The sequence below is a fragment of the Pseudomonas sp. MIL9 genome, from assembly GCF_016887925.1.
Taxonomy (GTDB): Bacteria; Pseudomonadota; Gammaproteobacteria; order Pseudomonadales; family Pseudomonadaceae; genus Aquipseudomonas; species Aquipseudomonas mohnii.
The window spans coordinates 57,672-114,036 of the sequence record NZ_JAFEHE010000021.1 but is presented as its reverse complement, the minus strand read 5'-3'; the positions used below and the strand labels follow the sequence as shown (position 1 = coordinate 114,036).

Genomic DNA, 56,365 nt, shown 5'->3' with positions numbered 1-56,365 from the left:
GGCTGCGCCGCTGATTCCCTGGCTGCTGCAGCGCTGGTTCAAGCGGCGTCCGCGCCTGCGCCGGGTATTTCCGGCCCTGGTGGCGGGCTGGTTCGTGCTGTGGTTCGCCCGCGGGTTTATCGAACCGTTCGCCGATGGCGTCAATCCGGATCAGGCGATCATGGCCCAGGCCGCGACCATGAGCCACGGTGCGGACCTGGTGCTGGTCAATTGGGAGGAGGGGCACTGGTTGTTCGCCCGCCAGCCAATCGTGCATTTCGGCATGGACAACTCCACGGTCGAAAGGGCCGCACAATGGCTGCGTGAACATCCTCAGGATTATGCCCTGGTGCCGGGCGAAGTCCTGACCCGGTGCTTCAAGCCCGAGGCCGCCCATGAACTGGGCGAGAACTCCCGTGCACAGTGGTCGCTCGTCGGCGCCGATGCCGATAACGGTCAATGCCAGCCAGGACCGTCCCCCAGGTCCTATCGGTTCGAATGGACGCCAGTCGCGGTGAAATAATCAGGGGACATGAGCCTTGCGATTGCTGCGCAACAGCAATCGCAAGGCTTCCGGTCCAAGGGGATACCCCTTAGAACTTCGCAAAATTCAAAGCATCGACAATCGCCGAACCGCCAATCCCGGTCAGCGACAACAGCAAGGCCTTGATCAGCGGGTCTTCGGCATAGCGTGAGAAGGAGCCGGTATTGAGCGTCGCCACCCGCTCGCGGATCATCTTGAACTTGCCGTAGCAGGGCGTGGTTTCCTGGGTTTCCAGCAGGTAGGCGTCGAGTCGTTGCAAGGCCCGGGTGCGGGCCTTTTCGGCGGCGCGTCGCAGCGACAGCGCGGAGCCGAGCAGCAACAGCGCCGTGACCAGGTACGAAATGACCAGGCCGGGCGGTGTCGGCCAGTTGTCGAACAGGCTGCTGCGCGAAGCCACCAGGATCAACATGACCACCGTCGGCGCGTAGATCAGTCGGTTGACGGCCGAGGTGCGCTTGGCGATCAGCTGCATATCCACCCACTCATCGATGCAGGGGTGCTTGAGCGTTCCGAAGATTTTCTTGTGCTCGGCCTGCAACGACCCCGGCCAGATCGCATGATGCTCGCTGAGATGGCGGATAAATCGGGTCAACAGCAGATTGGCGTCCATGACCCAGAACACCAACACCTGGAAGGTCAGGGTGGGAATCAGCCAGCTCACCAGCCACCAGATCGATTGACCGCGAACGGGCATGCCTTCCATGGGCCAGACGACAAACAGCACGCTGGTCACGACCACGTAAAACCAGGTCGCGAGTCCCGCCCGCAGCATGCGCGCACCGAATGAACCACAGATGCAATGCTCACCCCAGAACCTTGCAATGGAGATCATCTTGCGCCCGTCGGTGCAATTGACCTGGGCCGACGCACAGGGTTTTGACCAGTCTTCGCTGGCGCTCATCAACGGGAAAAATATCAGCAGCAACCAGTGACCCAGTTCATTGCACCAGCGCCGCACGCTCCAGCCTTTGCCTCGGCGCAGCAAGCGTCGGACCTGACCCCATAAGGTCATCTCGTATTTGCGCATGTGCAGGCGCAAATGGAAGGTGGTTTCGATCTCGGCGCGGTTGATGCGCAACTTGCGCCAGCCCCAGGTCAATGCCGAGATGGATATCAGCACCGCCAGCAAGCGCAACGCCACGGTCGGCCAGGCACTGATGCCTTCGAACAGGAACATCGGCTCGCCCAGGCCGTTGTCGGTCAGGATGCTGCGCATCTGGTACGCCAGCATCAGCGCGAGGATGAACATCACCAGCGGGACCACGATGTACCAGACCCAGGCGTCGTAGGAGGCCGGGACAGGACTGGCCATCGGATCTTCGGCCAGCGCCAGTTTTCGGGTGGAACGCCGGGTCAGGTTCAATGACAGGATGCCCAGCAGGATCAACACGAAGGTGAACCAGAGAAACTCCGCATGCCAAAACCGTGTGGCGATGAAGGCGCACACCGCCGCGACCATGAACAGGCTGATCGGCACGCCGCGCACCCAGGCCAGCCGCGTGTCGTGCTCGTCCTGCGGACCTTCGATCCGCCACCAGAGGATAAAACTGGCAATCATCAGCAAGGAGAATGTCAGCGGCCCGGCCCAGAAAAAGGACTGGGTTTGTTTGAAACGCTCGCGGATCGACGGCGATGGTTCGGGGTAGGGCGGTGGCGAAGGGTCCTGGAGGCAGCGCAGGGCCATCAGGTCGTGGGGGCGGATGCCGCGATCGGATTGCGATTGGGTCGGCGCCTGGCAATTGACCGGGCGTGAGGCGCTAAGCCGGGTCGCCAGTGGAATGAAACCACTGATGCCGACTTCATAAATGCCCGGCGACAGCAGCTCCGATTTGGAATAGTCGAACTTCGCGCGCTTGACCTCGAACGACTGCGGCGCCAGCGCCGCCAGCACCGAGACAAACACCGCGCTTTGCAGGCTGTCGCGGAACGGCGGCACGTCTTGTTGCAGGGCGCGAGTCAGGGTGAGGCCGTAAGGGGCCGCCAGGATCAGGTTGCGGGTGGTCTGCGCCTGGCCCCGTTGCAGCATGCGGGCATCGAGGTCGGTGGAAAAATACAGTTTGTAGGGCATCCGGCTCTTGAGTGCCTGCAACACCAGCAGCTTGTCGTAGGCATCGACGCCCAGGATGCCGATGGCACCGATGCCGCTTTCGCCATTGCGTCGATAGGCCTCGTCCTCGCGGGCGATGTGGTCGGCCAGGCGCCGCAGGTAGTCGAGCTGAGAATTGCCGTCGGCCTTTTCCAGCGGGCTGAGGTCGATCGGGGGGCTGCCCAGTGTGTTTTTGCCGGCATCGCTGCTGGCGGTCTTGTCGGTGCTCGCCGACTCCTCCGGCAGGCGCCCATCCAGGCCGCGTAAATAGCTGAAGCGCAAAATCCATTGGTCGACCGCTTCGCGCTGGTTCTTTTCGCTGTCATTGAGGTGCGCGTCCCGGGCCACTTGCAGCTTGAAGCTTTCGATCAGCGCGCGGCTGTAGAAACTGTCCCACTCGGAAATCAAGGCGATGCGGTTGTCGCTGCGCCGCAGCGTGCGCGTGCAGGGTGAATCGACCCGGCGCTGGGTACCGTCGCTACAACGCACGCCGGCGGCCGGATCGACGCGGCGCAGCTTCAGCTCGTCGAGCATCAATTGGGTCATGGTGCCGTCGTCGCTGACGGTGCGCAGCAACTTCATGGGTTGCCGATTGACCAGCGGCGGCGACAGCCGTTGGTAGCCGCGATCCAGCGTTTCGTTATCGGCGGTGGCCAGCGGCGAGTAGATTTCGACATTCGGCGTGGCCTTGCCGATGTCCTGGTCCTGGAACATGTCTCGCAGCACGGTCGAGGTCGAAGGGCCGATGACCTTCAGCACGGCGCGTTCCGGTTGTTCGGAGCAGCCTATTGGCGCGCACGCCGCAGCGACTTTGTGGTTCAGGGTCTGGCGCAGGGTTTCCAGGTTTTGCAACGGCGTCGGACCGAGGGCGTCCTGTTTCAGCCAGAACACGATCGTGCGGTCCGCAGGTGGTGAGGCGCCTTCCAGCGCGGTCGGCGGATCGAAGGGGTTGGAGATGAACACTTCGTAGGGCGCGTCGACGAAAGCGTTTTTCTGCGGCGCATCGGGGGACAGGTTGTCGGCGAGTCTCAGGCAGTGGATGTACTGCTCCTGATCCGGCACCCGATGGGAATTCTTGAAGCCGGCGAGCAAGGCATAGCGAATGCGCCGGCGTCGCTCGACCTCATCGGCATAGGGGCCGCCCTCGACCAGCGCGACCATGATATCGGGCGCCTGTTTTGCGCCGGACAGTGGCGAAAGGTCGGGGCTGCACACGTTCTCGGCATCGGGGTTTTTGCTGTCGCCGAGCTTTTTGCGATAGCGCTCCACCGCGTCGAAAGGATCCTGCCAGAGCCGTGCTTCGATAGGCAGCTGCGCCTGGAACTGCGCACCGATGGGGCGCGGTTCGAGGAAGGGTTCGCGGTTGAGGGCGAACATCGATACCACCAGACTCAGGATGACTGCACTGCCTGGCAACCAAAAGGCCAGGTTCGTGCCCGAACCCTTGCTGTCCACGGCCTGTGCCTCTTGTTGTCGGCCCACTGCGTACAGTTATGTATAGACCCAATCAGGCACGGAGCTTGGCCTGAATGGACGATTATTTGCCCGATTTGCCGCTGATTGACCTCTGTAGGAGCGAGCTCGCTCGCGATGGACGTCAACGATAACGCGTGTGATCTGGATGAACGCGGCGTACCTGAGTCCATCGCCAGCAGGCTGGCTCCTACAGGAATTGCGTGACCCATGCCTGGGCATGGTCTCTTGTAGGAGCGAGCTCGCTCGCGATGGACGTCAACGATAACGCGCGTTATCTGGATGAACGCGGCGTACTTGAGTCCATCGCCAGCAGGCTGGCTCCTACAGGAATTGCGTGACCCATGCCTGGGCATGGTCTCTTGTAGGAGCGAGCTCGCTCGCGATGGACGTCAACGATAACGCGCGTGATCTGGATGAACGCGGCGTACTTGAGTCCATCGCCAGCAGGCTGGCTCCTACAGGTGTTGATTTAGACAGGGCTTCGGCGCCAGAAGCATCGGGCCAGCAGCGCATCGAGACTGAACTTGCCAGGGCCTGACAGCACCAGTGGTACCAGCGCGGCGAGGTAGATCAGCGGCAGTTTGAAGTTGCCGTAGCCTTTGTTGGTGATCGAGTAACCCTGGGCCAGGTCGCTCAAGGTCGACCAATCGGCCGGCCAGTGAACAACGGCGGTGGCGACGATGGTGACCACGATCAGGCTGATCGCCGAAAAGCGTGTGGCCAGGCCCACCAGCAAGGCGAGGGCGCAGATCAATTCCACCCACATCGACAGTTCCCAGTTCAACGTGGCCGGCAGGTGGTTGAACGGAAACAGGAAGCGGTCCTGGATGTCGGCGAACCAGTTTTCGCCATTGAATTTTTCCAGACCGGATTCGAAAAACTCCCAGGCCAGAAAAATCCGCAGGGTCAAAGGCGCGATCCAGGTGCCGGCGCGGTCAAGGTTCAGGTGCAGGCCTTTGACGGTGGATGAAATGAAAGTGTTCATGGACATGGATCTCCTACAGATCAGGGATGTCGGGCGACTGTGCGCCCGTTCGGCGCAAGGATCGGCTTGGCCAATCGACAGGCGCATTTCATCAACCGGGTGTATCTGCGGTGTGTCTTTGGGGTGGGGTTTTAAGTGCGGGGTGTGTCTGGGGCAGGGCTGTACACACTTTGATACGTACATCGCAGAACGTTAAACCAGGGCAATGCCCTTGTGGGAGCGAGCTCCCACATTGTTAACCGGCCCCGTTCAGCGACATGCCCTGGCGCACTTGCGGGGCAGTTTGCGTGGGCATCGAGTCAGTCCGATAACGCCAGGACCCGGCTGCGCAAATGTTCCAGGGTTTCGTCGTTGAGCACCGTGGTCGAGTCCAGTCCTTCGTTGGCCTGGAACAGGTTCATTGCGTCACGGGTCTGCTTGCCGACGATGCCGTCGATGGCGCCAGGGTGCCAGCCCAGGTACGTGAGGTAGGTTTGCGCCATGCGGATGCGCAGGTCCGGCGTGCCCCCATATGAGAACTTTTGATACGCGGCGCTGAGTCTCAAGTCGTAGTTGTTGATGGCGTAGTTGGGGCCGTTGTAACGACGGGCGAAGTTCGCCCAGTCCCTGGCCCGCAGCGCCGCGACCGACCCCCCCTTCGATCAGTTGGTTCACGGTGCACAGCAGTTGTTCGTTTTCGGATGCAACCATGCGCTTGATCATCGCCTCGACATCCGCCGACCCCGTTGCGGCGAAATTGAAGCCCATCGTCTGGCCCAGTCCCCAGGAAGCGCTTTGCAGGGCCGCGTTGCGGTTCAGGCTGATGGCCTGATTCAGCCGATCATATTGATGCGCTCCCGTTGCGCCGTAGCTGCCGGGGGATTTGCTGCTGATATCGGGGTGTTGTGCGTCAAACGCCTGATGGGTCAGGCGGCTGAAGACGTGACGTTCGTAAAGAATTTTCGGGCGCCGGTCGGAAAAGAATCCGTTGCCGGAGGTTTCTACTGCTAGCACAGCCCAGAGTTGCGCAGCGCTGACTTTGGCCAGATCCAGGGCATTTTCCATTCCTTCGTCGTCAAGCGCTGCGCCATGGCCGGTGAATTCATCGCTCATGACGGCCTCCGTCGAAAACAGGAAACGCGGGTACGCGCTTTAAGCGTAGGCGGGCCGGGCCCGGGCAGAGGGTTTTACGATCATCGGTGCCGGCCAGCGGCGGATGACGCTCAGGGACTTTTGCTATACATTTTCCGCCCGCCCATTGCATGGTGATACTGCTTCATGTCTCTCGCGCTCGAACGTCTAGTCGCTGGCACGCCGATCCCTTTCGCCGGTAATCGTGTCACTGTGGTCAGCCCCGAACTGGCGGCACGCTTCCAGCCCGGTGACCATCTGTTGGTGGAGCAGGTCAGCGGTGAACTGCTGCTGATTCCGGTGGCTGACCAGCAGGCGGCGTCCGTCGCGATTGCCCGTGCCGAAGCGGCGTTTACCGCGTTGTCGGCGGTGTCGGATCAGGCGATCAGCACCTTCTTCGATCTGTTTGCCCAACGTCTGGAGACCCCGGACTGCTGGGCCTTGATCGAGGCGGCCAACCTGGCCGACATCGAACGGGCCAAGGCTCGCGGTCGTTCGACCACCCGTTTGCTGGCCGATGAGCGCATGCGTCGCGACATGATCGCCGGCCTGCGCGCCTGGCGCGATGCCGCGGCCACCCGTGGCAAAGTGGTCAGCTGCGTCGAGCATGACGGCTGGAAAGTCGAGCAGGTGGTTTCGCCGCTGGGCATTGTCGCGTTCGTCTTCGAAGGCCGGCCGAACGTCTTCGCCGACGCCGCCGGTGTGCTGCGCACCGGTAACACTGCCGTACTGCGCATTGGCAGTGATGCCTTGGGCACGGCCCAGGCCATTGTCACTCACGCGTTGAATCCGGCGCTGGCCGACGCCGGCCTGCCGACCGGTGCGGTGTCGCTGGTGGAGAGCGTCAATCATGCCGCCGGTTGGGCGATGTTTGCCGACCGCCGTCTATCGCTGGCCGTGGCCCGGGGTTCAGGTCGTGCCGTCAGCCAGTTGGGCAGCATCGCGCAACAGGCCGGCACCGCCGTCAGCCTGCACGGCACCGGCGGCGCCTGGTTGATCGCCCACAGCGACGCCGACGCCACACGTTTCGCCGCGGTGGTGCGCAACTCCCTCGACCGCAAGGTCTGCAATACCCTCAATGTCTGCCTGATCCATCGCGACCGCGCCGCCGAACTGGTGCCGCTGTTTCTGGACGCACTGCAACAGGCCGGCAAGGCACGGGGCCAGGGCTGCAAGTTGCACATCGTAGAAGGCAGCGAAGCCTATCTGCCAGCGGAGTGGCAAAACGCGACCGTCGAGGTCTACCGCGCTGAAGGCTATCGCACCGAGCCCCTGGCCGAGCCGCTGCCGGAAGAGCAACTGGGCCGCGAGTGGGAATGGGAAGAAACCCCGGAAGTGAGCCTGAAGATCGTTGACGACCTGGACAGCGCCATCGCCTTGTTCAATCGCTACAGCCCTCAGTTCACCGTATCGCTGCTCAGCGAAGACGCGGCGACCCAGGAGCGTTTCTACAATGCGGTCAACGCGCCCTTTGTCGGCAACGGGATTACCCGTTGGGTCGATGGCCAGTACGCGCTCAACAAGCCCGAGCTGGGCCTGTCGAACTGGGAAAGCGGACGCCTGTTTGCCCGTAGCGCGATTCTCTCGGGCGATGGCGTGTTCACCATCCGTAGCCGCATGACCCAGACGAATCTGTCGGTGAAACGTTAAAAACGCCTGACGCGGCGGCCGTTGCGGTCTGCCAGGCATAAACAAAGGGCCTGCTCCTTATCGGGAGCAGGCCCTTTTTTATGGGTCAGTCAGTGATGACGCTTGCTGATCAGTAGAACCGGTCAATCACCCGAACTTCGTTCTGGTTCTGCATCGATGCCCAGGTCTGTTTCAGCGTTTGCAGAACATTACCGATGAAGTCCTTGTCGGCCGCTGCTTTCTTGCCGACATAGCCCTGGCCGCGACGGTACATCTTCAGTCGGGCGAGCAGGTTCTGGTTGTTCTGGTCAAACTCCGTTTCATGGGCATGTGGCGACAGGCAGTCGATATGAACCTGGCCCGACTTGCTGATCCACAGAATATGGCTGTCGTGGCTGTCTTTTTGCGCAGCGAACATACGAGCCAGTTCTTCGATAGTTGGTTGATTGTTCAGATTCATTTTAAAACCCCTTGACCATTTGGTGATCTTTCAAAGTTGATTCGCTAATACAAGTAGCCCATCGGTTAGTTGATCCCTGGCACCGAAACCAGGACGTCAGCAGTCGTCCGCCATATTCGACGGGGTCCCGCATCTGTTGCATGTAGTCGTGTTGAATAACTGCTACGCGTTAGCGTCACAACGAAGAGAAGCAGCGAATACCTTCAGGCCACTGCCGACGTTTTCAGGGTCGGGCACAAGCGTCATGAGGATGGATCGCTAGCGCTTCTCGTCCTTGTACTGGACGTTCGGGCCAGGTCAGCTTCTTCAATCTGCCTTGTGGGCAGGGTGTATCCGGAAAAAACAGCTCGGCGGTCAGACGAGCTTGCTCAAGCGTGTTGCGTGTACTCCCGATCGGGGAGACGTCTGCATCATGCAAGGGCAAATCGAAGGCGTCAACGGTTTTGTAGTGAATATTTTTCGTCACTACATATTGTCTGACAAAGCTGTTTGGAATTAGCGCAAAGGCTGTGGGGGGCTGTGGGGCGGATGGATCGCCGGGATCTGAGCCTTTGGCGGTTCTACGGGATTGGGCCTGGTGCTGGCGAAGGTGGCGATTTTTCAAAGCGGTAAAGGGTGCATGGATAACCGCCAATCGACGGGTGATGCAGGCTGTACCCGCCACCCGTGAGATCGGGCATGACCGCAGCCCAGAACAGTCGCGCCGGTTGGTTCGCCTCGATGTGGAAAATCTGCCATTGACCGGGGAAACGGCTCAAGAGGGTGGAAACGACAAACTTCGCGACACCCTGACCACGAAAGCGCCGGGTCACGAACAGGTAACCGATGTTGTGCTCGATACCGGGCCGATGGGTTTCATCGTCCACGGTCACGAACCCGGCCAATTCCCCGTCCACCCTGATCAGAAATGGCCGGGTCGCGGGTTTTCGCCAGTAATCGGTCAGGGGCAGGATGTTGAAAAAACCGTGTTCAGCCAGTTTCAACGGCAACCACTCGCTGAAGTCATAGGTATAGAACTGCATCAGGCATTCAATGGTTTCCAGATCGTCGCGCTGTGCGGCGTGCAGCTTTATCGAAGGCATCACCGGTGGCTCCTGATATCCGTCAGTCAAGGATAGTTGGAACGGCGAGTGAACCGTGGCGAGGGAGCAGGCTCCCTCACCCGGGTTGTGGCGATGCCACGTCTGTCTGAATTCAGTTCCGGGACAATGGGCGTAAACCTCGGCCTACCAGAACTTGAACGTGTAGGCGACGATCAGGCGATTTTCATCCACATCGGTCGTTTCGCTGCCGCGATAAGTGACATTGCGCCAGCGCAGGCTCAGGTTTCGTAAAGGCCCGCTCTGGATCACGTAGGCAATGTCGGTATTGCGCTCCCACTCTTTGGCCGCAACGCCTCGAATCTCGAAATCGTTGCCTCGCATATAGCGGGTCATCAATGTCAGTCCGGGCAGGCCCATGGGAGCAAAGTCATAGTCATAGCGCAATTGCCAGGAGTCTTCCCTGGCCCGGACAAAGGGTTGGTAAGTGCCGTTGTTCAAGGCCCAGGGATCGGCAACCAACAGATAGGGAAGTCCGGTGTCACCACTTTGGTTCTGATAACCAAGGCCCAGGGAATGGCCACGGCTGCTCACCGTGAACATGCCACCCAAATAGCGGTTGTCGACGTTGGTATGGCCTTCGTTATCGCTGCCGAAGTAGCGTAGGTCGGCCTTGAGGTTGACGCTTTCGGTCAGGGCCGACTTGTATAAAAGGCTGGCGGCATTCTGGCTGTAATTGTCCTTCAGTTCGGCGCGGTAAAACGTGGCGCTGAGATTGGGCTGGAGGGCGTAGGTCGCGCCTGCGTAGTTGAAACGGTCTGTGGGCACGCCGCCGGTGGAGCCATCGGCCGCCATGCGCATGTCTTCGTAGTCGGACGAGTCGCGCTGATGGGCCTGGCGAAACTGTCCGGCGGTGAGGCTCAGGTTCTGGATGTCAGTGGAGACGACCTGGCCACCCTGATAGGTTTGTGGCAACAGGCGTGTGTCATTGCGGAACAACACGGGCATGACCGGTTCGTGGTTGCCGAGGGTGACCAGGGTCTTGGCGACTTTGAGCTTGGCGGTCGGCGCCAGGAAGCTGTACTCGTCGACGGGCTCGCCGGTCCGTTGATTGCGCTGCAGGACACCCGTACCACTGCTGCCGCCGCCGGAGTCGAGCTTGACGCCGACCAGCCCCAGGACATCCAGGCCAACGCCGACCGTACCCTCGGTGAACCCGGAGTTACCGCGCAAAATGAAGCCTTGTGCCCAGTCTTCGGCCTTGCTCTGGGGCTTGCCATCATGGCGCGGTCCGTCGGACAGACCCGCATCCCGGTAATCGCGATTCATGTAGAAATTTCGTGTGTCCAGGCTCAAGTGACTGTCGGCGACCAGGTCTGCATGGGCCTGTGTCGCGAGCAATAACGCAGACACACAAGTGGCTTTCAAGGAATACCGGGCGCGAGTCGGCCCGGCCAGATGCCCAGTGACGGGATTGGCTATACGCATGATGTGATGTTCCTGCCTGCCGTGAGTTGTTTTTGTTGTTCAGCCAGCCCCTGGAAAGGGCTGTTCAGGGTTTTATGAACAATGACGCTTCGGCGAGGGCAGGAAGGTTGGGATCAGCCTACTGCGCCTCGTCGTCTTGCTGCTCGCTACCGAGCGATATGGCGGCCATATCGCCCTGTAGTTTGTTGAGGTAATGCAGCAGGCTGACGCTGTCGTCGAAACTGAAGCCTTTCAATGCCTGCTGGTAAAACGCCTGGATCCGCTCCTGCAGAGAGTCCCAGAATGCCCTGCCGGTATCGGTCAACTGCACCAGGCGGGCACGTCCGTCATCCGGGTGGGGCACGCGCAGCACATGGTTGTCGCGCTCCATGCGTTTGAGTACACCGTCCAGGCTCTGGCGACTGACGAACAGGTATTCGGTCAGTTCAAAGAACGAAATACCCCCTTCATAACGTTCGCGTGACAGTGCGCCGAGCACGGCCCATTGCACCGTACTGATGCCCATCTCTTTCTGGACTTGCCTTTGCAGCACGTTACCGGTCTGGAACAACCGGAAAAACAGCGTATTGGGTACGGATCGGGTATCGCTATTGTTCATCAATGTTCCTTGTCGGCTCCGTAAGGACGAGCGCGGCTGTATGAGCGCCCGGCCTGGCGGAGCAGGCAGGGCATCAGTTGGGGACAAATTCGCGCGCGATGATATTTTTCATGATCTGCGCGGTGCCGTCACCGATTTGCAGGCCAAGTACATCGCGCAAGCGTTGGGCGAACGGCAGGTCCTCGCCGTAACCGGTGTGCCCATGGGCCAGCAGACACTGCTTGACCACATCGAACGCCAGTTTCGGTCCCCACCATTTGTTCATGGCCGCCTCGGCATTGTGCGGCTGCTTATTATCCTTGAGCCACAAGGCGTAATAGCACTGCAGGCGCGCAGCATGCACGTAGGTCTGCAATTCTGCCAGTGGGTGGGTCAAACCCTGAAAGGAAGACAACGCCTGGCCGAAGGCCTTGCGTTCGGTCAGCCATTGCCAGGTTTCATCCAGCGACTGCTGGGCCAACGCCAGGCACTGCAGACCGATCAGGGCGCGGCTGTAGTCGAAGCCCTGCATCACCTGTTTGAACCCCTTGTTTTCATCGCCCAGGCGATGGCTGACCGGCACTTCGACGTTATCGAAGAAAATCGACCCGCGGCCAATGGCACGCTCGCCGGCATCCTCGAAACGGGTGGTGCTGATGCCCGGCAGGTTCATGGGCACCAGAAAAGCGCTGATACCGCTGGCGCGTTGCTCAACGGTGCCCGTGCGGGCGAAGACCACGGCGACATCCGCCTGATCGGCCATGGAGATAGACGTTTTCTCTCCGTTGAGCACATAGACGTCGCCTTTGAGTTCGGCCTTCAGGCGCAAGCTGGCAGCGTCGGACCCGCCGCCGGGTTCGGTCAGGGCAATACAGGCGACCTTGCGCCCGGCCGTCATTTCACCCAGCCATTCCCGGGCCAGCGAGGCGTCGGCGTATCGGGCGATGATCTGGCCGTTCAACGACGTCAGCAGGGGGATGTACGCGACGTTGAAGTCGCCACGGGCCAGTTCTTCGATGATCAGGCCGGCGGTGACACAGTCCAGGCCGCTGCCGCCGAACTCCTCCGGCAGTTCGCCGCCGAGCAGGCCCATTTCGCCCATTTGGGCAATGACTTCACGCTCGATGCGGCCCTCGCGGTCCCGTTGGCGGTAACCGGGGGCGAGGACGTCAGCGCTGAATCGTGCAACGCTGTCGCGGATGGCATTTTGTTGTTCTGTGAATGCGAAATTCATGATGCTCTCCAGGCCATTCGGGTGCTGGGCCGGCAGCGCGATGGCTACCGGCGCAGGGGGCATTTGTAAAATTTACGGAACTCGGGCTTGCGCTTTTCCTTGAACGCCGCGACGCCTTCCCTGGACTCTTCAGTGTCGTAGTACAGACTCAGGGCCTGCATGCCGAGGCCGCCGATGCCGCCGATGTTGGCGCTGTCGGCATTGAACGAGCGCTTGGCGATGGACAGCGCGGTAGGGCTCTTCTCGAGAATTTCCTCGCACCACTTCTGTACTTCTTCATCGAGCTGTTCGTGGGGCACCACGGCGTTGACCAGCCCCCAGTCAAGCGCCTGACGGGCGCTGTACTTGCGGCACAGGTACCAGATTTCGCGGGCGCGTTTTTCGCCGATCAGGCGCGACAGGTAGGCGGTACCGTAGCCCGGGTCGACCGAGCCGACCTTGGGGCCGACCTGACCGAACACCGCGTTTTCGGAGGCGATGCTCAGGTCGCAGACCACGTGCAGCACGTGCCCGCCACCGATGGCGAAGCCGTTGACCCTTGCGATCACGGGCTTGGGCACTTCGCGAATCAGATTCTGCAGTTCTTCGACCGGCAGGCCGATCAGGCCGCGGCCGTCGTACTGGCCTTCATGGGCGCCCTGGTCGCCTCCGGTGCAGAATGCCTTGTCGCCTGCGCCGGTGAAGACGATGACGCCGATTTCCTTGTTCCAGCCGGCGCGGTTGAACGCGTCAAGCAGCTCCATGCAGGTCTGGCCGCGGAATGCGTTGTAGCGCTCGGGGCGGTTGATGGTGATGGTCGCGACACCGTTGAGTTCCTGGTACAGGATGTCTTCGTAGTTCATTGCATGCTCTCCCCTATGAGTGTCGTCTGGCTTAGCCAGCCATCGTCAGGCCGCCGGACACGCTGATGACTTGACCGGTGATGAAATTGGCATCGTCGCTGGCGAGCAGGGCGATGATTCCCGGATAGTCTTCCGGTTGGCCGAGGCGGCGCATCGGCACGGCATTCTTGAAGGCTTCCAGGAGCTTTTCCGGGTTGCTGGAGGTTTCGGCCACGCTTTTGAGCAGCGCGGTGTCGGTCGGACCGGGGCAGACCACGTTGACGTTGATGTTCTTGGTTGCCAGCTCTCGCGCCAGGGTTTTGCTCAAGCCCACCAGGCCAGCCTTGCAGGCTGCGTAGACCGCCTCGCCCGACGAGCCGACGCGGGCGGCATCAGAGGCAATGTTGATGACTTTGCCGCCACCGGCCTCGAGCATTTTCGGCAGCACCACGTGGTGCATGTTCAGGGCGCCGGTCAGGTTGATCGAAATCAGCTGCTCCCAGAGCTTTGGTTCGGTCTTGAGGAATGGCATGAAGCGGTCGAACCCGGCGTTGTTGACCAGTACGGTCGGCACACCCAAGTCTTTTTCGATGGTCGCCACGGTCTGGGTGATGGCGTCGTAGTCGGCGATGTCGGCGGCATAGGCGACCGCTTTTCCACCGGCTTCGCGGATCAGGTCGACGGTGGTCTGCGCCGCAGCGCTGTCGCGATCCAGCACCGCCACCCGGCTGCCTTCGGCGGCGAAGCGCTGGCACACCGCGCGGCCGATGCCGCCGCCACCGCCAGTGATGATCACGGTTTTTCCACTAAGGCCTTTCATGGGGGCATTCTCCAAGTCAGTTGAGTTGCGTGTATCGAGTGTGTTGATCAGCGGCGTTTGGCCGGGTCGATGCGAATGTTCGCGGCCCGCTCGTGCAGCTTGAATTTCTGGATCTTTCCGGAGGGCGTGCGGGGCAGGGCAGGCAGCACCTCCAGGTACTCGGGCAAATAGTTGCGCGACAGACTGTGTTCGAGCAGAAAGGTCACCGCGTCATCGAGGCTCAGCTCCGTATAGCCGTCATGCAACGTGACGTAAGCGCAGACACGTTCACCGAGTCGCTCGTCGGGGCAGCCCACCAGGGCCACCGCCGAAATGGCCGGGTGCTTGTAGAGCAGGTTTTCCACCTCAACCACCGGAATGTTTTCGCCGCCGCGGATGACGACATCTTTTGTTCGTCCGGTGATGCGGATGTAGCCCTGGGCATCCATACGGGCCAGATCGCCGGTGGCGAACCAGCCCTGCGCGTCGACGCCATAGAGATCGGGGCGCTTGAGGTAACCCACGAACAGGCTCGCGCCGCGGACCTGAAGATGGCCTTCGCTGCCGGCTGGCAGCGCAAGCCCGGCATCATCGACCACCCGCACATCCATGAGCGGCAGCACCACGCCGTCGCTGTAGATGGCCCGCTCGGGTTCGTCCTGCGGACGCGTCATGGTGGAAGCGCCGGTTTCGGTCATGCCCCAGGCCGAGATGATTTTCGCGTTGATGCTGTTGCCAGCCTTTTCCACCAGGCTTTCCGGAATGGGCGCGCCGGCCGAGACAAAAAAACGCAGGCTCGTGAGCGCGTCACCATTGTCCGGTGCGAGCTCGATCAAATCGGCGAGAAACGGTGTTGAGGCCATCGTGAAAGTAGGGCGCTCGGCGGCGGCGATCCTAATGGCGGTGCGCGCATCCCAGACGTCTTGCAGTACCGCTGCCGCGCCGAGGTAGATGGGCATCAGCAGGCCGTAGAGAAAACCGGTCTGGTGAGCCATGGGCGAGGCCATGAAGATGATGTCTTCGTGGCCAAGCCCCAGGCGCTCGGCATAAGGAATGATATTGCTCAGCAGGGTCCTGGAGGTGTGCAGCACCCCTTTGGGTTCACCCGTGGTGCCGGAAGTGAACAGCAGCTGGAGAATATCGTCGGCCTGGGGGCGTCGTTCTGCGAACAGCGCCTGGGTATCGCGGTCCTTTTCCCATTCCCGCTCGAGCAGTTGCTGTTCAAAGCTGTTGTGACCGTCCCCCCCTATAACCAGTACATGGCGCAGTTCCGGCAGGTCGGTGCGCAAGTCTTCGGCCATGCTGGCGTAATCGAAACCCCGGAAGTGCTTGGGCACGACCAGCAGATGACTGCGGGCGTGGCCGAGCATGAAGCGCAGTTCGCGTTCCCGAAAGATCGGCATCAGCGGGTTGAACACCGCGCCGACACGGGCGCAGGCCAGGAACAAGGCTGTCATCTGCCAGCCGTTGGGCAACTGGCAGGACACCACACTGCCTTTTTCCACACCCAGGGCGGCCAGGCCGGCACCCATGCGGGTGACCACGGCATCCAGTTCGCCGTAGGTAAACGAGACGGGATTGTTCTCGCCTGCCTGGTAGCTCGACAGGGCGCGGCAATCTTTGCCTCGTGCAACCTGTATACCCCAGTAATCTGTAATGATCATGTCACTGATGGCGCTTGTGGTGGGCGCTTCCGGATGACGATCTGGTGGTGTGCCTGTCCAGGTGTTCATTTATAAGTATCGACTCTTAAGGGTTGGAATTGTTGTTTTCTTACGATCTGGTATTGCCCTTTCGATGAGCTGAAGATAAGGCTTTCAAAATTAATGCGTCAACATGTTGTCTTTAATTTTTTCTGTGGATATATTCGAAACCCATACCGAATAACAAGAGGTGGGTGACATGGCTTTCCTGAATATCCTTGTCGAGCAGCGTGCAGCCGTCGGCCTGATCCGTTTGAATCGCCCGGCTGTCCATAACGCCCTCAATGACGCCTTGATGACCGAGCTGGGCCAGGCGCTGCTGGCCTTCGAGGCCGATGAGCGGATTCGGGCCGTCGTCATTACCGGCAACGACAAAGCCTTCGCGGCGGGTGCCGATCTCAGCGAATTGCAGTTCAAGGGTTTTGCCGATGTGTACCTGGAGGATTTCGTCACGGCCAACTGGGAAACCGTCACCCGCTGCCGCAAGCCGGTGATCGCCGCGGTTGCCGGCCTGGCGCTGGGCGGGGGCTGCGAGTTGGCGATGATGTGCGACATGGTCATCGCCGCCGACAACGCTCGATTCGGCCAGCCCGAAGTCAAGGTCGGCACGTTGCCCGGTGCCGGCGGCACCCAGCGCCTGACCCGCGCCATCGGCAAGGCCAAGGCCATGGACCTGTGCCTGACCGGGCGCTTCATGGAAGTCGATGAGGCCGAGCGCTGCGGTTTGATCAGTCGTGTGGTGCCCCTGGCAGACCTGCTGGATGAAGCCCTGGCCGTGGCCGCGCAAATTGCCGCTCACCCGGCGATCGCGGTGAAACTCAATAAAGAAGCGGTCAACCGTGCCTTCGAAACCACCCTGGCCGAGGGTGTGCAGTTCGAGCGGCGATTGATGCACGCCAGTTTCGCCAGTCAGGACCAGAAGGAGGGCATGCAGGCCTTCGCTCAGAAGCGCCAGCCGGTGTGGACCCATCGCTGAGAAACGCGATCGATTGGCAAGCCGCATAAATACAAGAAGAGGAGCTGTCCGATGACTTCAGTCGTACAAATGACCCGCGAGGCAGGCGTGGCCTTGATCCGGGTCGACAACCCGCCGGTCAATGCCCTCGGTCACGCCGTGCGCGCCGGGCTGTTGCAAGCGTTCATGGCGGCCGAGCGGGACGGGCAGGTCGAGTTGATCATGCTCTATTGCGCAGGCAAGACCTTTATTGCCGGTGCCGATATTCGCGAGTTCGGCCAACCGGCCCAGGCGCCGATCCTGCAGGAACTGACCCTGGCCATCGAGAACGGCAGCAAGCCTTCGCTGGCGGTGTTGCACGGCTCAGTGCTGGGTGGCGGGCTGGAAGTCGCGCTGGGCTGTCACTACCGCATCGCTCACCGTGCCACCCGGCTCGGCCTGCCGGAAACCCGTCTGGGTTTGCTGCCTGGTGGCGGCGGCAGCCAACGCCTGCCGCGCCTGGTGGGTGTGCAAAGCGCGCTGGACATGATCATCGGCGGCGAGCCGATCGAGGCAACCCGGGCACTGGAGCTCGGTCTTGTAGACGCACTGTTCGACGATGCGCCTCTGGTTGCAGGCCTTGCGCATGCGCGGCAACTGTTGGCCGAGCGGGTGGGCGTGCGGCGCGTCGGCCAGATGACGATGCCAACGACATCTGCCGAGGCCGGCGCATTGATTGCGGCCCGGCGCAGCGAAATCGGCCGCACCCAAGCTGATTCGTTCTCGGCACCGCGCTGCCTCGCTGCGATCGAAGCGGCGATCCATATGCCATTGATCGAAGGGTTGCAGCGCGAGCGCGCGCTGTTTCTCGAATGCATGGCATCGCCCCAGCGTGCAGCGCTGATCGAAGATTTCTTTGCCCGGCGCCAGACAGCCAAGAACGGCCAACGCTGAACCTGCGGCCAGCCTGGTGTTGGCCTGACCATCGACCGAGGACTTTGCATGGACATCCACTACACACCCGCCGAGCTTGAGTTCCGCACCGAGGTGCGTGCTTTCCTTCGTGACGCGCTGCCGGCGGACATCGCCAGTAGCGTTCGCCTGGGCAAGCGTCTGAGCAAGGACGACCACCAACGCTGGCAGCGCATCCTTGCCCGGCGTGGCTGGTACGCGGCCAATTGGCCGGTGACCTTTGGTGGCACCGGTTGGAGCGTGGTGCAAAAACACATTTTCGAGGAGGAGTGCGCCGCCTTCGGTGCGCCGCGCCTGATCTCCTTCGGCGTCAATATGGTTGCGCCGGTGATCATGAAATTCGGCAGCCCGGCGCAGCAGGCGCATTACCTGCCACGCATCCTGAGCGCAGAAGACTGGTGGTGCCAGGGCTACTCGGAACCGGGTGCCGGTTCGGACCTGGCCAGCCTCAAGACTCGTGCCGTGCGCGAGGGCGATCACTATGTGGTCAATGGCCAGAAGACCTGGACCACCCTCGGCCAGCACGCCAACATGATTTTCTGCCTGGTGCGCACGGACAGTGAAGCCCAACAGCAGCGGGGCATTTCCTTCCTGCTGATCGACATGACCACGCCGGGCATCAGCGTTCGCCCGATCATCACGCTCGAGGGCGAGCATGAGGTCAACGAAGTGTTCTTCGACAACGTCCGCGTGCCAGTGGAAAACCTGGTGGGCGAAGAGAACCAGGGCTGGACCTGCGCCAAATACCTGTTGACCCATGAGCGCACCGGGCAGGCTGGCATCGGCCAATCCAAGGCAGCCTTGGCGCACCTCAAAGAGGTCGCCCGGCAGGAGTTGCGCAACGGCCGGCCGTTACTGCAGGACCCGCAGTTTCGCCTGCAGGTCGCCGAGGTGGAGATTGAGCTGCTGGCCATCGAGATGAGCACCTTGCGCATCCTCGCGGCTGCCCAGGCCGGCGGTGTGCCCGGTGCCGAAAGCTCGATCCTGAAAATCAAAGGCTCGGAGATTCGCCAGGCCATCAGTCACCTGTTGCGCAAGGCGCTGGGCGCCAAGGCGTTGCCTTTCGTCGAAGCGCAATTGAACGACGGCTTTACCGGCACTGCGCTGCACAACGACTACAGCGCCGCCCCCGCCAGCCAGTATTTCAACCTTCGCAAGCTGTCTATCTACGGCGGCTCCAATGAAATTCAAAAGAACATCATCGCCAAGATGATTCTTGAGCTTTAAGGAGGCACGCAATGGACTTCACACTCAGTTCCGAGCAGCAAATGCTGCAAGACACCGTGGCCCGACTGGCCCGCGATCACTACAGCTTCGAAGCCCGCGAAGGCTACTACCACAGCGAAGCCGGCATGAGCCCGGTGTTCTGGAACCAGATGGCAGAACTGGGCCTGTGTTCGGTGCCGATTGCCCAGGAACATGGCGGCTTCGGTGGCAGCGGCGTGGACAACCTGCTGATCATGACCGAGCTCGGTCGCCACCTGTGCCTTGAGCCCTTCCTGCAGTCGCAGATTCATGCGGCCGGCCTGCTGCAGCAACTCGGTGATGCCAGCCAAAAGGCAGACCTGCTGCCGCGGGTGGCCGAAGGCTCGCTGCAACTGGCGGTGGCTCTGGAAGAACTGCAAAGCCATTACCAGCTGCACGATGTGCAGACCCAGGCGCGCTTGGTCGAGGGTGGCTGGTGCCTGTCCGGGCGCAAGATCTGCGTGGTCGGTGCGGCCAGTGCGGGATTGATCCTGGTGTCGGCGCGAACCAGCGGTGATACACGTTGCGAACAGGGCATCAGCCTGTTTCTGGTCGAGGCGCAAGCCCATGGGTTGCAGCGTCGCGATTACCCCTGCATTGACGGCCCGCGAGCCAGTGATCTGATTCTCGACGATGTCTTTGTGTCCCGGGGGGCTTTGCTCGGTGACATCGGCGAAGCCTTGCCGGCGTTGCGTTATCAGCAGGGTCGGGCCATTGCCGGGCAGTGCGCCGAGGCCGTCGGCGGCATGCAGGAAGCCTTTCGCCTGACCCTCGACTACCTGAAGACGCGCAAGCAGTTCGGCACGCCAATCGGCAAATTCCAGGTGCTGCAACATCGCATGGCCGACATGTGCGGCGAGCTGGAAATGGCCACCTCCATGGCCATCCTTGCCGCCTGCGTGGCTGATCAAGCCGATGGCGATGAACGCAGCCGGCAACTGGCCGCCGCCAAGTTCGTGGTGGTCCGCGCCGCACGCCTGATCGCCGAGCAAGCGATCCAGTTGCACGGCGGTATCGGCATGACCTGGGAGTACAGCCTGGCCCATCACGCCAAGCGCCTGGTGATGCTGAGTCATCAATTGGGCGATGACGATCACCATTTGCAGGTCTACGCCGAGTTGCTGCACAGCGCCTGACCGATCACTGCACTCACACGGGAACACACTATGAAAGTACTGGTTGCGGTAAAGCGTGTGGTTGATTTCAACGTCAAGGTTCGCGTGAAGGCGGACCACTCCGGCGTTGACCTTGCCAACGTCAAGATGGCGATGAACCCCTTCTGCGAAATCGCCGTGGAAGAAGCCGTGCGCCTCAAAGAACAAGGTGTTGCCAACGAGGTGGTGGTCGTCAGCATCGGCAGCAGTGCGGCACAGGAGCAACTGCGCACCGCGCTGGCGCTGGGTGCCGACCGCGCCATCCTGGTCGAATCCGACGAGGATCTGACTTCCCTGGCCGTTGCCAAACTGTTGAAAGCGGTGGTCGACAAGGAACAGCCTCAGCTGGTGATCCTTGGCAAACAGGCCATCGACAGCGACAACAATCAGACGGGCCAGATGCTCGCTGCGTTGAGCGGTTACGGTCAGGGTACGTTCGCGTCCAACGTCGAAATCAGCGGCGACAGCGTCGCGGTGACCCGTGAAATCGACGGCGGCGCGCAGACCGTTTCCCTGAAACTGCCAGCCATCGTCACCACCGACCTGCGGTTGAACGAGCCGCGCTACGCGTCGCTACCCAACATCATGAAAGCCAAGAAGAAGCCGCTGGAGGTGCTCACGCCGAACGCCCTGGGCGTCAGCTGCGCTAGCACCATGCACACCTTGAAAGTCCAGGCACCGGCCGCGCGTAGCGCCGGGATCAAGGTCAAGTCGGTGGCCGAACTGGTCGAAAAACTGAAGAACGAGGCGAAGGTAATCTAATGGCTATCCTGGTTATCGCTGAACACACCAACACAGCACTGGCGGCTGCCACCCTCAACACCGTGACGGCTGCGCAGCAGATCGGCGGCGATATTCATGTGCTGGTCGCCGGTCAGGGCGCAGGCGCCGCGGCAGAGGCGGCGGCGAAGGTGGCAGGCGTGACGAAAGTGCTGCTGGCCGACAACGCTGTCTACGCTCACCAGTTGCCGGAAAACGTTGCGCCGTTGATCGTCGCGCTTGTTCAAGAAGCCGGGGCTGACAGCTACAGCCACATCCTGGCTGCCGCCACGTCCAATGGCAAAAATATCCTGCCGCGCGTTGCCGCCGCACTGGACGTCGACCAGATCTCCGAGATCATCGCGGTCGAAAGCGCCGATACCTTCAAGCGCCCGATCTATGCGGGCAACGCCATCGCGACGGTGCAGTCCTCTGCCAGCGTGAAGGTGATCACGGTGCGCGGCACCGGATTCGATGCCGCTGTCGCCGAAGGGGGCAACGCCGTCATCGAAGCGCTCGCCCTGGTCACCGACAGCGGTCAGTCGGTCTTCGTCAGTGAACAATTGGCCAAGTCCGATCGCCCGGAGCTGACCGCCGCGAAGATTATCGTGTCGGGTGGCCGTGGCATGCAGAACGGTGACAACTTCAAACACCTCTATGCGCTGGCCGACAAGCTCGGCGCGGGCGTGGGTGCATCGCGTGCCGCGGTCGACGCAGGTTTCGTACCCAACGACATGCAAGTCGGGCAGACCGGCAAGATCGTCGCGCCGCAGTTGTACATCGCGGTGGGCATCTCGGGCGCGATCCAGCATCTGGCCGGCATGAAGGATTCCAGGGTCATCGTGGCGATCAACAAGGACGAAGAGGCACCGATCTTCCAGGTCGCCGACTACGGCCTGGTGGCGGATCTGTTCGACGTCGTGCCGGAACTGGAACGGGCGATTTGAGGAGGTGCTTGTGAATACGTTCAAACAGATCGGTGTGATCGGCAGCGGCGCGATGGGCCGGGGGATCGCCCAGTTGTTCGCCACCGCAGGCATTCCGGTGTTGCTGTATGACAGTCGCAGTGAGGCGACGCAGGAGGCGCTGCAAGCCAATCGGGCGTTGCTTGAGCGTGCCGCCGCCAAGGGCAAGTTGAGCAGTGAAGCACTGGCCAGCGCACTGGCTTGCATGGGCGCGGCCACTCACCTTGAAGCCCTTGCCGATTGTGATTTATTGATCGAGGCGATCGTTGAAAACCTTGAGGCCAAGCAGGGGTTGTTCCGTGCGCTGGAGCAAGTGGTCAGGGCCGACGCGGTACTGGCGACCAACACTTCATCCTTGTCGGTGAGCCTGATTGCCAGTGCCTGCCGACATCCCGAGCGGGTGGCCGGGTTTCACTTTTTCAACCCGGTGCCACTGATGAAAATCGTCGAAGTGGTGCGTGGTGAACTGACCGACCCGCAGGTGGTTCAGCGCCTGGCGGCGTTGGCCGGGCTCGCCGGTCACTTTGCCGCGACGACCCCCGACTCTCCGGGCTTCCTGGTCAATCATGCGGGGCGGGCCTTCGGTCCGGAGGCTTTGCGCATCCTGGACGAGGGGATCGCCACCCCGGCGCAGATCGATCGCATTCTCAAGGACAGCCTCGGCTTTCGTATGGGGCCGTTCGAGCTGTTTGACCTGGTTGGCCTCGACATTTCCCATGCGGTGATGGAGTCGATACACGCGCAGTTTTATCAGGACCCGCGCTACACCCCATCGGCACTGGTGCCACCTCGCCTGGCCAGCGGCCTGCTGGGGCGCAAGACAGGGCAGGGCTTCTATCGCTATCAGGACGGTAGCGTGGTCGAGGAAGCGCAGCAGGTGCCGTCGCAGGTGGCCATCACCCAGCCATTCTGGCTGGACTGCGACGACTCGGCCATGCGCGAGCGGATAGCTGCAGTACTGTCCGTTGCCGGCGTTGTGCTGGAGCAGGGCGATCATCCCAGTGCGAGCGCCATCTGCCTGGTGACGCCGCTGGGCGAGGATGCCAGCAGCGTGATCACCCGCAAGCGCCTGCCGTCGCGACGCAGCCTGGCGCTGGAAACCTTCGTCGGCTTCGACACGCGTCGCGTACTGATGCGTCAACCGGCGCTCGACGCGCAGGTTCTGGCTCAGGCGTGCCAGGCCCTGGGCGCCGACGGCGTGCCGGTGGAAGTCATCAATGACTCGCCAGGCTTTATCGCCCAGCGTGTGCTCGCCGGGATCGTCAACCTGGGATGCGAGATCGCCCAGCGACGCATCGCCGAGCCCGCCACCCTGGACCGTGCGGTGCAGTTGGCCCTCGGTTACCCCCATGGTCCGTTGGCGTTTGGTGACCATTACGGGGCGTTGCAGATCCGGCAGATCCTGCACCAACTGCATGAGCTGTATCAGGAACCGCGCTATCGGGCCAGCCCCTGGCTACGCCGCCGGGTCCAGCTCGGCCTGCCCCTGACCACCCCCGAGGACCCGGCATGATGGCTTATATCTACGATGGTTTGCGTTCACCCTTCGGTCGCCACGGTGGCGCGTTGGCCGGTGTGCGTCCCGATGACCTGCTGGCCTGTGTGGTGCGCGCCCTGGTGGCGCGTAACCCGTTTGAGGTGCGCGACTATGAAGACTTGATCGCCGGCTGCAGCAGCCAGGCAGGTGAGGACGGGCGCAACCTGGCGCGCCATGTTGCGCTGCTGTCCGGCTTGCCGACGGCCGTTGGCGGTTTGACCGTCAATCGTCTCTGCGGCTCTGGCCTGGCGGCTGTACTGGATGCTGCCCGCGCCGTGCGCTGCGGCGAAGGCGAGCTGTTTATTGCTGGCGGCGTGGAGAGCATGAGTCGGGCGCCGTTCGTGGTGGCCAAGGCGCAAAGCGCCTGGTCCCGTGACTTTCAAGTGTACGACAGCACCCTCGGCCCGCGCTTTCCCAACCCGAAGGTCGAGTCCGGGTTCGGTGCCGACTCGATGCCGCAGACAGCGGACAACGTCGCTCATGAACTGGGCATTACTCGCGAACAAGCCGACCGCTATGCCGCACGCAGCCAGGCGCTGTTCGACGCGGCGGTGCGGGAGGGTTTCCAGGCCGGTGAAATCCTGCCGATCGAAGTGCCGTCAGGGCGCAAACAGCCGCCGAAGATCGTCGACCGTGACGAGCATCCGCGTCCACAAAGCAACTTCGAGGCGCTGTCGGGCCTGCAACCGCTGTTTGACGACGGCGTTGTCACCGCAGGCAACGCCTCGGGCATCAATGATGGCGCGGTCGCGCTACTGATTGGCTCGCGGGCCATGGGTGAGAAGGCTGGTCTGAGGCCTCGTGCGCGCATTTTGGCCGGAGCCGTGGCGGGGGTCGAACCACGATTGATGGGCCTTGGCCCGGTGCCGGCCTGCACCAAGGCCTTGCAGCGCGCAGGTTTGAGCCTGGCCGACATGGACCTGATCGAAATCAATGAGGCGTTTGCCGCGCAAGTGCTCGGCTGTGCCCGGCAACTTGACGTCGCCTTCGATGATTCGCGCCTGAACCCCAACGGCGGTGCCATTGCCATTGGCCACCCGCTCGGTGCTTCCGGCGCCCGCCTGGCCTATAGCGCGGTGCGACAACTGGAACGCAGCAGCGGGCGCTACGCCCTGGTCAGTCTGTGCATTGGTCTGGGCCAGGGCATTGCGTGCGTGATCGAACGCCTCGACTGACCAAGCACCACCATAATGAACCCGGAGAAATCACCCATGGCCAACAAGGCAAGCTTCAACTGGATCGACCCGCTGCTGCTGGATCAGCAACTCACCGAAGAAGAGCGCATGGTGCGCGACAGTGCCCGGCAGTTCGCCGCCGACAAGCTGGCGCCACGGGTGCTGGAGGCTTTTCGTCATGAGCAGACCGACCCGGCAATCTTTCGCGAGATGGGCGAGACTGGCCTGCTCGGTGCCACCCTTGCGCAAGCCTACGGCGGCAGCGGTCTGAACGCTGTGTGCTATGGCCTGATCGCTCGGGAAGTCGAGCGCGTGGACTCTGGCTACCGTTCCATGATGAGCGTGCAGTCCTCGCTGGTCATGGTGCCGATCAATGAGTTCGGTAACGAAGCCACCAAACAGAAGTACCTGCCGAAGCTGGCCAGCGGTCATTACATCGGTTGCTTCGGCCTGACTGAGCCGAACCATGGCTCCGACCCGGGCTCGATGATTACCCGGGCGAGAAAAGTCGAAGGCGGCTACCGTCTCACCGGGAACAAGATGTGGATCACCAACAGCCCCATCGCCGATGTCTTCGTAGTCTGGGCCAAAGACGATGAAGGGCAGATTCGCGGCTTCGTCCTGGAGAAAGGCTGGCAGGGCCTGAGCGCGCCGGCGATCCATGGCAAGGTCGGGCTGCGTGCATCGATCACCGGCGAAATCGTCATGGATAACGTGTTCTGCCCTGAAGAGAACGCTTTCCCTGAAGTGCGCGGTCTGCGCGGCCCGTTCACCTGCCTGAACTCGGCACGCTACGGGATCGCCTGGGGCGCGCTGGGTGCGGCTGAGGACTGTTGGCACACTGCGCGCCAGTACGTGCTGGATCGCAACCAGTTTGGTCGCCCGTTGGCTGCCAACCAGTTGATCCAGAAAAAGCTGGCGGACATGCAGACCGAAATAACCCTGGCCTTGCAGGGTTGCCTGCGCCTGGGACGGATGAAGGACGAAGGCACTGCCGCGGTTGAAATCACTTCGATCATGAAGCGCAACAGCTGTGGCAAGTCGCTGGAGATCGCGCGCCTGGCGCGGGATATGTTGGGCGGTAACGGCATCAGTGACGAATTTGGCGTGGCCCGTCATCTGGTCAATCTGGAAGTGGTCAATACCTACGAAGGCACCCACGATGTGCATGCGCTGATCCTCGGCCGTGCGCAGACCGGTATCCAGGCGTTTTTCTGATGGTTGCCTGAAAAGCATCCCTTGGGTTTGTTTGCCGGGCGTTTGCCCGGCCAGTCTGAAGCGGTACTGCCTTGGGTGATCTCTCAGGGGTAGTGGGCGACAGAAAGCGCATGATGTTGCCTTCGTTTTGGTGTGTGCCCGGCTTGTAGAAGCGTCGCATATCCGCCTCGACAAGCCGAAGGTGCCTTATGCCTGCGCCGGCTGACCGGCCAGTGTTTTTCCTGCGATGTACCCAAACGTCATGCCCGGCCCGAGGGTGATGCCGCCGCTTGGGTAGTACCCGTTCATGATGCTGTTCATGTCATTGCCCACGGCAAACAGCCCCGGGATCGGCGTGCCGTGTTCGTCGAGGGCGCGGGCGCAGGCGTCGGTGTTCAGGCCGGCGAAGGTGCCGAGGCTGCCGGGGACCAGTTTCACGGCATAGAAAGGCCCTTCGCGCAGGCTGCCCAGGGACGGGTTCGGCTCGTGCAGTGCTTCCCCCTGCGCTTTGTTGTACAGGGACTCTCCACGCTGAAACAGCGGATCTCGACCTTGCTCTGCACCCTGATTGAAGGCACTGACGGTGGCTTCGAGTTGTTGCGCGTCGATACCGCATTGGCGTGCCAGTTCACTCAAGGTCGCGGCTTTGAACAGGTAGCCGCCGCGCACATGGGGCGCTGTCGGAAACGGAAAGGGTTTTGACCAGCCCAGCCCATAGCGGCGCTGGGCGCGGTGATCGCAGATCAGCCAGGACACCGGGGCTTCTTGCGCACCTGAGGCTTTGAACAGCGCGCCCATATAGTCGTGGTAGGAGTCGGCCTCGTTGACGAAACGCCGACCATCCTGACGCACCGCGATGAAACCGGGTTTGGCCCGTTCCATCAGGTGGGGAAAACCACTGAAACCACCGTCCTCCCGTGGCACCCGGGACACCGGGGCCCAGGCAGCGGCATGGGGCAATCCGGTTGCAACGCATCCACCGACGCTTTCGCCCAGGCGCAGCCCGTCACCGGTATTACCCTTGGGTGCCGCGCTCAAATGTTCGGTGCCATTGGGCGCGTGCTTGAACAACTGCGCGATGCGCCGCTGATCGTGGGGGAAGCCACCACAGGCCAGCACCACACCTCGCCGGGCGCGAACATCGATCCGTTGCCCCGCGGATTCGACACGCGCGCCCACCACCCGGTCGCCCTCGCGTAGCAGCGTGCGCACGGGGGTTTCAGTCAACAGGCGTACCTGGCGGTCCACTGCGCTTTTGAGCAGGCGGGCGACCAGGGCATTGCCATTGACCAGGTGCATGCCTCGACCATGCCGCAGCAGGTCGCGGGTATGGCGCAACACCCGTCCGGCGCTGTAAAGCAGCGAGGACGGCGAGTGCCGGGCATTGAGGAAATGATTGAGGTCGGTGCCGCCGGCGATGCCCATTCCATACAGGCTGATGAGGTCGAGCGGGCGCCGCAGCTTGTTGATCCATGGCCCGAGGCGACGACCGTCGAAGGGTTGTGCGCAGACCGAGCGCCCCCCTTTGGCGTGGCCTTCGCTGGCGTGAAAGTCCGGCATCTTGCTGCCGGAGAAAAACTGTACTTCGGTATGGCGCTGGAAAAATTCGACCATCTTTGGCCCTTGTTCGAGGAACATCTCCACACGCGCGTCGAGCGCTTCGTTGTGCAGTTCCCGACGCAGATAAATGCGCGCTTGTTCAGGGTCTTCGACGATGCCGTCGGCGATGGCCAGCGGATTGCGCGGGATCCACAGCCAGCCGCCGGACCAGGCGCTGGTGCCGCCCAGATGCGGCTCTTTTTCCACCACGATGACGTCCAGGCCGAGTTCAGCGGCGGTCACCGCCGTCGCCAGGCCGGAAGCGCCGGAGCCAATGACCAGAACGTCACAAAGCAGGGGATTGCTGATGTGCATGGGGATTACCGCGAGAAAGGATGAGGGCCGCTTCGAAGATCGAAGCGGCGCGACCGGGTTTACTTGAGGGGGGAAAAGTCTGTCGGGCGCAGCAGTCGTGATTCCAGGGTCACCACGGCGTCCAGTTCCTTGTTCTGCCGTGCGAACGCCTGCCAGCGCGGATCGGCCGCCATGGCGTTGCGGCGGGCCATGCGATCGTCAAGGCTGGTGTAGCCCCAGATGTGCACCACTTGATTGGCTTCGCCGATTTCAGTGGTGAAGAAACCGATCAGGTTGCCCAAGTGCTCTTGCTGGACGGCCAGTGCGGCGCTTTTGTACAGGGACAGCCAGTCGCCGAGCCTGGTCGGTTTAATCGTGTAGGTGCGCAGTTCGTAATACATGCTGTTCTCCAGTGCGGGATGGTGGTGCGGGGTGTTGATCGAGCCGGCCGGCGATGTCGCTGGCGGCGAGGTAACCGAAGGTGATGCCGGGGCCCAGGGTGATGCCGGGGCCGGGGTAGGTGCCGTCCATGATCGAATTCATTTCGTTGCCGGCGGCGTACAAGCCGGGAATCGGTGCGCCGCTGCGATCCAGCACCCTGGCCTTGCCGTTGGTGACCAGCCCGCGGGCCGAGCCAAGGTCGCCGGTAAACAAACGGACGGCGTAGAACGGCGCCTTGCGCAACGGCTTGAGGCACGGATTGGGCTGGTGCAGCGGGTCACCCATGTACCGGTTGTAGGCCGTGCTGCCCTTGCCGAACTGGCGGTCGACACCGTGTTCGGCATCGGTGTTGTATTGCGCCAGGGTCTGCTCCAGGGCGGGCGCATCGATGCCGGTGATCCGGGCCAGTTCGGCAAGGCTGTCGGCGCGCAGCAGGTAACCGGCGTCAATCAGTGCGCCGTTGTCGACCGGTCGTGGACGGGCCAGTCCCATGCCGTAGTTGTTCATGGCGTCGCTGTCGCAGATCAGCCAGCAGGGCGCATTGGCACCGCCGTTGGCGAACATGCCTTCGACGAAACAGTGGTAGGAGTCGGACTCATTGACGAAACGCTGCCCGGCGCGGTTGACCGCGATCACGCCCGGCTTGGCGCGGTCGGTGACCAGGTGCGGAAAGCGTTCGACGCTGCCATCGGCCTTGTGCAGCACCGAGACCGGCGCCCAGAAGAAGTTCGCCGAGAGGTGGTCGCCGAGCGCCGCGTTGACTGACGCGGCCAGGCGATGTCCGTCACCGACGTTGGCCGGCGGTGACATGGTCCAGTGCTCCGAGTCGGTGACCGGCCGCTGCCCGGCGGCCTGGTCGCCAGCGGCAAAACCACCCGTGGCCAACACGACGCCGCCGCGCGCCCACACCGCACGGGTCGCGCCGCGCCAGGCAATTCGCACGCCCTTGACCGCTCCCTGTTCAACGATCAACGACTCCGCCGACGCTTGCAGCCAGAGGTCGACGCCATTGGCGAAGGCGGTGCTGGCCAGGCGCGCGATCAAGGCGTTGCCCACGGTCAGGCGGGTGCCGCGTGGATGGCTGAGCCGGTCGACGGCGTAGCGCCCCATCAGTTTGAGGCAGTGCCAGAGGGATTTCGCCGAGCGCTTGAAACTGAGGAAGTGTTGGATATCGACACGATTGACCATCATGCCGCCGAACAGCAGCATGCCGTCCGGTGGCCGTTTCAGGTGCTTGAAATGCTCGCCCAGCCGGCGCCCGTCGTATTCGTCGATTTCCAGCGCTCGGCCGGTTTGTGTGCCACCGGGCAGGTTGGGGTAATAGTCGGGCGACAGCGGCCGCAGGCTGTAACTCAGTTCGCTGTGGGTTTCCAGGTAGCGCAGGGCTTCGCGACCCTGTTCGATAAAGGCGTCGATCAGTTCCGGGTTGTAGCCGGCGCCGATGACCTCCTTGAGGTAACGGCGCATTTGCTCGGCGGGCAGGTGATGCCCGGCGGCCCGGGCCTGATCGGTATCGTGCAGCCAGACCGCGCCACCGGAAATCGCCGACGTACCGCCAAAGGCCTCGGTCTTTTCCACCAGCAAGACCTTGAGGCCTCGGCAACTGGCCGTCACGGCGGCGGCGAAACCGGCCGCGCCGCTGCCCAGGACGATCACGTCATAGGTCAGGTCGGCGCTGGCAGCGGGCAGGGAAGTCGTAGTGTTCATTGTCTATTGCCTGTTGAGGACGTGGCTGGATGTTCAGATGTCCAGCGGCGTCACGCCCATGAAATGACCGAGGTTGCCCAGTTGCGCCAGGGCCATTTCCGGCCCGGTCTGAATCGTGCAGCCCAGGCGTCGGGCGCAGGCGAGAAAGGGCGTGACTTGCGGCGAAGTCACGACATCGGCCACCAGGGCGGTGGCGCTCAAGGTTTCCATCAGCGCACTCGGCAATGGCATCGGGCCGTCATCGGTGGCAGCGCCCATGCCAACCGGTGAAGCGTTCACCACCAGATCAAAGTGCTTCAGGGTGAGCGGATTGGCGCTGATCACAATCTCCGGGAAGGCGCTGCGCAACAGCTCGCCCAGCACTTCGACGCGCTCCTGGCTCAGGTCGCTGATGACCAGGTGACTGACGCCGGCCTGGCACAACGAATAGGCGATCGCGCTGCCGACGCCGCCCGTGCCGATCACCAGCGCCTGCTTGTCCTTGGGATTGAACGCGTGTTTGCGCGCAGCATTGAGAAAGCCTTCGCCGTCGACGATATCGCCCACCAGCCGCCCGTCGGCCTCGCGACGGATGACATTGACCGAACGCAGGGCTGCCGAACGTTCGCTGAGGCTGTCCAGGCGGCTGGCCAACAGTTGTTTGTAAGGGACGGTCACCACGCAACCGCGCATGTTTTGCCAGCCGCGCAGGGTCTGGATGAAGTTCTGCAAGGCGGTCGGTGCGAGGTCGATGGCCAGCATCGCAACGTTTTGCTGGTGGTCGGCGAACCAGCGATTGAAGTTTTCCGGCGATTTCACCTGGGCGATCGGTGAGCCGACGATGGCGACCAATTCAGTCGAACCCTGAATCATGAGATGTACCCGCTTATTGGCTGTGTTGTGGGGCCGATACTGCAAGCGGGCCACAAGACGAACAATCAAAGCCTGGGGCGAATACGTTGATAATCGCAATGACAGTGCGATAATCGCGGTCTTTGCGTGATAAAGAGTCCGAGTCGATGAAACAGCCCACCATCCATTCGCGGGATTTGATCGTCGGCCTGCAAAAAGGCCTGGCGCTGTTGCAGCTGTTTTCCCAGGAGCATCCGCGCTTGAGCGTGCCGGAAGTGGCGCGCATGGCCGACATGACCCAGAGCGCCGCCCGGCGTTTTCTGCTGACGCTGGTGCATGACGACTTTGCGCAAACCGACGGCCGCTATTACTGGCTGACCGCCAAGACCTTGCGCATCGGCCAGGCCTATGTCGATTCAGCGGTAATGCCGCGCATGCTGCGCCCCATCGTCGAGCAGGTGGCGCGAACCACTCAGGAGCACGTGTCGGTAGGCGTGCGTGACGGCGATGACATTGTGCATGTGGTGCGCAGCCGCTACAGCCACATCACTTCGATGTCGATTCGCCCGGGTTCGAGGGTACCGATGTATTGCACCGGCAGCGGTCGGCTGTGGCTGGCGAGCCTTGCCGAAGAGGCGCTTGCCGCCTATTTCGCGCGCAATCCGCCACGGGCCGTCACGCCTTACACCCTGACCGACGAAGCGCAGATCCGCAGCGAAATAGCCTTGGCCGCAGAGCGTGGTTACGTCCTGGTGGATCAGGAATATGAAGTGGGCATGCGGGTTTTGAGCGTGCCGCTGATCGATCGGGAAGGGCGGTTGCAGGCGACGCTCACACTCACCACTCACGCGTCGCGCATGACCATCGAGGACATGCGCGAGCGTTATCTGTCGGCGCTCTACGAAGGGCAGGCACTGCTGCGGCCGATCATGACACTCTGAGCGTAGGCCGCTTGCTCAAGTGAACACCCTTACAACGGCGGGATCCCGGTGTTCGTCAAACCCCATGAACAACGACGCTGTCACGCCGGTTTTGCTGTCCGCTTGCTACCCGTCGTTGCTTTACGCTTGGCCGGCTTGCGCTTGTTTTTCCACGGTGTCGCGCCACGTCCGGCGGGGCTGGCCGGGCCGCTGATGGTCAGGCTCAGGCCGGCGCAACGGCTGACCTGCTTGCTCATCCAGGCGGCTTGTTTGGTGACGAATGCTTCAAGGCTCATTTCGCCGCTCTGCACCATGTCCAGCGCCTGTTCCCAGATGGCCGTGGTGCCCGGATCGGCAATCGCCCGCGGGACTGCATCGATCAGGCTGAAAGCGGCGGGGGTGGCGGCCAGCGCCTTGCCGTTCTTGACCAGGTACCCACGGTCGAGCAGGCCCTGGATGATCGAGGCGCGGGTCGCTTCGGTGCCGATGCCGGTGGTGTCCTTGAGCTTTTGCTTGAGCAGCGGATCTTCCACCAGTTTGGCCACGTTCTTCATCGCCTTGATCAGATCGCCTTCGGTGAACGGCTTGGGTGGTTGCGTCCACAGGTCCTTGAGCTGCACGTTGGCCACTGCGCAATCAATGCCTTCCTTGAGGTTGGGCAGGGTTTGCGGGGCCGGTGCTTCACGGCCCTTGGCCGGAGCAAGCGCTTCGGGCAGTGCACGTTTCCAGCCGGGTTCGACGATCTGCTTGCCAACGGCACGCAAGGCTTCCCCGGCGCAGTCGAAGTCGGCCTGGGTCCGGTCGTATTCGTGATTGGGCAGGAATTGGGCGAGGTAGCGTGCGCGGATCAGGGTGTAGACCGCGCGTTGTTTGCCCGCCAGTTTTTCGAGGTTCTTCGCGGCGGCGGTGGGGATGATGCCGTGGTGCGCGCTGACCTTGGCATCGTTCCAGGCCCGTGAACGCCGCTGGGGCTCAAGGTGGTCGTGCAAGGCGTTCAGCGCGGGGTCGGCCTGACGCAGCGCCGCCAGGATACCCGGCGCCTCGCTGTGCTGACTGAGGGGCAAATAGCCGCAGTCACTGCGCGGGTAGGTGATGACTTTATGGGTTTCATAGAGCGCCTGGGCGATGTCGAGGGTTTCCTGGGCGCCAAGCCCGAGCTTCTTCGAACAGACTTCCTGCAAGGTGCCGAGGTCGAACGGCAGCGGCGCCACCTCGCGCATGCGTTCGGTGCGCAGCTTGATCACCCGGGCGCTCGCTGCACCGGTCATCGCAGCTGCCGCTTGTTGGGCCAGCGCCTGATTCAGGCAGCGATCCTGATCGTCGCAAACTTCGGAGGCCGCCCGCCATTGCGCGGTGAACGCGGTGCCGTCATGCAGCAGCTGGACATCGATGGCCCAATAGGCGACCGGTACGAAGTTGGCAATGCTGCGGTCGCGATCCACCACCAGGCGCAAGGTCGGCGTTTGCACGCGACCGACCGGCAACACGCCCTGATAACCGGACTGGCGCCCCAGCAGGGTGAACAGCCGACTCATGTTCATGCCGATCAGCCAGTCGGCCCGGGAACGCCCCAGCGCCGAATGGTAAAGGCTGAAGGTTTCCGCCCCCGGCTTGAGGGCGGCGAGGGCCTTGCGGATCGAGGCGTCGTCCAGCGCCGACAGCCATAAGCGGCGGATCGGCCCGCGATAACGGCAATGTTCCACCAGTTCCCGGGCGATCATCTCGCCTTCGCGGTCGGCGTCGGTGGCGATGATCAGTTCGTCGGCTTCGCCGAGCAGGCGTTTGACGGCCTTGTACTGACTGGCCGTGCGCGGTTTGACGGTCATTTTCCATTTGTCCGGAATGATCGGCAGGTCCGCCAGCACCCAGCGCTTGTAGCGCGCGTCGTAGGCGTCCGGCGGCGCGGTTTCCAGCAGATGGCCGATGCACCAGGTCACCGTGACGTCCGTTCCCAGCCAGCAGCCATCGCCACGGCGCCTGGCACCGAGCACAGCCGCAATGTCTTTGGCCTGGGAAGGTTTTTCACAGAGGTACAGCCGCATAACCACCATCGTCGATCAGTGCCCGGAGAGGTGCACAGAATGGCGGGAGATGGACGCGGGGGCAATCTTTATCTGTATGGATGTACAGTTTGTGCGTTGCAATGGTTTGCCTGATCCGTTCGGCTGCAAGGCGGTCGTGAGTGCGGAATTTGGGTTATACCTGATAAATCGTGGTCTCGGGTCATGGGGCTGCCGGGCAGCCCGTCGCGGGCAAGCCACGCTTCCACAGGGTCAATCATCGTCATGAGGAACGAACTCCATGAAAAGCACCGGTCCCAGTCCTGTCATCACCATCGCCGAGCAACCCGGCTGTCTGCTGGTGAAGTTCCACGGTATCCAGGTGGCCGCGTCTTCGCGCGCCCTGGTGCTGCTGGAGGCCAATTATCCGCCGGTGTATTACGTGCCGCGGGAGGACATCGACGAGCAGTATTACGCCCGCACCGATCACACCAGCTATTGCCCTTACAAGGGCGATGCCAGCTATTTCAGTTTGCAGGTGCCGGGGCATGAAGGGGCTAATGCGGTTTGGAGTTACGAAAATCCCAAGGTGTCGGTGGAGCAGATTCGCGGGTATGTGGCGTTCTATCCGGACCAGGTGACATTTGAGGTGGTCGAGCTCGACGAGTGAGTGATGTTCGCAATGCCTGCAGGAGCGAGCAGGCTCGCTCCTGCAGTGGGTTAAGGTCGTCCCTTAATTTTTGTGCAGGTCGACGTTGCGGGTCTCGCGCAAACAGATCAGTCCCACCACCAGGCTGACGCCGGTGATCACCACCGGGTACCAGAGCCCGTAGAAAATGTCCCCGGTGTACACCACCAACGCGAACGACACCGTCGGCAGGAAGCCGCCGAACCAGCCGTTGCCGATGTGGTAGGGCAGGGACATCGAGGTGTAGCGGATGCGCGTCGGGAACAGCTCCACCATCAGCGCCGCCAGCGGCCCGTAGCACATCGCGGAAATGATGATCAGTGCCACGATCAGCGCGACGATCATCGGTTTGTTGATCTGTTGCAGGTCGGCTTGCTGCGGATAACCGGCAAGGGTGACGGCGCCGCGCAATGCCGCTTCGTCAAACCCGTCGATCTTCACGTCGCCAACGCTGACCTGCACAGTGCTGCCGGCCGGCGCCACGGCGCTGGTATAGGGCAAGCCCTGTTTAACCAGGAAGGTTTTGACCTTGTCGCACGGGCTGTCGAATTTCGCCTTGCCCACCGGGTCGAACTGAAAGGTGCAGGTGGCCGGGTCGGCCAGCACGGTGATCGGTGCCTGACGGCTGGCCAGGTCGATGGCCGGGTTGGCGTAGTGGGCCAGGGTCTTGAAGATCGGGAAGTACAGCGCAGTGGCCAGCAGCAGGCCAATCATCAGCACCGGTTTGCGCCCGACTTTGTCCGACAGCCAGCCGAAGAAGATGAAGAACGGCGCGCCAATGGTCACGCTGACAATCAGCAGGCCGTTGGCGACGGCGGGGTCCATTTTCAAGAACTGGGTGAGGAAGAACAGCACATAGAACTGCGCGGCGTAAAAGGTCACGGCTTGCCCGGCGTTGATGCTGAACAGGGCGATAAGCACGACCTTGAGGTTTTCCCATTTGCCGAAGGAGTCACGGATCGGCGACTTGCAGAGTTTGCCTTCTTCTTTCATTTTCACGAAGGCCGGCGACTCGTGCAGGCTCAGGCGAATCCAGGTCGAGATGCCCAGCAGGATGATCGAGAACAGGAACGGGATGCGCCAGCCCCAGACTTCGAACTGATCGCCCGTGAAGTAACGGCAACCGAGCACCACCAGCAGCGACAACAGCAGGCCAAGGGTGGCGGTGGACTGAATCCAGCTGGTGTGGAAGCCGCGTTTGCCGATGGGCGCGTGCTCTGCGACGTAGGTCGCGGCACCGCCGTACTCGCCGCCCAGGGCCAGGCCCTGAAGCATACGCAGCGCCACGAGGATGATCGGTGCGGCGATGCCGATGCTGGCGTAATTGGGCAGCAGGCCGACGCAGAAGGTCGCCAGGCCCATGAGGACGATGGTGGCGAGGAAGGTGTACTTGCGTCCGATCATGTCCCCCAACCGGCCGAACACCAGGGCGCCGAACGGCCTCACGATGAAGCCGGCGGCGAAAGCCATCAGGGCAAAGATGAACGCCGTGGTGTCGTTGACCCCGGCGAAGAACTGCTTGCTGATCACCGCCGCGAGGGCGCCGTAGAGGAAAAAGTCATACCACTCGAAGACTGTCCCGAGCGAGGAGGCGAAGATGACTTTCTGGGTGTCCTGGCTGGTACGCACGCTGCGTAAGCTTTCCAGGGGCTGAACGTGTTCTGACATATCGGTATCCCTCACAGTGATTGTTTTTGTTGTTCCACTGTCGACGCCGGCTTTGAGGGCGGGCGCCGCTGCTTCGATGTATCGGATGTACGCGTTTCCGTAGGAGCGAGCCTGCTCCGGGCGGCGTTCCGACGATGAACTTGAGAGCGCACATGGGTGTCAGGTTGTCAGCGTTATCGTTGACGACCATCGCGAGCAGGCTCGCTCCTACAGTGTTCGCGTGGGTTTACGAGTGTGTGACCCGTTCCTTTGTCTCGGTGATGCTCCTTGTATTGGGGTTGAGGATCAGTTGTGCCGCTTTCTCGGCGATCATCAGCGTGGGCGAACAGGTATTGCCCGAGGTGATGCGCGGCATGATCGAGGCGTCGGCGATGCGCAGGCCGGGAATCCCGTGCACGCGCAGTTCGGCATCGACCACCGCGTGCGTGTCATTGCCCATGCGGCAAGTACCGACCGGGTGGAAAATCGTGGTGCCGATCCGGGCGGCGGCTTCGTGCAGCTCTTCTTCGCTTTGCAGGCTGTCGCCGGGCAGGTATTCGACCGGATTGAACGCCTTCAGCGCCGGTGCGGCAACGATGCGCCGGGTCAGGCGAATGGCGTCGGCGGCGACGCGCAAGTCCTCCGGATGGCTCAGGTAATTGGGTTGAATCAGCGGCGCGTCCTGCGGGTTGGCGGAGCGGATTTCCACCCGGCCGCGACTCTGCGGGCGCAGGTCGCAGACCGATGCGGTGAAGGCGGGGAAGGCATGCAGCGGTTCACCGAAACGCTCCAGCGACAGCGGTTGCACGTGATATTCCAGGTTCGCCGAGGTCTGCTCCGGCCCCGAACGAGCGAACGCGCCGAGCTGACTGGGCGCCATGGACAGCGGGCCGCTGCGGTCATACAGATAGCGCAGGCCCATGCCCATCTTGCCCCACAGGCTGCCGGCGATCTGGTTCAGGGTGCGGGCATTTTGCAGTTTGTAGATCAGGCGCAATTGCAGGTGATCCTGCAGGTTGCCGCCGACGCCGGCCAGTTCATGCGCGACGCCGATGCCTAGCCGTTGCAGGAGTGGACGAGGGCCGATCCCGGAACGCTGCAGGATGCTCGGCGAGCCGACCGAACCGGCGCTCAGGACGATTTCCTTGCGAGCCTTGAAGGTCCTGGCCTGGCCCTGCCAGCGAGCGACGACCGCTGCAGCGCGGCCATTCTCCAACAGCACGCGGTCGACTTCGACGCCGGTCAGTACGGTCAGGTTGGGGCGATGGCGGACGGGCTTGAGAAACGCCTTGGCCGCGTTCCAGCGGACCCCGGCCTTTTGATTGACCTGGAAGTAGCCGCAGCCTTCGTTGTCGCCCTGGTTGAAGTCATCGATGCTGGCGATGCCGCTTTGCTCGGCGGCGCTGCGGAAGGCATCGAGAATCGGCCACGACAGACGCTGGCGTTCGACCCGCCACTCGCCGGCACCACTGTGAAACGCCGAGTCGCCGGCAAAGTGGTTTTCGCTTTTCTTGAACAGCGGCAGGACGTCTTGCCAGCGCCAGCCCGGATTGCCCTCGGCAGCCCAGTTGTCGTAGTCGCCCGCCTGGCCGCGCATGTAGATCATGCCGTTGATCGAGGAGCAGCCACCGAGCACTTTGCCGCGCGGATAGCTCAAGGCACGGCCCTGCAAGCCGGGTTGGGCTTCGGTCTTGAAGCACCAGTCGGTGCGCGGGTTGCCGATACAGAACAGGTAGCCCACCGGGATGTGAATCCACGCATAGTTATCGCGGCCGCCGGCTTCGAGCAGCAGTACGCGGTGTTGCGGGTTGGCTGACAGCCGATTGGCCAGCAAACAACCGGCCGGGCCGGCCCCGACCACGATGTAGTCGTACTCATCAAGGGAAGTCTGCATCCCTGACCTCATGTTGTTGTTCTTGTTGATCCATCCTAGTTGTTAGCTTTCGTCAAAAGAATGTTAGTTTTTACGCAGCTGCTGTGCGTTTTTAAACACCTGTAAACAAGGACGATTCATGTTCGACTGGAATGACCTGCGGTTTTTTCTCGAGTTGCAGCGCAGCGGACGTTTGTTGACCGCAGCCCGACGCTTGAACACCACCCACGCCACCGTGGCACGGCACATCGAGGCCATCGAAAAAAGCCTCGGCACCGCGCTGTTCGTTCAGCATGCCCAGGGTTACGAGCTGACACCGGCCGGCGAGGCGCTGCTCAAGCACGCCGAAGCCATGGAGAACGTCGCGCTGCTGGCCCAGGAGGAAATCACCCAATCCACGGCGCCCTTGGGCAAGATTCGCGTGGGCGTGACCGAGGGCCTGGGCATCATGTTCCTGGCCAGCCGCATGAATGGCCTGTTCGAACGCTATCCGGGGCTGGAGGTGGAACTGGTGGCGGTGCCGCGCTTTGTCAGCATTCTCAACCGCGAGGCGGAAATCAGCATCCACCTCGAACGACCGGCCGCCGACATGCTGGTCACCCGCAAACTCACCGACTATCGCCTGGCGCTGTACGCCAGCCAGGACTATCTCGATCGTTCGCCGGCGCTGCGTAGTCGCGAAGACCTGGGCCGGCATGCGTGGATCGGTTACGTCGACGATTTGCTGTTCAGCCAGGAACTGATGTTCCTCAACAGCTTCTGCCGCAACCCGCGGGTGGTGTTCCACAGCACCAGCGTCATCGCCCAGCAACAGGCCGCGCGCGCGGGCCTGGGGATCGCGGTGCTGCCGTGTTACATGGCCGGCGCCGATCCCGGACTGGTGCCGTTGCTGCCGGAGGAGAGCATCCAGCGCAGCTACTGGATCAGCACCCGCCGCGAGCTGCACAAATCCGTGCGGCTGCGCGTGTTGTGGGACTACGTGGTGCAATTGTGTGAACGGGAACAGGGCTTGTTGCTCGGCCCCAACCCCCTCTAGGGACGGCATCCCAAGGGGATGCTAGGGAGTAATGAGCGGCCGGGCATCCGGAATCGTCAGGGTTGCCTGCAATCCGCCTTCAGGTCGATTGACCAGGGTGATGCGTCCACCCAGTCGATGGGCAATGGTGTTGACGATCGTCAGCCCCAGTCCCGCGCCCTGGGCGTTGCCACGACTGTAGAAGCGTTCGAACACACGTACGCGATCCGCTTCGTCGATACCCGGTCCCTGATCCAGGACACTCAGCGCGTAGAAACCATCGACCTGTGTCAACTGCACGGTAATGACGCCGTGCTCGGGGGAGAAGTTCGCGGCATTGGTGATCAGGTTGTTCAGCGCGATGTCGATGGCGGCGGGGTCGGCGAAGACCTTGCAGGGGTGGTCACTGGCATCGAAGGCCAGTTCCAGATGTTTGCTCAGCAACCAGGGGGTGAGCTGAACCAGGCTGTCACGCACCGTTTCGTTCAGGTCGATGGCGTGCATTGCCGGTGTCTGGGCTTTGGGTTCGAGGCGGGCCATGGTCAACAGCTGGTTGACCAGGCGGCTGGTGCGATCGACGCCGGCGATCAGGAACGCCAGGGACTCGCGGCGCTCCTCTTCGGTGCCGGCCTCCATCAGGTTCTGCGCGTGCACCCGCAAGACTGCCAGGGGCGTGCGCATTTCATGGGCGGCATCGGCAATGAAGCGCCGCTCTCGGCCGAGCACTTCCTGAATCTGCGCCAGCATGCGGTTGAGTGCCGCCTGCATCGGTTCGAGTTCGCTCGGCAGGGGCGTCAGGTGCAACGGCTCGAGCGAGCCACTGTGGCGTGCCCGCAGGGTCTCTGCCATGTCGGCCAGGGGCTTGAGGCCCCAGCCAATGGCCATCCAGACCATCGCCGCGAGCACCAGGCTACCCAATATGTTCGGCCACAGGGTGTGACGCACGATGCGATCCACCAGATCCGCGCGTACGTCGTCGCGCTCACCGACCCAGATCCGCAGCTCATTCTGTTTGTCTTCGAGCAGGAAGGCGCGCCAGTGGCGGTTGTTCAGGTCCACCACATCGCTGAAGCCCGGCGTGGCGGGCGGGGCGGTGAATGAGGGGGCGCTGAGGGTGTGCACCAACACCTCGCCCTTGCGGTTCCAGACCTGGAAGGCGATTTTGGTTTCATAGGGATGGCCATCGACCTTTGGCTCCGCTTCGCTCAGGGCCTGGTTGAACGCCTGATACAGTTCGGCGTGCTGCTTGCTGGCCAGCGGCATGCGCATCACGCCCTGCAGCATCCGGGCGTTCTGGGCCAGTTGAGCGTCATAGACCTCGGCGATTTCATGGTTGCTGTCATGCAGGTTGAGCACGCTGATCACGGCGAGACCGGTGAGCATCAGGCCAATGATCAGCGTCAGGGTGCGACGCCGGATCGAAGTCATCGACGCTCCTCCACCAAATAACCGACCCCTCGTATGGTGCGGATCAGATCGGTGGAGAATTTCTTGCGCAGGTGATGGATGTGCACTTCCAGGGTGTTGCTCTCGGCTTCTTCGTTCCAGCCGTACAGCAACTGCATCAGATGATCGCGGGTCATCACCCGGCCGGGTGGCGAGAGCAGTTCGTGCAGCAGTTGATATTCCTTGGGCGTCAGGGCGACCGGCTCGCCGTTATAGCTGACTTGCTGGGTGCCGGGGTTCAGGCTGATGCCGGCGTGTTCGATCAACACCTGCGCGCGGCCGGCGCTGCGCCGCAACAAGGCCCGAAGGCGGGCCTTGAGCTCGGCCAGGTCAAAGGGTTTGATCAGGTAATCGTCGGCCCCGGCATCCAGCCCGGCGATGCGGTCCTCGGTGGCATCGCGGGCCGTGAGGATCAGCACCGGCAGGTTGGAGCCGCTGTCGCGCAAACGTCGCAGCACGTCGAGGCCGTCCATGCGCGGCAGACCAAGGTCGAGGACCGCCAGATCGAAGGATTCACTGAGCAACGCATGCAAGGCGCTGTTGCCGTCCTGCAACCAATCGACCGTGTAGCCCTCACGGCTCAGGGCCTGATGGATGCCTTCGCCCAAGGCCACGTCATCTTCAACCAGTAGTAAGCGCACACGGACTCCTGTCAGCCGAGTTTTTTATTGACGTCCACCAGCAATGCCTCGATTTCCTTGCGACGACCGGCATCAGCGGTTTCGCGGCCCGGTCTGGGCGCCGCTTGCAGGGCTTTTTGCAAGGCTGCCTTGGCTTCGGTGTAACGCTTTTGACGGTAAAGGTGATCGCCCCAGAAGTACAGGCTGTCGATGCCATTGGGGTTGAGTTGCAACGCTGTTTTGAGCAACTGCTCGGCCTTGTCCGCGTCGCCGAAGCCGATCGGCCAGCCGGGTACGCGATCATACAGCGCGGCAAGGCTGGTGTAGGCCGAGCCTTGCAGCGCCTTGGGGTCCAGGGCCAGGGCTTTTTCCAGGTCGACTTTGGCCTCCTTGACCTTGCTCAGCGCGCCAAGCCCGCCCTGGGCGCCGGCCCAACTGCTGGTGACGATCCCGGACCAGATCCAGGCTTCCGCCACATTCTGGCGCTCCTGGGTGAAGGTTGAGGCCTGGGCGGCAAGCTTTTCGAATGCGGCGGTTCGCTGGCCCTCGGGCAGTTCGTACTGAATGTGTGCCCAGTTTTGCTGGATGCCCAGCAGGCGTTGCTCGTCGGCGGCATCCAGTGCCCAGGCACTTTGGCTCAAGGCGCCCAGCAGCAGGTAAGCGGCGATTTTGTTCATGGTTTGAGATTCTCCTTGTCGGACTTCTGACTCAAGCTACGGATCAGTGGTAATTGCTTGCGCAGGCCTCGGTCCACCAGATTGGGCAGCAGGCTGTTGAGGCGCACGAAAAAACGTTCCGGCCAGCCCAGGTACAGATCGCGACGGTCACCGGCAATGGCGTGAATCACGGCGGCGGCCACGGTTTGCGGGTCGTCGACGTTGGACTTCAGGGCATCGTTGAGCGCCTGCGCCGCCGGGCTGTTCATGCTGGTGCGGGTGGCACGCGGGGCGACGTAGAGCACGCTGACCCGGGTGTCCGCCAGCTCCCGGCGCAGGGCTTCGGAAAACCCGCGCAACGCGAACTTGGTGGCGCAATAGCTGGCGTAGCCGGGATAGCCGATGGAACCGTAGGTTGACCCGACGTTGACCACCATGGCGCTGGTTGCCTGCTTGAGCAGTGGCAGGAGGGTTTTCGTCAGGCAGATCGGTGCACCGACATTCAGCGCGAGCATCGCGTTGATCTCGCTGTCATCCAGTTGTTCGAGCATGGCGAAATGATTGACCCCGGCGGCATTGATCAACAGGTTGATGCCACCGATGCTTTCGGCTTCGGCCAGGACTTCGTTACGGTCCGCGAGCGACGTCAGGTCAGCTGCGATCCAGCACAGGTTATTGGGGTAACGCTCGAGCAACGGTTCCAACGGTTGTCGATGCCGGGCCACGGCCAAAACCCGGGCGCCGCTGTCGCACAAGGCCGTGGCGATGGCCAGGCCTATGCCGCCGCTGGCACCGGTCAATACCACACGAGCTTCAGACAGGCGCATGGGCGTTCTCCCCGTCACGTGGCAAACCGCGGAACATGTCGGCGTAGAGCTTGTACACCACTTTGGAGGCGTGAATGACGGCGGCCTGATCGTCCGGGTCGTCCAGCGTGTTCATCAAGCGACGGTAGGTCTGCATGTGCTCGATATCCAGGGAACCGTGGGAACTGAGGTAGCTGAAGGCGCTTTCCGGCAAGTCCAGGCGTTCGCGAATACTGCCGGCGGCGTGGGTGGCCAGGGCGATGCTGGTGCCCTCCAGCACGTTGACCATGCCGAACAGGCCCACCGGGTTGTCCCGGGCAATCAGGTCGTAGAGAAAGCTCACCATCAACTCGATGGGGAGCGAAGGGCGACCGTCGCGGACAGCGGATTTGTCGCCACCGCAGACTTCGATGTCGTTGAGGATCCACTGTTCGTGGCCGTATTCGTCCTCGATGTACTCGCACACCGCTTGCCGCAGCCATTCCAGGCGTGAGGGCAGGCGCGCGCCACAGGCCATCATCAGTGGCACCGTGTGGCGAACGTGGTAGTAGGCTTGCGTCAGGAACGCCCGGTAGCTTTCCAGGCTGACCTTGCCCTCCAGGGCATCGCGAATGACCGGTAGGGTGAACAGTTCGTGGCGTTCCTGGTGGGTGGCTTCTTGCAGTGCGTCAAAAAAACTCATGATGCGGTGTCCTCTGAAAACGCAGATTCGGTCAGTTGTGCCCGGTACCGCTCGACAATGGCGTCGCGGCGGGGGCGGCCATTGGCGGTCAGCAGGCCATTGGCTGGGGTGAAGGGTTGATCCAGGCGGGTCCAGTGATGGACCTGGGCGTAGTCGGGCAAGTCCGCGTTGGCCTCGGCCACGGCGGCGGCCAGTTGCTTGTCCGGGCAGTCGGGGCGATGGGGCCAGAGCAACGCATGGTTGTGGGGCATGGCTTCGCCGTAGACGAACGCCTGGGCGATATGACGACGTTGGGTCAATTCGGCCTCGACCCACTCGGGGTTCACGTTACGACCGAAACTGGTGACGAACTGATGCTTCTTGCGCCCCTTGAGGTAAAGGAAGCCCTCGGCGTCGAATTCGCCGAGATCGCCGCTGGACCACCATTGATCGGTGTGCGGCGCGTCCCCCAGGTAGCCGAGCAGCGTCGATCCCTTGATCAGCACCTCACCGTCGTCGGCCAGGCGAATCTGCACATGGGGCAGGGGCCGGCCGACACTGCCGGGGCGACATGCCTGCGGCCGATTGAGGCAGACCACTGACGCGCACTCCGACAGACCGTAGCCTTCGTAGACCGGTATGCCCACGCGTTGCGCCCGCTGCAGCAACTCCGTGGCGACCCGCGCACCGCCCACCGCGGCAAATCGCAGGTGTTGCGGGTCGAAGCCTTTCTGCTCGGCGGCGCTGACCAGCATCAACAGCAATTGCGGCACCAGAATCAGACTCTGCGGTGCTCGGGCGGCCAGACACCCCAGCAAGCGCGGTACATCCACGCCGCTGGCGCCCTGAATGCCCAGGGTTTTCTGGCTGGGCAGGCTCAAGGTCGCCCCCGCGTACAACGCCGCATAACAACCGATATTTTCCAGCAGGATGGCCAGCGGCAGCAGGGCCAGGTGGTGTTGCGGCTGGCTGGGCCGGCTGGCCAGTTCCAGTTCGCGGGCCACCTGCAGAATGCTCTCGGCACTCAGGCAGACGCCTTTCGGTGTGCCGGTGGTGCCGGACGTGAAGGTCAGCTTGGCGGTGCCTTCGGGCATCCGGTTGGGCCCCTTGAAGGTGCGGCGCCAGAACTCGCCGGTGTGCTCATATCCGTTCGTTCGCAGGTCGCTGTCTAGCTCCGGCCCGGCGATCACGAGTTCGGCCTGGCTCTGCTCCAGACAATGGTTGCGTTGTGCGGGGCTGAAGAACGGCGGCAACGTCAGGCACGTCAGGCCTTCAAACAGGGCGGCCAGGTCCCAGAGCATCGCGTCGACGCCATTGTCCAGCGCCAAGGCGACCACCTTGACGTTCTCATCGCGCAGGCGCTGTCGGTGGCTCGTCACCTCGGTGTAGAGCGTGGCGTAGTCCAGCTTCGACTGATCGCCCCACAAGGCGATGCCAAGGGGTTTTTCTTCGGCGTGGCGGCGCAGGATCCGGTCGAAACGTTCCATTTCAGGCGACATGGTTGAACCCCTCCATGGACGTCGACAAACCCAGGCGAGCGAACAGTCCGATATTGCGTAAATGAATGAATCCGGCGCGGATATTGCCGACGTGCACCCAAGGCTTGCTCTCGTAATAGCTGCCCCAACTGTGCCGGTCCTCGCCCAGTCGCGCCGGGTCGGCGGCGCACAGGGTCACCGGCTTCAGACCGAGCCGGTGGAAGCTGTTGACCAGGCCGATGTTGCCGGTAAACGCCACCCATTCCAGGCCACCCATGGCCAGCAGGTAGGTGATGGCGATGATGCTCATTCGTGCGCTGCCGGTGTCACTGGCCGCCAGATTGCCCACTTCGACGATACCGGCCCGTTCCACCGGGCGATCAGCGGCGACGCTGATCAGCGGGTCGATCGGTTCGTCCAGGTAACGCTCCAAAAACAGCTCTCCTTCATTGGCCAGACGCACGCCGGCCACTGCGCAGAGCTCACCCGCGTCATTGCTCATGCCGAACAGCTCCGGCATGAAATGGCGGATGTCGGCGCCATGGGCCTTGCGGAAACGTTGCTGGATAAAGGTTTCGAACAATTTGCGCTGGGGGTCATCCGGCAACGCTCTGGCCAGGCTCATCTGCGGTGTTTCCGCTTGGCCGAACTGCAGAGGTAGAGGGATGTTCCAGTAGGAATGGGGCATTGAAAGACGCCTCCCGGTGAAGTTTGAGAGGAGTATCGGAAGCATTTCTTAACGGAGTCTGAAGGTGAGAAAAAAGTTAAATCACGTCGTCTTCAGGTTCGCTTAAGATTGCGCTGGCAGGGTGGCGCACGATCAGGTTGTGCGAATGAGTCGCCAGCCTGGACTGACGCTCACGAGGCCCACCATGACCCGCGATTCAACGGCACAACGTTACGGAAAACTGTCTATCACGCTGCACTGGCTGATGCTGGCGCTGTTTGTCGGCGTATACGCCTGCATCGAAATCAAGGGGTTATTGCCCCGTGGCAGTACGGGGAGGAGTTTTTTCCTCGGGCTGCACGGTGTGTTCGGCTTGAGTATTTTTGCCCTGGTCTGGATCCGTCTGCTCGGACGGCTGACCCCGCGCCCACCCATCACGCCGGCGCCGCCCACCTGGCAGACCGGTGTTTCGCACCTGATGCATCTGGCGCTGTATGTGCTGATGATCGCCACGCCGTTACTGGCCTGGCTGATGCTGTCGGCAGGTGGCAAGCCGATGCCCTATTTTGGATTTGCCCTGCCGGCACTGGTGTCTGTCGATCCCGACCTGGCCAAACAGTTCAAGCACTGGCACGAGCTGCTCGGAAATGCCGGCTACTGGTTGATCGGCCTGCATGCGGCGGCAGGCTTGTTCCATCACTATTGGGTCCAGGACAACACCCTGACGCGCATGCTGCCAGGCCGCTCACGGGATGCGCTCAACCAGCGTCAACCCTGATCTCGAAGGCTGAACTCGCCAGCCGTTCGCCATTGATCAACACATGCACCGCATGCCGGCCCGCATAGTGGCGACGGGTGGTCAGTTCCTTGATGTGCTGGCTGCGGGCGATGGATTCGGTGGCCTTGCCAGGCAATGTCAGGGCCTTGAGCTTGAACACCTTCGCCGACGTGCTGCCGTTGGCCTTGACGTAGTCGACGGCGTAGTCGATCACCAGGCGCTGGCTGACCTCTGCCGTGGATTTGACGGCAAAGGACAGGGTGATTTTTTCCCCCAGGCCAATCACCGGCGGATTGACCTGCAGGTCGATGATCTCGACTTCAGGCTTGCCGCTGGCGCCGATGATGGCCAGTGCCCTTTGATTACCCTGTTTAATCAGGCTGCGCAGCGCGTGCCTGGCGATCCACGCCGTGTGTTTGTTTTCCAGTGACCAGCTTTCGATCAGGTCCAGTACCCACTCGGGATGGTCCTTGGTGATGTCGTTGAGGTGATTGGCCACGGACTTGCGCACATACAGGCTGGGGTCGGCCTTGAGGTTGTCGAGAATGGCGGCCGCCAGGCGTGGCTCGGCCTGGATCGACTCCAGGCGAAACGACCACGGCAACCGTGGCCGGCAGCCTTCACTGGCCAGGCGCCGGACGTGTTCGTTGGCGTCCAGCGACCATTCATGCATCCGCTTGAGGGAACGCTCCAGATCGCGACGCAGGAAGTGGCGGATGGCGAATTCCGAAGAGCCGAAGGCGGTGAAGTACTTGAGTGCGTCCATCGACAGTTCGAATCGTTCGGCGCCATAAGTCGCGACGTAGTGCGGCAGGCACATGCTGACGAAGCCGCTGTTCAGGCGCGGCGCGAGGGCGCGCAACAGCGGCAGAGAGGCTTCGAAGTCCAGCGCCAGCACCGCGTGCAGGCATTCGCTGACGCGGGCCATGCGTTGCATCACCGACAGGTCCGCCAGACCGTTTTTCGCCAGCTTCAGGAACGCCCTGGCGTCGAACCCGGGATGGACCGCGGTCATCTCGGTGGCAATGTGCTGGAGGCGTTCGGTGTTGAAGATTTCCTTGAGGGCGGGGGAGGATGAATCAGCAGCCATTGTGAATTCCTTTGCGTTCGTTATGCATCCGATACAACGCGTGATCGTTCATCGCGGGCAAGCCCGCTCCCACAGGATCGTGGGGCAGGCAAAATTTCAGCTCATCCGAAATCATTGTGGGAGCGGGCTTGCCCGCGATGAGGCCCGTGCCAACGCATCATTCCCTGGCGGCTTGCTCTTCCAGCTGATCCGACTCAAACAGCCGCGCCAGTTCCGCCCGCGCTTCCTGGGCGGTCTGCATGACTTTCACCGCATCGTCGTACACCGCATGCTGGGCTTCAAGCACCTGCTCATCGTGATGTTTGAAGCGCTTGATCCGCGCATCCGCCTGGGCATGGGTCAATCCCAGCCCGATCAAGGTCTGCCGGCTCATTTCCAGGCTGGAATAGAAGGTCTCGCGCACCGGCAGGGCGTCCACGTCCATCAGCCGATGCACATGCTGGCGGTTGCGTGCGCGGGCGATGATTTTCATCTCCGGGTAGAGCTTGCGCACCAGCTCGGCGGTCTTGATGTTGGTGTCCGGGTCGTCGGTGGCAATCACGAAAAACTCCGCTTCGCCGACTTTCGCTGCCTTGAGGATTTCCGGGCGCATCGGGTCGCCGTAGAACACGGGCACGCCGCCGAAGCTGCGGGACAGTTCGATGGTTTCCACCGACGTGTCGAGGGCGACGAACTTGATGTTCTGCGCCCGCAGGATACGCGCGACGATCTGCCCCATCCGGCCCATGCCGGCGATCACCACACGGGGAGCTTCGGTGTCGAAGTCGCGGAATTTCTCAGGCACCTCCACCGGTTGCACCTTGGGGCTGAACAGACGGTCGCACACCAGCAGCAACAACGGCGTCAGCGCCATGGACAGGGTGATGGTCAACACCAGCAAGTCGTACAGATGCGGTTCGAACAGCCCCTGGTCGCGACCGATCTTGAACACCACAAAGGCAAACTCACCGCCGGCCGCCAGGACGATGCCGAGGCGAACGGCGTTGACCTTGCCCAGGCCTCCGGCCAGTCGGCCGACGACAAACAGCAGTGGCAGCTTGCAGGCGATGAGCAACAGGGTCAGGCCCAGCACCAGGGCGGGCGCACTCAGCAGCAGGCTCAGGTTCGCGCCCATGCCGACACTGATGAAAAACAGCCCCAGCAGCAGGCCCTTGAACGGTTCTATCTGCGCTTCCAGTTCATGGCGGTACTCGGAATCCGCCAGCAGCAGGCCGGCAAGGAAGGCGCCAAGGGCCATCGACACACCGACCAGGTCCATCAACCATGCCGTACCGATGACCACCAGCAGCGCCGTGGCCGTGGACACCTCGGGCAGGCGGGTTTTGGCCACCACCCGGAACACCGGTCGCAACAGGTAGCGTCCGCCGATCACGACGACGGCTATGCTGCCCAGCACCCGCAAGCCGTGGTTCACATCGTCGGCGGTGCTGGTGTTGTGATCGACCCCGGCCAGCAGCGGCACCATGGCGATCAGCGGGATCGCGGCGATGTCCTGGAACAGCAGAATGGCAAACGCCAGGCGCCCGTGGGGGCTGGTCAGTTCCTTGCGCTCGGCCAGGCTCTGCAGGCCAAACGCCGTGGATGACAGCGCCAGGCCCAGGCCCAGTACGATCGCGCTGTTGAGCGGCTGACCGAACACCAGCAGCGCCACCACGCCGATCACCGAGCCGGTCAACAACACCTGCGCCAGCCCGACGCCAAACACCGACTTGCGCATCACCCACAAGCGTCGAGGCGACAATTCCAGGCCGATGATGAACAGCAGCAACACCACGCCGAGTTCCGAGATATGACTGACACTCTGCGGATTGCCGATCAGGCCCAGCACCGAAGGCCCGATGATCACTCCGGCAAACAGATAACCCAGCACCGCCCCCAGTTGCAGCCGCTTGGCCAGCGGCACGGTGAGCACCGCCGCGAGCAGAAACACGACAGCGGCTTGCAGCAGATTGCCTTCATGGGGCATGAGAAAACTCCATTCACTCGGTACGGTGGGGGGGTAAGGATAAAGGCTGGGCCTGGCTGAGTCAGCCACGGGTTGGAACTCAGTTGTTACATTTTGCATTAATTGGTTACATTCATAGAATAAGTGAATCAATCTGATTCTTCTGCGAGTGCGGACCATGGCCATCAATTTCGACCTCAACGACCTGCAAGCCTTTCGTGCAGTGGTTGAGCAGGGCAGCTTTCGCAAGGCGGCCGACACGGTGCGCATTTCCCAGCCCGCGCTGAGTCGGCGCATTGAAAAACTTGAGGATGCCCTGGGCGTAAGGCTGTTCGAACGCACCACTCGCAAGGTCAGCCTGACCCAGGCCGGACGCGGTTTCATGCCGAGTGTGGAGCGCCTGCTGGACGATCTGGACGTCGCATTGCTGGGCATCAGCGAAGTCGCCTCGACGCGCCTGGGTCATGTCACCGTCGCTTGCGTGCCGTCGGCGGCGTACTACTTCATGCCGCGGGTCGTCGCGCATTACCACCGGCAATTTCCGCGGATCAAAGTCAAAGTGCTGGATTCCAGCGCCCATGAAGTGCTGAGTGCGGTGGTCAATGGCGAAGCGGATTTCGGCCTGAGCTTCATGGGCACGCTGGAGGCCGAAGTGGATTTCGAGCCACTGGTGCAGGAAAGTTACGTGGTGGCTTGTCGCCGCGACCATCCATTGGCCGGACGCAGCAGCGTGACGTGGAATGAGTTCTACCAGCAGGATTACATCTCGCTGGATAAAACCTCGGGTAACCGTTTTTTACTGGATCAGGCGTTGACCCGGGTGGTGCCGCAGCGGCCGAGCATCTGCGAAACCCGGCATGTGACGACCATGATCGGCCTGGTGGAGGCGGGGCTCGGCGTGGCGGCGGTGCCGCTGATGGCAATGCCGGCAGCGGATCACCCGATTCTGACGCAGGTGCCGCTGACCGAACCACAGGTGATGCGCAGTGTCGGTTTGATCAAGCGCCGGGGCCGAACCCTGACCCCGGCCGCACTGGAACTGGAACGCCTGGTGGTGGAAATGAAAGTCCAGCAGCCGTCTGTCAGTGGCTGACCGAGTCCAGTCCGGTGGCTTTCACATCCGGCTGTGCCTGGGCTGATGCCAGGTAAGCCAGCAGTGCCCTGGCTTCGGCCGGGTGTTGCGCCCCCAGCGGAATGCCGGCAGCGAAACGGGTCACCGATTGCACCGACTCCGGAATCTTCGCGACAAAGCTCACCCCAGGCACCGGCAACAATTCGCTCACCTGCTGAAAGCCCAGTTGATAGTCGCCGGTGGCAACCACCGAGGCCACGGGTATTTTCGGGACCATGGTCGACTTGGGCTTGAGCTGGTCTTCAATGCCCAGGCGCTTGAACAGCTGCTGTTCAATGTAGACGCCGCTGGCGCTGTCGGAATAGGCCACGGATCTGGCGTCGAGCAAGGTCTTTTTCAGACCGTCGATGGAACTGATGTCCGGCTTTGGCGCCCCTTCGCGCACCACCAGGCCGATTCGCGAGTCTGCCAGTTCGACCCGTGAAGCCGGGTCGACCTTGCCTTGCTTGATCAGATCGTCAAGCGCGTAGCCGACCATGATCACGACATCGGCCTGTTCACCGCGAGCCAGGCGATTGGGGATCGCTTCCGGGGCTTTGCCCATCGATGGGCCAAGCTCGGTATGGAGGGTGTTGCCGGTGGCTGTGGCGAATTTCGGGCCGAGGACCTTGTAGGCGGCGGTGAAACCGCCGGAGGTCATCACGCGGATCTCTTCAGCCTGGGCCACGGTGCTCAGGCCCAGGCTGAGAAGCAGGCTCAGGGCCGCAACGTTGAATAGCTTTTTCATCGGATGTGTTCTCGAAAAGGACGGGCTCAGGAAAGGGCCGGTTGCAGGCGACCGCTGGCGCGGCGATACAGATACAACGTCGCGCACAACGCACAGAGCGCGGCGAAACTCATCCAGTAGCCGGGCGCAGCCTTGTCGCCGGTGTACTGAATCAGCAGGGTCGAGATCGCGGGGGTAAATCCGCCAAACACGGCGGTGGCCAGGCTATACGCCAGGGAGAACCCCGCGACCCGCACGTGCACCGGCATGATTTCCGTCAGCGCCGCAATCATCGCGCCGTTGTACAAGCCATAAATGAACGACAACCACAGCAGTACCAGCAACATGTGGAGGAAGCTTGGCGCCTGTACCAGGTACGTCAGCGCCGGATAGGTGGTGGCCAGTGCCAACAGGGCCATGGCGATCAGCACCGGGCGTCGGCCAATACGGTCGGACAGCGCGCCGCCAATCGGCAGCCAGAAGAAGTTCGACACGCCTACCAGCAAAGTCACCAGCAGGGCATCGGATGTACTCAGGTGCAGAACGGTTTTACCAAAGGTCGGCGCGTACACGGTGATCAGGTAGAACGCGGTGGTGGTCAAGGCGACCATCATCATGCCGGCGAATACGATCACCCAGTTCTGTGCCAGCGTGCGGAATACTTCGCCCATGCCCGGGCGATGTTTACGGGCGGCGAACTCTTCGGTTTCTTCCAGGTTACGGCGCAGAATGAATATGAACGGCACGATCATGCAGCCGACAAAAAACGGAATCCGCCAGCCCCAGTCGGCGACCATCGTGGGCGCCATCCATTGGTTCAAGCCGTAGCCCAGCGCAGCGGCGACCACGATTGCCACTTGCTGACTGGCTGACTGCCAACTGGTGAAAAAACCCTTGTTGCCGGGCGTGGCGATTTCCGAGAGATACACCGAGACACCGCCCAGCTCCGCGCCAGCCGAAAACCCTTGCAGCAACCGTCCGATCAGGACGAGGGCGGGCGCGAACAAACCGATGGTTTCGTAACCGGGCACCAGCACGATCAAGATCGTGCCGCTGGCCATGATCGACAAGGTGACGATCAGCCCTTTGCGCCGACCCACATCATCGATGTATGCGCCCAGCAGCACTGCACCCAACGGGCGCATCAAGAAGCCCGCGCCGAACACGGCAAAGGTCATCATCAAGGAAGCGAATTCGCTGCTGGCCGGGAAGAACACGGCAGCAATCTGCGTGGCATAGAAACCGAAAAGGAAAAAATCGAACTGTTCGAGGAAGTTGCCCGAGGTGACCCGGAAAATGGCACTGGCGCGGGAGCGTCCGCGCGGGATTGAGGCTGTCATCGATAAGTACTCCACCGCTTTATGACGTGCACTGCCTGAAGGCGGTGCACGGTTCTTATTGGGGCGGATAGTGGAACAGGGTGATTGATATGATAAGTGCGTTTTTGGCATGCATTGATGCGCGGGACGGATCAATGCTTTCAGGCACTTACTCCACCCGGCTGTGGCTCAACGCCTGATCACCCAATCGGTACTGATTGTTCCCGCTGCGCTTGGCCGCATACATCGCCAGGTCGGCAATGTGGATCAGCCGGTCCATGCTCGGTGCATGGTCGGGGAATACGGCCACGCCCAGGCTGGTGCCGATGTGGCGCTGGTCGTTGCCGATGGTGACGGGCGGGGAGAGTTCGACGAAGATTTTCTGACAGATGCTGCGGGCTTCGTCTTGCAGGCTGCGGCCCTGAGGCAATCCCTGGAGAATGATCACGAATTCATCGCCGCCGATGCGGGCAACGGTGTCGGTCGCACGCAGGATCTTCTGGAGGCGGGTCGCGGTGGTCATCAGTACGCGGTCGCCGGCGGCGTGTCCATAGTGGTCGTTGATGGCCTTGAAGCCATTGAGGTCGACGAACACCAGCGCCACCCGCGTGTTGTTGACCCGCGCCTGTTCCAGCGCTTCGGCCAGACGTTCTTCGAGCACCAGCCGGTTGGGCAATCCCGTCAGTGGGTCAAAGTGCGCCAGGTGGCGCAGGTAACTGGCGGAAGCCTTTTCTTCGGTGATGTCGCGCACCACGCCCATCATCTTGATCGTTTTGTCGTGCTCGTTCTTCACCACGTTGCCGGTCTCGCGCAACCAGCGGAGGGTGCCGTCGGGCCAGACCACACGATATTCCTCGTCGTGATTCTCACCGGTTTCCAGGCAACGCAACTCGCCGGCCCGGACCCTGGCCCGGTCATCCGGGTGCACGCAGGCGCAGAACAAGGCGTAGGAGGGGGTCACTTCGCCGATCTTGAACCCGAACATGCCGTAGATCGCGTCCGACCAGTAGAGCCTGTCGGTATCGACCTCCCAGTCCCAGGTGCCGATGCGGGCAAAGTACTGGCTGCGTTTGAAACGCTCCGCGTCGCCTTTCTGGTGGATATGTTGTCCTTTGCAGAGGTTGTCGATCAGTGTGCGGCATTCGCTCAGTTGCTTGCGGAACGTGCGCTCGCGCCAGAGCAGCACGATGACCAGCGCGAGTATTACCAAGCCAAGGGCAGTGTGGGTCGAGAGCAAAATCATTCTGGGGTGGCCATCATGGCGATGCGAACCGTCCGGGGAGGTTCGGTTATCTTGGTTCAGGATACTTCGGCAAACAGCTTTCGACCCCGCGCCTGACGGCAGGAAGGGTTGCCAATCGAGTGCAGATCTGGGAAAACGGCGCCGGTCAGGCCCCTTTCGGGCAAGAAAGCATACGAGTGAATTCAATGAATGACGAGCTTCAGGTGATTGACCTCCAACCGGGCGACGGCAAAGCAGCCGTCAAAGGCGCATTGATCACCACCCAGTACCGCGGCTGGCTGGAAGACGGTACGGAATTCGATTCCTCCTACAGCCGGGGCAAGCCTTTCCAGTGCGTGATCGGCACCGGTCGCGTGATCAAGGGCTGGGATCAGGGACTGATGGGCATGCAGGTCGGCGGCAAGCGCAAACTTTCGGTGCCGGCGCACCTGGGCTATGGCGAACGCACCATGGGCAAGATCCCGCCGAACTCGAACCTGGTTTTCGAGATTGAATTGCTGGAAGTGCTGACCCGTGACGATTGACCGCGACGGCACTCGGGGCAAACCGCGCTGTTCTGGCTGGATGCCCGGCGTGTGGGCCTGATCGAATGATCGATGCAGCCGGTGGCACGAGCCGGCTCGTCACCGCCCCAATGCACCCCTCTGAATAAATATGACCTCAACGCCTTGCCAGCCCCCGGGCTATCGGCGACTATGCGCGCCGTATAGGGGTAGGGGGTATAGGTATATCGCACATTCACGAACACAAAGATGACTTGCTCAAACGGGTCCGGCGCATTGCCGGCCAGGTTCAGGCAGTGGAGCGCGCGCTTGAATCGGATGCCGATTGCGCCAAGACCTTACATTTGGTCGCGGCCATCCGCGGGGCGGTCAATGGGTTGCTGGAACAGTTCATCGACGCCCATGCCCGTGAGCATGTCGCGCATCCGGGGCTCAGCGACGAAGCTCGCGCCGAAGGCCTGGAAGACTTGTTGCAAGCCATCCGCCGTTACTCGAAATAGAGGTCTGGAACCATGACACTGACACCGCAGGCCTCGCGTTTTTCCCATGATCATGTGTTTCTGGGCGCCTCCCACGACGAAAACGCCCGCCGCACCTTATGGGTGGTGGTACTGACGTTTGTGATGATGATCGGCGAAATTGCCGCTGGGTACATGACCGGTTCGATGGCGTTGCTGGCCGATGGCTTTCACATGGCGACCCATGCCGGAGCCTTGGGCATCGCCGCGGCGGCTTACGGTTTCGCCCGCCGCAATGCCAACAACGCGCGTTACAGCTTCGGTACCGGCAAAGTCGGGGATCTGGCCGGGTTTGCTTCGGCCATGGTGCTGGGGCTGGTATCGATCGCCATCGCTGGCGAATCCATCCTGCGCCTGTTCCAGCCGACGACCGTGGCCTTTACCGAGGCGACGGTGATCGCGGTGGTGGGGCTGGCGGTAAACATCGTCAGTGCCTTCCTGCTGGCCGGCGATCACGGCCATCACGATCACGGGCACAGCCATGACCACGGCCATCATCACCATCACGACAACAACCTGCGCTCGGCTTACCTGCATGTGCTGGCCGATGCCCTGACCTCGATCCTGGCGATTGCCGCATTGCTGGCGGGTCGCTATCTGGGCTGGGTCTGGCTGGACCCGGCGATGGGGATTGTCGGTGCCATCGTGATTGCAAAATGGGCGGTCGGATTGATGCGCGACAGCGCCGCCGTGCTGCTGGACGCGACGGACGAACACGTGGCTGAGGAAATTCGCGAGCTGCTCGAATCGTCGGACGATGTGCGGATCAGCGATCTGCATGTATGGCAGGTCGGCCCGCAGGCACGGGCGGCGATCGTCAGTGTCGTGGCGGCGGCAAACATCAGCGCCGACACCATCCGCGAACGCCTGGCGCCGGTCCACGAGCTGTCACACCTGACGGTCGAACTGCGCAACGTTTAACCAGGTTTCACGCGTTATCGTTGACGACCATCGCCAGCAGGCTGGATCTACAAGAGACCGTGCCCAGGCATGGCAACGCAATACCTGTAGGAGCGAGCCTGCTCGCGAAGGACCCAAGTGCGCCGCGTTTAACCAGGTCGCCCGCGTTATCGTTGACGACCATCGCCAGCAGGCTGGCTCCTACAGGCCGCGCGTGTGCCAGCGAAAAACGAACGACGCAAAACGCGCTTAAAACAAAGCCCCCCATCGGCAGGCCGATGGGGGGCTTTTGTGCATCTGGCGTCAGGTCAAACCTTGACGATCCAGCCTGCTGGCGCTTCGATGTCGCCGGTTTGCACGCCGGTCAGCTCTTTGTAGAGCTTCTGGGTGATCGGGCCGACTTCGGTTTCGCTGTGGAACACGTGCAGGTGGTCGTTGTAGCTGATGCCGCCGATCGGCGTGATCACGGCGGCAGTACCGCAGGCACCGGCTTCCTTGAAGTCCGACAGCTTGTCGATGAACACGTCGCCTTCGACCACTTCCAGGCCCAGGCGGGTTTTCGCCAGTTCGATCAGCGACAGACGGGTGATGCCCGGCAGCACGGATGGCGAGTTCGGGGTCACGAACTTGTTGTCGTGGGTGATCCCGAAGAAGTTGGCCGAACCGACTTCCTCGATCTTCTTGTGGGTCATCGGGTCCAGGTAGATCGCGTCGGCGAAATGCGCCTTCTTGGCCTGGGAGCCCGGCATCAGGCTGGCCGCGTAGTTGCCACCGACCTTGGCCGCACCGGTGCCCTGCGGGGCGGCGCGGTCGTAGCTGGAGATCAGGAAGTTATGCGGGGTCAGGCCACCCTTGAAGTAGGCGCCTACCGGAATGCAGAAGATCGAGAAGATGAACTCGGGTGCGGTACGCACGCCGATGTTGTCGCCGACGCCGATCACGAACGGACGCAGGTACAGCGCGCCGCCGGTGCCGTAAGGCGGAATGAAACGCTCGTTGGCGCGGACCACTTC

At 62.1% G+C, this 56,365-nt stretch carries 50 protein-coding genes and 1 pseudogene (2 of these 51 only partly in view); 19 read left to right on the top strand and 32 right to left on the bottom strand.

All coding sequences use genetic code 11. From position 1 onward, the window contains the following. Positions 1 to 502: the end of a glycosyltransferase family 39 protein gene (locus JQF37_RS22260; protein ID WP_130208784.1), read on the top strand. The gene continues 1,022 nt to the left of window position 1, outside the view; the window shows 502 of its 1,524 coding nt (coding positions 1,023-1,524); its start codon lies off the left edge, out of view; its stop codon occupies positions 500 to 502. Between the two features lie 70 nt (positions 503 to 572). Here JQF37_RS22260 and JQF37_RS22255 read toward each other — a convergent pair whose 3' ends face one another. The 4 genes and pseudogenes from JQF37_RS22255 to JQF37_RS31505 form a co-directional block, all read right to left on the bottom strand. Further along, a complete protein-coding gene (locus JQF37_RS22255) occupies positions 573 to 4,064 on the bottom strand; it encodes a hypothetical protein (RefSeq protein WP_130208782.1) in 3,492 nt (1,163 codons plus the stop codon). Between the two features lie 490 nt (positions 4,065 to 4,554). Beyond that, on the bottom strand, positions 4,555 to 5,070 hold the full coding sequence (locus tag JQF37_RS22250) for a DoxX family protein (protein WP_130208778.1): 516 nt from the start codon (positions 5,068 to 5,070) through the stop codon (positions 4,555 to 4,557). A gap of 299 nt (positions 5,071 to 5,369) precedes the next feature. After that, positions 5,370 to 5,687, bottom strand: a complete 318-nt coding sequence (locus tag JQF37_RS31750) for an N-acetylmuramidase domain-containing protein (protein ID WP_262984255.1) — start codon at positions 5,685 to 5,687, stop codon at positions 5,370 to 5,372. 91 nt (positions 5,688 to 5,778) lie between these two features. After that, positions 5,779 to 6,114: pseudogene (locus JQF37_RS31505) on the bottom strand (N-acetylmuramidase domain-containing protein); the annotation flags it as partial. Positions 6,115 to 6,327: 213 nt separating this feature from the next. Here JQF37_RS31505 and JQF37_RS22240 point away from each other — a divergent pair. Continuing rightward, positions 6,328 to 7,830, top strand: coding sequence for an aldehyde dehydrogenase family protein (locus JQF37_RS22240; RefSeq protein WP_130208776.1), 1,503 nt, complete (start codon positions 6,328 to 6,330; stop codon positions 7,828 to 7,830). 109 nt (positions 7,831 to 7,939) lie between these two features. On the opposite strand, the gene JQF37_RS22235 is transcribed toward JQF37_RS22240, so the two are convergent. From JQF37_RS22235 to JQF37_RS22200, 8 genes are all read right to left on the bottom strand, one after another. Continuing rightward, on the bottom strand, positions 7,940 to 8,269 hold the full coding sequence (locus JQF37_RS22235; protein WP_047528094.1) for a hypothetical protein: 330 nt from the start codon (positions 8,267 to 8,269) through the stop codon (positions 7,940 to 7,942). Between the two features lie 560 nt (positions 8,270 to 8,829). Next, on the bottom strand, positions 8,830 to 9,351 hold the full coding sequence (locus JQF37_RS22230; RefSeq protein ID WP_130208774.1) for a GNAT family N-acetyltransferase: 522 nt from the start codon (positions 9,349 to 9,351) through the stop codon (positions 8,830 to 8,832). A gap of 144 nt (positions 9,352 to 9,495) precedes the next feature. Beyond that, entirely contained in the window at positions 9,496 to 10,797 is a 1,302-nt protein-coding gene (locus tag JQF37_RS22225) for an OprD family porin (protein ID WP_130208772.1), read from the bottom strand. A 118-nt stretch (positions 10,798 to 10,915) separates the two neighbouring features. Continuing rightward, entirely contained in the window at positions 10,916 to 11,395 is a 480-nt protein-coding gene (locus JQF37_RS22220; RefSeq protein ID WP_130208770.1) for a MarR family transcriptional regulator, read from the bottom strand. Between the two features lie 73 nt (positions 11,396 to 11,468). Beyond that, on the bottom strand, positions 11,469 to 12,608 hold the full coding sequence (aliB, locus tag JQF37_RS22215; protein ID WP_130208768.1) for a cyclohexanecarboxyl-CoA dehydrogenase: 1,140 nt from the start codon (positions 12,606 to 12,608) through the stop codon (positions 11,469 to 11,471). A gap of 44 nt (positions 12,609 to 12,652) precedes the next feature. Next, a complete protein-coding gene (locus JQF37_RS22210; protein ID WP_130208766.1) occupies positions 12,653 to 13,450 on the bottom strand; it encodes an enoyl-CoA hydratase-related protein in 798 nt (265 codons plus the stop codon). A gap of 31 nt (positions 13,451 to 13,481) precedes the next feature. Then, positions 13,482 to 14,249, bottom strand: a complete 768-nt coding sequence (locus JQF37_RS22205; RefSeq protein WP_130208764.1) for a glucose 1-dehydrogenase — start codon at positions 14,247 to 14,249, stop codon at positions 13,482 to 13,484. A gap of 47 nt (positions 14,250 to 14,296) precedes the next feature. Next, positions 14,297 to 15,961, bottom strand: coding sequence for an AMP-binding protein (locus JQF37_RS22200; RefSeq protein WP_130208762.1), 1,665 nt, complete (start codon positions 15,959 to 15,961; stop codon positions 14,297 to 14,299). 169 nt (positions 15,962 to 16,130) lie between these two features. On the opposite strand from JQF37_RS22200, the gene JQF37_RS22195 reads away from it, so the two are divergent. Genes JQF37_RS22195 through JQF37_RS22155 form a run of 9 tightly spaced genes read left to right on the top strand, consistent with a single transcriptional unit; the run spans position 16,131 to position 25,890 of the window. After that, a complete protein-coding gene (locus JQF37_RS22195) occupies positions 16,131 to 16,907 on the top strand; it encodes an enoyl-CoA hydratase (RefSeq protein WP_047528107.1) in 777 nt (258 codons plus the stop codon). Positions 16,908 to 16,958: 51 nt separating this feature from the next. After that, entirely contained in the window at positions 16,959 to 17,819 is an 861-nt protein-coding gene (locus JQF37_RS22190; protein WP_130208760.1) for an enoyl-CoA hydratase/isomerase family protein, read from the top strand. Positions 17,820 to 17,867: 48 nt separating this feature from the next. Next, entirely contained in the window at positions 17,868 to 19,064 is a 1,197-nt protein-coding gene (locus JQF37_RS22185) for an acyl-CoA dehydrogenase family protein (RefSeq protein ID WP_130208758.1), read from the top strand. Positions 19,065 to 19,075: 11 nt separating this feature from the next. Beyond that, positions 19,076 to 20,218 carry an acyl-CoA dehydrogenase gene (locus JQF37_RS22180; RefSeq protein WP_130208756.1) on the top strand — a complete coding sequence of 381 codons (1,143 nt, stop codon included), beginning with the start codon at positions 19,076 to 19,078 and terminating at the stop codon, positions 20,216 to 20,218. A 30-nt stretch (positions 20,219 to 20,248) separates the two neighbouring features. After that, complete coding sequence (locus tag JQF37_RS22175) at positions 20,249 to 20,998, top strand: electron transfer flavoprotein subunit beta/FixA family protein (RefSeq protein WP_130208754.1); 750 nt, start codon at positions 20,249 to 20,251, stop codon at positions 20,996 to 20,998. After that, entirely contained in the window at positions 20,998 to 21,942 is a 945-nt protein-coding gene (locus JQF37_RS22170; protein ID WP_130208752.1) for an FAD-binding protein, read from the top strand. The genes JQF37_RS22175 and JQF37_RS22170 overlap by 1 nt, the downstream gene beginning before the upstream one ends. Before the next feature lie 10 nt (positions 21,943 to 21,952). After that, a complete protein-coding gene (locus JQF37_RS22165) occupies positions 21,953 to 23,473 on the top strand; it encodes a 3-hydroxyacyl-CoA dehydrogenase (protein WP_130208750.1) in 1,521 nt (506 codons plus the stop codon). Continuing rightward, positions 23,470 to 24,672: a 3-oxoadipyl-CoA thiolase gene (locus JQF37_RS22160; RefSeq protein ID WP_130208748.1), complete on the top strand. Its 1,203-nt coding sequence runs from the start codon at positions 23,470 to 23,472 to the stop codon at positions 24,670 to 24,672. The genes JQF37_RS22165 and JQF37_RS22160 overlap by 4 nt, the downstream gene beginning before the upstream one ends. A 36-nt stretch (positions 24,673 to 24,708) precedes the next feature. Beyond that, positions 24,709 to 25,890, top strand: a complete 1,182-nt coding sequence (locus tag JQF37_RS22155; RefSeq protein ID WP_130208747.1) for an acyl-CoA dehydrogenase — start codon at positions 24,709 to 24,711, stop codon at positions 25,888 to 25,890. Positions 25,891 to 26,076: 186 nt separating this feature from the next. Here the strand turns inward: JQF37_RS22155 and JQF37_RS22150 are convergent, their stop codons facing one another. The 4 genes from JQF37_RS22150 to JQF37_RS22135 are packed head-to-tail and all read right to left on the bottom strand — an operon-like array spanning position 26,077 to position 30,762. Beyond that, entirely contained in the window at positions 26,077 to 27,783 is a 1,707-nt protein-coding gene (locus JQF37_RS22150) for an FAD-dependent oxidoreductase (RefSeq protein WP_130208746.1), read from the bottom strand. 59 nt (positions 27,784 to 27,842) lie between these two features. Then, positions 27,843 to 28,163, bottom strand: coding sequence for an NIPSNAP family protein (locus JQF37_RS22145; protein ID WP_047528121.1), 321 nt, complete (start codon positions 28,161 to 28,163; stop codon positions 27,843 to 27,845). Next, positions 28,132 to 29,910 (bottom strand): FAD-dependent oxidoreductase, encoded by a 1,779-nt coding sequence (locus JQF37_RS22140; RefSeq protein ID WP_130208744.1) that lies wholly within the window; start codon positions 29,908 to 29,910, stop codon positions 28,132 to 28,134. Before JQF37_RS22140 ends, JQF37_RS22145 begins: the two co-directional genes overlap by 32 nt. A 33-nt stretch (positions 29,911 to 29,943) precedes the next feature. After that, the gene (locus JQF37_RS22135) at positions 29,944 to 30,762 is read right to left on the bottom strand and encodes a shikimate dehydrogenase (RefSeq protein WP_130208742.1); all 819 of its coding nucleotides are present in this window, start codon (positions 30,760 to 30,762) and stop codon (positions 29,944 to 29,946) included. Between the two features lie 146 nt (positions 30,763 to 30,908). Between JQF37_RS22135 and JQF37_RS22130 the strand changes: the two genes are divergently transcribed. Next, positions 30,909 to 31,682 (top strand): IclR family transcriptional regulator C-terminal domain-containing protein, encoded by a 774-nt coding sequence (locus JQF37_RS22130; RefSeq protein WP_130208740.1) that lies wholly within the window; start codon positions 30,909 to 30,911, stop codon positions 31,680 to 31,682. 80 nt (positions 31,683 to 31,762) lie between these two features. On the opposite strand, the gene JQF37_RS22125 is transcribed toward JQF37_RS22130, so the two are convergent. Further along, on the bottom strand, positions 31,763 to 33,703 hold the full coding sequence (locus JQF37_RS22125; protein WP_130208738.1) for a DNA topoisomerase III: 1,941 nt from the start codon (positions 33,701 to 33,703) through the stop codon (positions 31,763 to 31,765). A gap of 259 nt (positions 33,704 to 33,962) precedes the next feature. Between JQF37_RS22125 and JQF37_RS22120 the strand changes: the two genes are divergently transcribed. Continuing rightward, positions 33,963 to 34,331 carry a DUF427 domain-containing protein gene (locus JQF37_RS22120; protein ID WP_090468789.1) on the top strand — a complete coding sequence of 123 codons (369 nt, stop codon included), beginning with the start codon at positions 33,963 to 33,965 and terminating at the stop codon, positions 34,329 to 34,331. 63 nt (positions 34,332 to 34,394) lie between these two features. Here JQF37_RS22120 and JQF37_RS22115 read toward each other — a convergent pair whose 3' ends face one another. After that, the gene (locus tag JQF37_RS22115) at positions 34,395 to 36,017 is read right to left on the bottom strand and encodes an MFS transporter (protein ID WP_130208736.1); all 1,623 of its coding nucleotides are present in this window, start codon (positions 36,015 to 36,017) and stop codon (positions 34,395 to 34,397) included. Between the two features lie 226 nt (positions 36,018 to 36,243). After that, entirely contained in the window at positions 36,244 to 37,890 is a 1,647-nt protein-coding gene (locus JQF37_RS22110) for a GMC family oxidoreductase N-terminal domain-containing protein (RefSeq protein WP_130208734.1), read from the bottom strand. 118 nt (positions 37,891 to 38,008) lie between these two features. Between JQF37_RS22110 and JQF37_RS22105 the strand changes: the two genes are divergently transcribed. After that, a complete protein-coding gene (locus JQF37_RS22105; protein ID WP_130208732.1) occupies positions 38,009 to 38,905 on the top strand; it encodes a LysR family transcriptional regulator in 897 nt (298 codons plus the stop codon). A 21-nt stretch (positions 38,906 to 38,926) separates the two neighbouring features. Here the strand turns inward: JQF37_RS22105 and JQF37_RS22100 are convergent, their stop codons facing one another. Genes JQF37_RS22100 through JQF37_RS22070 form a run of 7 tightly spaced genes read right to left on the bottom strand, consistent with a single transcriptional unit; the run spans position 38,927 to position 45,239 of the window. Beyond that, positions 38,927 to 40,312, bottom strand: a complete 1,386-nt coding sequence (locus JQF37_RS22100; RefSeq protein ID WP_130208730.1) for an ATP-binding protein — start codon at positions 40,310 to 40,312, stop codon at positions 38,927 to 38,929. Then, the gene (locus tag JQF37_RS22095) at positions 40,309 to 40,971 is read right to left on the bottom strand and encodes a response regulator (protein WP_130208728.1); all 663 of its coding nucleotides are present in this window, start codon (positions 40,969 to 40,971) and stop codon (positions 40,309 to 40,311) included. The genes JQF37_RS22100 and JQF37_RS22095 overlap by 4 nt, the downstream gene beginning before the upstream one ends. Before the next feature lie 11 nt (positions 40,972 to 40,982). Next, the gene (locus tag JQF37_RS22090) at positions 40,983 to 41,627 is read right to left on the bottom strand and encodes a tetratricopeptide repeat protein (RefSeq protein WP_130208726.1); all 645 of its coding nucleotides are present in this window, start codon (positions 41,625 to 41,627) and stop codon (positions 40,983 to 40,985) included. After that, entirely contained in the window at positions 41,624 to 42,433 is an 810-nt protein-coding gene (locus JQF37_RS22085) for an SDR family oxidoreductase (protein ID WP_047528140.1), read from the bottom strand. Before JQF37_RS22085 ends, JQF37_RS22090 begins: the two co-directional genes overlap by 4 nt. After that, a complete protein-coding gene (locus JQF37_RS22080) occupies positions 42,420 to 43,094 on the bottom strand; it encodes an iron-containing redox enzyme family protein (RefSeq protein ID WP_130208724.1) in 675 nt (224 codons plus the stop codon). Before JQF37_RS22080 ends, JQF37_RS22085 begins: the two co-directional genes overlap by 14 nt. Continuing rightward, complete coding sequence (locus JQF37_RS22075) at positions 43,091 to 44,572, bottom strand: AMP-binding protein (RefSeq protein WP_130208722.1); 1,482 nt, start codon at positions 44,570 to 44,572, stop codon at positions 43,091 to 43,093. The genes JQF37_RS22080 and JQF37_RS22075 overlap by 4 nt, the downstream gene beginning before the upstream one ends. Continuing rightward, a complete protein-coding gene (locus JQF37_RS22070) occupies positions 44,562 to 45,239 on the bottom strand; it encodes a thermostable hemolysin (protein WP_130208720.1) in 678 nt (225 codons plus the stop codon). The genes JQF37_RS22075 and JQF37_RS22070 overlap by 11 nt, the downstream gene beginning before the upstream one ends. Positions 45,240 to 45,423: 184 nt before the next feature. Between JQF37_RS22070 and JQF37_RS22065 the strand changes: the two genes are divergently transcribed. Beyond that, positions 45,424 to 45,996, top strand: a complete 573-nt coding sequence (locus JQF37_RS22065) for a cytochrome b (protein ID WP_130208718.1) — start codon at positions 45,424 to 45,426, stop codon at positions 45,994 to 45,996. On the opposite strand, the gene JQF37_RS22060 is transcribed toward JQF37_RS22065, so the two are convergent. Both JQF37_RS22060 and JQF37_RS22055 read right to left on the bottom strand, forming a co-directional pair. After that, positions 45,977 to 47,086: a DNA alkylation repair protein gene (locus tag JQF37_RS22060; RefSeq protein ID WP_130208716.1), complete on the bottom strand. Its 1,110-nt coding sequence runs from the start codon at positions 47,084 to 47,086 to the stop codon at positions 45,977 to 45,979. The two genes, JQF37_RS22065 and JQF37_RS22060, sit on opposite strands and share 20 nt — an antisense overlap. Before the next feature lie 157 nt (positions 47,087 to 47,243). Then, the gene (locus tag JQF37_RS22055) at positions 47,244 to 49,052 is read right to left on the bottom strand and encodes a monovalent cation:proton antiporter-2 (CPA2) family protein (RefSeq protein ID WP_103404262.1); all 1,809 of its coding nucleotides are present in this window, start codon (positions 49,050 to 49,052) and stop codon (positions 47,244 to 47,246) included. A gap of 157 nt (positions 49,053 to 49,209) precedes the next feature. Between JQF37_RS22055 and JQF37_RS22050 the strand changes: the two genes are divergently transcribed. Beyond that, on the top strand, positions 49,210 to 50,124 hold the full coding sequence (locus tag JQF37_RS22050) for a LysR family transcriptional regulator (RefSeq protein WP_130208714.1): 915 nt from the start codon (positions 49,210 to 49,212) through the stop codon (positions 50,122 to 50,124). Here JQF37_RS22050 and JQF37_RS22045 read toward each other — a convergent pair. The 3 genes from JQF37_RS22045 to JQF37_RS22035 all read right to left on the bottom strand — a co-directional run bounded on the left by JQF37_RS22045 (position 50,114) and on the right by JQF37_RS22035 (position 53,431). Further along, the gene (locus tag JQF37_RS22045) at positions 50,114 to 50,890 is read right to left on the bottom strand and encodes a substrate-binding domain-containing protein (protein ID WP_130208712.1); all 777 of its coding nucleotides are present in this window, start codon (positions 50,888 to 50,890) and stop codon (positions 50,114 to 50,116) included. The two genes, JQF37_RS22050 and JQF37_RS22045, sit on opposite strands and share 11 nt — an antisense overlap. Positions 50,891 to 50,916: 26 nt before the next feature. Beyond that, positions 50,917 to 52,209 carry an MFS transporter gene (locus JQF37_RS22040; RefSeq protein WP_130208710.1) on the bottom strand — a complete coding sequence of 431 codons (1,293 nt, stop codon included), beginning with the start codon at positions 52,207 to 52,209 and terminating at the stop codon, positions 50,917 to 50,919. 148 nt (positions 52,210 to 52,357) lie between these two features. Then, entirely contained in the window at positions 52,358 to 53,431 is a 1,074-nt protein-coding gene (locus JQF37_RS22035) for a sensor domain-containing diguanylate cyclase (protein ID WP_130208708.1), read from the bottom strand. Positions 53,432 to 53,616: 185 nt separating this feature from the next. Here JQF37_RS22035 and JQF37_RS22030 point away from each other — a divergent pair, with 185 nt between their 5' ends. The 3 genes from JQF37_RS22030 (at position 53,617) to dmeF (ending at position 55,373) form a co-directional block, all read left to right on the top strand. Continuing rightward, on the top strand, positions 53,617 to 53,955 hold the full coding sequence (locus tag JQF37_RS22030; RefSeq protein WP_103404264.1) for an FKBP-type peptidyl-prolyl cis-trans isomerase: 339 nt from the start codon (positions 53,617 to 53,619) through the stop codon (positions 53,953 to 53,955). A gap of 203 nt (positions 53,956 to 54,158) precedes the next feature. Then, the gene (locus JQF37_RS22025; protein WP_047528162.1) at positions 54,159 to 54,434 is read left to right on the top strand and encodes a metal/formaldehyde-sensitive transcriptional repressor; all 276 of its coding nucleotides are present in this window, start codon (positions 54,159 to 54,161) and stop codon (positions 54,432 to 54,434) included. 12 nt (positions 54,435 to 54,446) lie between these two features. Next, positions 54,447 to 55,373, top strand: a complete 927-nt coding sequence (gene dmeF / locus JQF37_RS22020; RefSeq protein ID WP_130208706.1) for a CDF family Co(II)/Ni(II) efflux transporter DmeF — start codon at positions 54,447 to 54,449, stop codon at positions 55,371 to 55,373. Positions 55,374 to 55,660: 287 nt separating this feature from the next. Here dmeF and JQF37_RS22015 read toward each other — a convergent pair whose 3' ends face one another. Continuing rightward, positions 55,661 to 56,365, bottom strand: partial view of a branched-chain amino acid aminotransferase gene (locus tag JQF37_RS22015; RefSeq protein WP_090320577.1) — the 3' portion only. Its footprint extends 315 nt past the window's final position; only the last 705 of its 1,020 coding nucleotides appear in the window; its start codon lies off the right edge, out of view; the stop codon is at positions 55,661 to 55,663.

Bases quoted from the DNA above. Each gene is read 5' to 3' on its own strand.
- aliB (WP_130208768.1), bottom strand. From the start codon at position 12,608: ATGAATTTCGCATTCACAGAACAACAAAATGCCATCCGCGACAGCGTT.
- JQF37_RS22050 (WP_130208714.1), top strand. From the start codon at position 49,210: ATGGCCATCAATTTCGACCTCAACGACCTGCAAGCCTTTCGTGCAGTG.
- dmeF (WP_130208706.1), top strand. From the start codon at position 54,447: ATGACACTGACACCGCAGGCCTCGCGTTTTTCCCATGATCATGTGTTT.
- JQF37_RS22200 (WP_130208762.1), bottom strand. From the start codon at position 15,961: ATGAACACCTGGACAGGCACACCACCAGATCGTCATCCGGAAGCGCCC.
- JQF37_RS22040 (WP_130208710.1), bottom strand. From the start codon at position 52,209: ATGACAGCCTCAATCCCGCGCGGACGCTCCCGCGCCAGTGCCATTTTC.
- JQF37_RS22080 (WP_130208724.1), bottom strand. From the start codon at position 43,094: ATGAGTTTTTTTGACGCACTGCAAGAAGCCACCCACCAGGAACGCCAC.
- JQF37_RS22070 (WP_130208720.1), bottom strand. From the start codon at position 45,239: ATGCCCCATTCCTACTGGAACATCCCTCTACCTCTGCAGTTCGGCCAA.
- JQF37_RS22205 (WP_130208764.1), bottom strand. From the start codon at position 14,249: ATGAAAGGCCTTAGTGGAAAAACCGTGATCATCACTGGCGGTGGCGGC.
- JQF37_RS22055 (WP_103404262.1), bottom strand. From the start codon at position 49,052: ATGCCCCATGAAGGCAATCTGCTGCAAGCCGCTGTCGTGTTTCTGCTC.
- JQF37_RS22185 (WP_130208758.1), top strand. From the start codon at position 17,868: ATGGACATCCACTACACACCCGCCGAGCTTGAGTTCCGCACCGAGGTG.
- JQF37_RS22250 (WP_130208778.1), bottom strand. From the start codon at position 5,070: ATGAACACTTTCATTTCATCCACCGTCAAAGGCCTGCACCTGAACCTT.
- JQF37_RS22105 (WP_130208732.1), top strand. From the start codon at position 38,009: ATGTTCGACTGGAATGACCTGCGGTTTTTTCTCGAGTTGCAGCGCAGC.
- JQF37_RS22115 (WP_130208736.1), bottom strand. From the start codon at position 36,017: ATGTCAGAACACGTTCAGCCCCTGGAAAGCTTACGCAGCGTGCGTACC.
- JQF37_RS22230 (WP_130208774.1), bottom strand. From the start codon at position 9,351: ATGCCTTCGATAAAGCTGCACGCCGCACAGCGCGACGATCTGGAAACC.
- JQF37_RS22235 (WP_047528094.1), bottom strand. From the start codon at position 8,269: ATGAATCTGAACAATCAACCAACTATCGAAGAACTGGCTCGTATGTTC.
- JQF37_RS22045 (WP_130208712.1), bottom strand. From the start codon at position 50,890: ATGAAAAAGCTATTCAACGTTGCGGCCCTGAGCCTGCTTCTCAGCCTG.
- JQF37_RS22195 (WP_047528107.1), top strand. From the start codon at position 16,131: ATGGCTTTCCTGAATATCCTTGTCGAGCAGCGTGCAGCCGTCGGCCTG.
- JQF37_RS22155 (WP_130208747.1), top strand. From the start codon at position 24,709: ATGGCCAACAAGGCAAGCTTCAACTGGATCGACCCGCTGCTGCTGGAT.
- JQF37_RS22110 (WP_130208734.1), bottom strand. From the start codon at position 37,890: ATGCAGACTTCCCTTGATGAGTACGACTACATCGTGGTCGGGGCCGGC.
- JQF37_RS22210 (WP_130208766.1), bottom strand. From the start codon at position 13,450: ATGAACTACGAAGACATCCTGTACCAGGAACTCAACGGTGTCGCGACC.
- JQF37_RS22170 (WP_130208752.1), top strand. From the start codon at position 20,998: ATGGCTATCCTGGTTATCGCTGAACACACCAACACAGCACTGGCGGCT.
- JQF37_RS22035 (WP_130208708.1), bottom strand. From the start codon at position 53,431: ATGATTTTGCTCTCGACCCACACTGCCCTTGGCTTGGTAATACTCGCG.
- JQF37_RS22125 (WP_130208738.1), bottom strand. From the start codon at position 33,703: ATGCGGCTGTACCTCTGTGAAAAACCTTCCCAGGCCAAAGACATTGCG.
- JQF37_RS22225 (WP_130208772.1), bottom strand. From the start codon at position 10,797: ATGCGTATAGCCAATCCCGTCACTGGGCATCTGGCCGGGCCGACTCGC.
- JQF37_RS22175 (WP_130208754.1), top strand. From the start codon at position 20,249: ATGAAAGTACTGGTTGCGGTAAAGCGTGTGGTTGATTTCAACGTCAAG.
- JQF37_RS22120 (WP_090468789.1), top strand. From the start codon at position 33,963: ATGAAAAGCACCGGTCCCAGTCCTGTCATCACCATCGCCGAGCAACCC.
- JQF37_RS22100 (WP_130208730.1), bottom strand. From the start codon at position 40,312: ATGACTTCGATCCGGCGTCGCACCCTGACGCTGATCATTGGCCTGATG.
- JQF37_RS22085 (WP_047528140.1), bottom strand. From the start codon at position 42,433: ATGCGCCTGTCTGAAGCTCGTGTGGTATTGACCGGTGCCAGCGGCGGC.
- JQF37_RS22130 (WP_130208740.1), top strand. From the start codon at position 30,909: ATGAAACAGCCCACCATCCATTCGCGGGATTTGATCGTCGGCCTGCAA.
- JQF37_RS22180 (WP_130208756.1), top strand. From the start codon at position 19,076: ATGGACTTCACACTCAGTTCCGAGCAGCAAATGCTGCAAGACACCGTG.
- JQF37_RS22160 (WP_130208748.1), top strand. From the start codon at position 23,470: ATGATGGCTTATATCTACGATGGTTTGCGTTCACCCTTCGGTCGCCAC.
- JQF37_RS22140 (WP_130208744.1), bottom strand. From the start codon at position 29,910: ATGAACACTACGACTTCCCTGCCCGCTGCCAGCGCCGACCTGACCTAT.
- JQF37_RS22135 (WP_130208742.1), bottom strand. From the start codon at position 30,762: ATGATTCAGGGTTCGACTGAATTGGTCGCCATCGTCGGCTCACCGATC.
- JQF37_RS22240 (WP_130208776.1), top strand. From the start codon at position 6,328: ATGTCTCTCGCGCTCGAACGTCTAGTCGCTGGCACGCCGATCCCTTTC.
- JQF37_RS22075 (WP_130208722.1), bottom strand. From the start codon at position 44,572: ATGTCGCCTGAAATGGAACGTTTCGACCGGATCCTGCGCCGCCACGCC.
- JQF37_RS22145 (WP_047528121.1), bottom strand. From the start codon at position 28,163: ATGTATTACGAACTGCGCACCTACACGATTAAACCGACCAGGCTCGGC.
- JQF37_RS22150 (WP_130208746.1), bottom strand. From the start codon at position 27,783: ATGCACATCAGCAATCCCCTGCTTTGTGACGTTCTGGTCATTGGCTCC.
- JQF37_RS22090 (WP_130208726.1), bottom strand. From the start codon at position 41,627: ATGAACAAAATCGCCGCTTACCTGCTGCTGGGCGCCTTGAGCCAAAGT.
- JQF37_RS22030 (WP_103404264.1), top strand. From the start codon at position 53,617: ATGAATGACGAGCTTCAGGTGATTGACCTCCAACCGGGCGACGGCAAA.
- JQF37_RS22065 (WP_130208718.1), top strand. From the start codon at position 45,424: ATGACCCGCGATTCAACGGCACAACGTTACGGAAAACTGTCTATCACG.
- JQF37_RS22190 (WP_130208760.1), top strand. From the start codon at position 16,959: ATGACTTCAGTCGTACAAATGACCCGCGAGGCAGGCGTGGCCTTGATC.
- JQF37_RS22060 (WP_130208716.1), bottom strand. From the start codon at position 47,086: ATGGCTGCTGATTCATCCTCCCCCGCCCTCAAGGAAATCTTCAACACC.
- JQF37_RS22220 (WP_130208770.1), bottom strand. From the start codon at position 11,395: ATGAACAATAGCGATACCCGATCCGTACCCAATACGCTGTTTTTCCGG.